The following is a 55,803-nucleotide window of genomic DNA, read 5'->3' as shown; positions in this document are numbered from 1 at the left end:
GTCGCGCCGTGCCCGCATCACACCAGAGCAGGCAGGCCTTGAACTGTATGGCGGCCGGCGCCGGGTGCCGGGATTGCGGCGGGAGGAAGTGGCCCGCCTGGCCGGAGTAAGCGTGGACTACTACACCCGCCTCGAACGTGGAAACCTGACCGGTTGCTCGGACAGTGTCCTGGATGCCATTGCGCGTGCACTGGAGCTCGACCGCGCCGAGCACGACCACCTCTACGACCTCGCACGCGCGGCCCACACATCAGGCCGGAAGCGTGCGGCGGCTCCCGTTCCGTCCGGGGTGCGCCCGGAATTGCAGTACCTCCTGGACACCATCACCGGAGCGCCCGCCTTTATCGGAAACAACAGGATGGACATCGTCGCCGCCAACGCCCTGGGCTACGCCTTGTACTCGGACATGTACCGCGGTGCGGCGCGTCCGGCGAACCATTCAAGGTTCATCTTCCTCGACCCGCGGTCGCACGACTTTTACACCGACTGGGACCGGGCAGCCAACGTCAACGTCGCCATCCTGCGCCGGGAAGCAGGCCGTAGCCCGCACGACAAGGGCATCGCCGAACTGGTGGGCGAACTCTCCATGCGCAGTGATCAATTCCGCACCCGCTGGGCAGCCCACAACGTCCGCCGCCATTACGCCGGAACAAAGTTCTTCCAGCACCCCGTGGTGGGACTCCTCGAACTCAACTATCAGGTCCTGGGGCTGGAAGAGGACCCCGGGCACACCCTGACGGTTTATCCCGCCACGCCCGGCAGCCCCTCCGACGAGGCTCTCAAGCTCCTCGCCTCCTGGGCCGCCACCGAGAACATCGTCGACTCCGCGCAGGCCCACGCCCGCAGCTAGCCTGCTTGGATAGCGCCTAATGAGGAGCGCCTGTCAGCCGTCCGCCGTGAGTGTCCACCCTGTCCGGTTCAGGCGGTAGCGCCATGAGGCCAGCCCCTTGCCATGGGTGTCCTGGTCCGCTGTGAAGTAGCGGTCCTGGGCGAAGCCGAGGCCTTCGAGGAGGCGCCGCGACGCCGTGTTGGGTTCGTAGACGCCTGCATAGATGGTGTGGGTGCCGCGTTCGGTGAAGAGCCAGCGGACCAGTGCACCGGCGGCTTCGCTGCCGTACCCCTTGCCGTGGTGGTCCGGGTGGAGCATGTACCCGAGGCTCGCAGAGCGGGACGGGATGCTGCCAGGCAACGGCGGTTCGGCCGTGTTCCAGGTGCGCCCGTCACCGATCACAGCACCCGTCGAGCGGAGCACCACGGCCCAGCCGAAGTGGAACCACTCGGCCGTTGAGCGTTCGGCGCGGGTCAGAAGATCGGCGAGGAGCCGGTCGGTTTGTCCCGCAGTCAGGGGCTGGTGCGACAGGTAGCGGACGGCATCGGGATGACTCCGGAAGCGTCTTAGGGCGTCGGCATCGGAGTTCGCCAGGAGACGCAGTTCCAGCCGTTCCGTGACGATGGAGGGGAAGAGTTCCATGGAAGCCAACTGGGCCCGGGTCAGCTCAACGCGTTGCGGCGGCCCTCGAAGGCGCGCCCCAGAGTGACCTCATCCGCGTATTCCAGGTCGCCGCCCACCGGCAGGCCCGAGGCAAGCCGCGTGACGGTGATGCCGATGGATTTCAGCATCCTGGCAAGGTATGTGGCCGTGGCCTCACCCTCAAGATTGGGGTCCGTGGCAATGATGATTTCCTGGATGGCGCCGTCGTTGAGCCGGGTGAGGAGTTCCCTGATCCGCAACTGCTCCGGCCCGACGCCGGCGATGGGATTAATGGCACCCCCCAGAACGTGGTATCGGCCCCGGAACGAGCGGGTGCGCTCGACGGCCAGCACGTCCTTGGACTCCTCCACGACACAGATGACAGAAGGATCCCGCCGCGGGTCGCGGCAGATGTTGCACATTTCCTGCTCGGTGACGTTGCCGCACACGGTGCAGAATTTCACCCGTTCCTTGACAGTAGTGATGGCATCCACCAGCCGCTTCATGTCCTGCGGGTCCGCCTCGAGGATGTGGAATGCCAGCCGCTGGGCGGATTTGGGCCCGACGCCGGGAAGGCGGCCAAGTTCGTCGATCAGCTCTTGAACTGCACCTTCGTACACAATGTCCTCGTTCGTTTCATTTGTTCTTGTGAATCGTCAATTGCTGCGAGCGCCGGCGCGGTCTTCCCATTCCCTGCCGCGCACCACCGCGCCGTGCCGTGCCACAGCACTGCGCCGGCCTTGCTGGATGCGCTCGCAGATCCCGCGGCGGCTAGAACCGGGGCGCCAGCGGGCTGCCGTCCAGCGACCGCTCTTCGACCAGCTTCCCGCCCAGAATACGCTCGACGGCGGCGCGTCCAAACACGCCCGATTCCTCAATCGTTTCGTCATCCGCGCTCGGAATGTCCTGGACGTAGCTCTTGCAGACCTCGGCCTGTCGTGCAGGTGCTTTGGCCCGGCCTGCTTCGGCCTCGGGGCTGTTGGACAGCCGCTGGTACAGGCTTTGCTTCACGGGAGCGCCGGGCGTGCCCGCCTGTGCCGGGGCGGGCTGCGCCGGCGTCTGGGACAAGTAGGACGCCGGTGCAGGCGCCGACGCGATGCTTCGAACATCAGGGCTGGCCATGGCCGGGGACGGGTCAGTAGCAGTGGCGGGACCGTACTGCCCGGACGGTGCCCACCCTGCAGCCGAGGAACCGCCGCCGGATAGCGCCCCCACGGGTTGACGGATCTCGACGGGACGCGGCGCTTCGCCGGCCCGGATGGATTGGGCGTCTACGGGAACGTCTGCAGGCCGGGGGAGCTGGGCAGCGGCCGGCTCGTAGCGGGGCGTCGGAGGCTCCGAAACACCAGGCAGGCCTGCGCGGTCCGGCTCGTCGACGGACCTGCCAACGTTGGATTCCGCGCCAACGGTCCAGATACCCGGCGCCTCCTCCTGGGCGCGGGACCACGGATCGTCGCTGGACGCCGGGCCTGCCGCTTGGGAAGAGTCGGCGGGAGCAAGGCCGGAAGAGCCTTGGGTCGGCTGGCTGGGACGTGACTGCAGCGGCGCCGAGGGCATCCAGTCCATAGGCGGCTCTTCGTCCATCGGGGGAGCGTCTTCGTCCAGGGGCGGGCCCCAGTCGTCGTCCGGGTAACCGTAGGACCCGGAGGAATCTTCCTGCGGCGGCGCTGCCGGAACAGCGGGCGCAGCCGGAACAGCGGGCGCGGCCGGATCGGTGGACGCTGCCGGAACACCGGGCGCAGCCGGATCAGCTGGGCCGGCCGGACCGGCGGGCCCTGCCGGAAGAACGGGCTCCGCCCGGACGGAGGGGTTGGCAGTGCCTGCGGCAGGCACGGGCGTTGAATCCGCGGCCGGCGGGCCGGCGGGGCTGTCGGCTGGCCGTGCCACTGCGGGCTCGGCGGCCGGTTCGGCGACCGGTTCGGCGGAGGCAGGGGCAAGACCCCAAGCAACGTCGGCGGACCTCGCCGGAGATTCCCGGCTAGCGGGCGCTTTTGGGTTTGGTTCAGAGCTCGCTGGGCTGTTGGCGCCGCCGGACACTGCGTTGATCTGGCAGTCGATTCCCACCGTCTTGTGGATCGCCTGCCGAAGGTTTTCGGAGTGGTCGGCCCGGCCAAAGGCGCCGGCGAGTCCGGATGTGGTGAAGGCCAGTGTGAGCAGCTGGCCGTCGAACTGCTTCACCTGGGCGTTGGGTTCCACGAGGGCCCAGGTGCTGCGCTTGATCTTGGTCAGCGTCTGCAGGATGTCGGGCCAGGCGCGGCGAAGGACCTCGACGTCGCCGCCGACGCCGGCTGCAGGGAGCTGGGTGTCAGCCACCGACGCGCGAGCTTCGGGCGTCGGAGTAGCGGCTGGTGCCGGTGCCGGCACCTGCTGAGCGGCTGGTGCCTGTTGGGCGGCTGGTGCCTGGTCAGCGGGGCGGACAGGTGTCTGGCTTGGCAGGCCCCGAGGCGCCGCGGGAGGCTCGTCAACAGGCCAGTCCGTGGTGGAGACCCTCGGTGGAGTGAGTGATTGACGGCTGGGTGCGTCCATGCGTCCTGCGGGTTCGGCCTCCGCGGCAGGCGCGGGGGGAGCAGCCGCGGCAGGAGGCGCGGCGCGGGTCGGCTCGGGCGGAGCCATCGGAGCCGAGGCGGCCACCAGAGCGGGCGCAGCCACCGGAGCCGGCGAAGCAGCTGCTGGTGCGGAAGGTGCCGCCGCAGCGGCGGCGGGAGTTCCGACGTCGTTACCGCCATAGTTCAGGCGGCGCTCCACACGGTCGATCCGGGCTGCGATACCCCGCTCGGTCTGCTCGGAGCTGGGCAGGAGGATGCGGGCGCACAGCAGCTCGAGGTGAAGCCGCGGTGACGTCGCGCCGGTCATTTCGGTCAGGGCGGTGTTGGTGACGTCTGCCGCCCGGGACAACTCGGCCGCGCCGAGATTGTGGGCCTGGCTCTGCAGGCGGGCGATCTGGTCGGCCGGCATTCCGCGCAGGATTGACTGTGCGCTCTCCGGCATTGCCTGAACGATGATGAGGTCGCGGAAGCGTTCCAGGAGGTCCTCTACGAAACGGCGCGGATCATGTCCCGTCTGGATGACACGGTCTACAGCCCGGAATACGGTGGCAGCGTCTGAGGCGGCTACCGCTTCCACAACGTCGTCCAGCAAGGAGGCATGGGTGTAGCCCAGCAGTGCAACCGCGAGCTCGTAGTCCAGCCCGTTGGGCCCTGCGCCTGCCATCAGCTGGTCAAGCACCGAGAGTGAATCCCTCACGGAGCCGGCTCCGGCGCGGATCACCAGCGACAGCACTCCGGGGGCCACCGGAACATTTTCCTGGTTGCAGAGCAGCTCAAGATAAGCCATGAGGGGCTCCGGCGGTACCAACCGGAACGGATAGTGGTGAGTCCGCGAGCGGATGGTGCCGATCACCTTGTCCGGCTCCGTGGTGGCGAAGATGAACTTGATGTGTTCCGGCGGCTCTTCCACGATCTTGAGCAGGGCGTTGAAGCCTGCGGAAGTGACCATGTGCGCTTCATCGATGATGAAGATCTTGTAGCGGTCCCGGACGGGAGCATACGTGGCGCGTTCGCGCAGGTCACGGGCGTCGTCGACGCCACCGTGGCTTGCGGCGTCAATTTCAATCACATCAAGGGAGCCGGGGCCGCCGCGGGCCAGCTCAATACAGCTGGGGCACTTGCCGCAGGGTGTGTCCGTAGGGCCCTCGGCGCAGTTCAGGCAGCGCGCCAGGATGCGGGCCGAAGTGGTCTTTCCACAGCCGCGCGGCCCGGAAAACAGGTAGGCGTGGTTGACGCGGTTCTTCCGCAGTGCCGTCATCAACGGCTCCGTGACGTGTTCCTGCCCGATAACGTCAGCAAAGGAGTCTGGACGGTATCTGCGATACAGGGCGGTAGTAACACTCACAGAGAAAACCCTACCAATCCGGGCCGACAGTTTGCCGCCCTGTGGGGGAATAGTAAAGACCCCCCATGCACCCGCCAGAGCCCGTCTACCCTTGCTACCTTCCGGTCCTGGGGGAGTTCAACAGGATGACGCCACATGAGGGGCCGTCAGATACTTTACCTGAAGATTGGTCGTGCCCCGAATCGGCGTCGGGCCGGCGCCTCCGGCCGCTTAGAAGCTAACTTCCCCGGCCGCCCCGAGCAGCTGGCGGGCGGTGTCCATTGACTGCCCAGCTCATCAGCGCGGGTTCCTCGTACGGGTGGGCTGAACGCAGGGCGGAAACCACTGCATCGAGCAGATCTGCCTCCACGACGCATTCGATCCTTATTTCCGGCACCTGTTGGCCCCGGCCTGCCGTGCCGATGAAGGGACGGGACCCGGCGAGGGGTGTGAACCGGCCGGTACCCGGGGTGGTGAATGCGCAGTGCGAATAGTTGCCGATCCGTCCGGCGCCGGCATCGCCCAACGCAGTAAGGACAGCCTCCGCGTGATCGGCGGCGACGTAGGTCACCAGTGCGTGGAGCTGCATCATGCGCCCATCTTCTCAACACCTGCCGGAGCGGATAACAGCACAAGAAGGTAACGGTCGGCCGATAATCAAGTAGGAACCCTTGCTTATCCTCGGCACAAAGCGGACGATGGATATGTACACCGATTGGGGCAATCTCAGGTTGAACTCAAGGTTGTGAGCTGCAGGGCCTGGCGTAAGGGCCGGACCCGGCAGCTCAACGGTGTTCCGGAGGAGTGGGCGCATTGGGGGCGTCCATTTTGACGTTAAGGACACCTTTGGGCAGTTTCCCGGCCTGCCTGACAGCGGACCTGGCAGCGGAATAAGCCGGGGTCCGGGGGCTCGAAATGGGTCCGCATGAGGCGCCGCTTTTCGTGCCCGCGTAACGCGCGAAATGGCCCAATTGGGTGATGCCGAAATCTTCAGGTATTCTAGTATCTGCTTTTGATTCAGAAGCAATTGGAGAATTCGCCTAGCGGCCTATGGCGCACGCCTGGAACGCGTGTTGGGTTAACGCCCTCGGGGGTTCAAATCCCCCATTCTCCGCGTCTTGGCCCCGGTCCTCGGACCGGGGCCTTTTGCGTTCCGGAGCGGTTTTTGAGGCAATAACGGGGCGGCGGTTTGTCCTGCGCTGCAATCCCCAGGCGCCGCAGGCGCCTCCGTGCGGCCTGTTCGCTCGGGCCCACCCTGCCACCCGGTCTCACGCCGCCCAGGACAACATCGACGACGGCGAGGGTCGCCCGCGTGCCGGTCCTCACCGGAAGGGGCAGGGGCCCCAGCCGTGGCGTCCGGAGTCCCAGCATGTTCCTGTACTTCGGTTCCAGGCTGGAAACGGCTGCAGCAAACAGCATTTTGTAGCCGAGACGCAGCGAAGGATGCAGCGGCGGGTCGCGGAGGAAGGCCACAATCTCGGTGACCCTTTCATCGCAGCGGAGGTCGCCGTCGTCGTACCACTTGTCCAGCTGTTGCCGCATCTGCGCCTCACTGAGCGGCGGTGAGTCAACTCCCATCAACCTTCCCGCCTGCGCCCATTCGCGGACATAGGCATCTGGACCGCCCGGGATGGGGCGCCCCCAGATCTTGTGCGCGGAAAGGAACGCATCGGTGAAGGCGATGTGCACCCAGCGGAGGAGTTCGGGGTCGTTGGCCGCGTAGCTCCTGGCGACGCCGTGGGCGTCCACGTACTCACCCCGTACTGATTCATGCAGCCGTAGTACCCGGGCTGACGCTTCACGCGCCGCGGCCGTGGAGCCATAGGTGATAGTGAAGATCCAGCGGATGGTTCCCGCCAGCCGTCCCAGCGGATCCTCGCGGAATCGCGAGTGGTCATAGACGCCGGCAAGGGCTCCCGGGTGCACGGTCTGCATCAGTAGCGCCCGGATTCCCGCCACGATGGTGGTCATCGATCCATGGACCGCCCAGACGGCGGATCCGGGAAGGTGGTATCCGGCGTCGTTGCCCTCTTCCAGCCGCGGTACCCAGGGCGGCACTGCGCGCCTTGTTCCGGTGAAGGTCTGCCTGAGCTCGGCCTGCCAATCCCTGAGGATATTGCGCATGGGTCCATTGTTGCGCACCGTCCGCGCCTGTGAGTCAGCTGAGAATTCCGGCCGGGAACGGCGGAACCACGGGGATTACGGGGATGGGAACAGGGGTGGGGGTTCACAGGGGCAGCGGGGCTGTGGTCCCATAGGAGACGTAAGTCCGTCGAGATTGGGGTCTGGCGGGCCTATCGCAGGAGTCAGTACGTGGGAAATCACTGGGGATATGGACACCAAGAACATCCCGGCCGGCCTTGTCTGGTTGCTGCCCGGATACTTGGCGTCTGCGCCGTTTCAACGCTTGGCGTGATCGCGTTTGGCCTCGAGGGGCCCGCATCACCACCGACGGCTGTGGTTGCTCCGGCCGCGGTTGCCCCGGCCTTCCAACAGCCTGCCCTGGGCGGCCCGGGCATTGCCCCCTTTTGGCCCAGCGCCTTTATGAAGCCGCTGGGCATGGCGCCTGAGGGCATAGCAGCGAACCCCAATGCGCTGCTCTCCTTCAGCCGCAGTGACGTCCGGACAACGTCCAAGAGCGGGAAGCACGAACTGAACGTTGCCTCCCATGAATTGAGGCGGCCCCCCGCCGGCTCGCTGATGGCGCCCCTGGAATTCCTGACCGAAACGTCCGGCTTCGGGCTCCGGGTCAGCCCCCTGACCGGCACGGCAGGGGAATTTCACTGGGGCCAGGACTTCGCGGCATCGTGCGGCACGCGGGTCTACGCGGCCGACGCCGGCGTGGTCAGGGCCGTTGGCTGGCACCCCTGGGGCGGCGGCAACCGTGTGGAGATCGACCATGGCAACGGGCTGATCACCACGTACAACCACCTCGAGGGGATAGCAGTCAAGAAGGGCGAGTCCGTCCAGGTGGGTGAGGTCATTGCGAAGGTGGGCACCACCGGGTCTTCCACGGGATGCCACCTGCATTTCGAAACGATCCTCAACGGCGCCCACGTGAACCCGCATGACTGGAAGTTCCTGCCGACCAAGCAGGTTGATGAGTTGGGGAACATCGAGATGGTCAGTTACGTCCCCGGCGGCAATGCCCCGGCGGGCGATCCCACCTGGGCTATTCCGGTGTCCGCAGACAACTCGCATAGTGTGTCGGGCGGAGACACGGAAGGCCCCGTAACCGGGACGCCCTCCGCGACCGGCACGCCGTCGTCGTCCGTCCCCCCGACTCCGACGGTTACTGCAACTCCGACGACCCCGGGAGGCAGGCCGTCGCCGACTGGCACCGCCCCAGGCGGCACGCCTTCGCCGACGCCGAGCGAAACCCCGTCGCCGACCGCCCCGACGCCGAGCGAATCCCCGTCGCCGACCGCCCCGACGCCGTCGGAGACGGCAACGCCGAGCGAAACCCCGACAGCGAGCGAAACCCCCACGCCGAGCGAAACCCCGACGCCGAGCGAAACCCCGACACCAACCGAAACCCCCACGCCGTCGGCAACTGCCAGCGCCGTACCTCCGGCGGAACCAACAGAGGAGCCCACCACGGATCCTGCCCCCGAACCTACATTTACGGCTACGGCCGAACCGACCGGGACGCCGGAGCCCACGGAAGTTCCCGAACCGACCGGGACGCCGGAGCCCGCTCCGACGGAGAGCGCCGAGCCCACTCCCTGACACCGACGCCCTGGAACGCGGTGCCGGCTACCAAATCCACACGGGCACCAACCCATACGTTTGGCCGTTGTGAACGAATAGCAGCCATGACCAATTTCTTAGGGAAGCCCTCCGTGAATTCACTCCACTCCATTCCGCTGACCCTCAACGACGGCACGGAAACCGATTTTGGCCGCTTCAAAGGAAGCGTGGTGATGGTGGTCAACGTGGCCTCCCAGTGCGGCTTCACGCCGCAGTACGCCGGCCTCGAATTGCTCTACGGCAAGTTCCGGGACCAGGGATTCGAGATCCTGGGCGTCCCCTGCAACCAGTTCGCCGGGCAGGAACCGGGCAGCGACGAAGAAATCGCCGAATTCTGCGAGCGCAACTTCGGGGTGTCATTCGCGCTGACTGCAAAGGCCGACGTTCGCGGCAAGAACCAGCATCCGCTCTACGCCGAGCTCACCGGCTTCAGGAACGGACTGCTCCCCGGCCTCGTGAAGTGGAACTTTGAAAAGTTCCTGGTAAACCGCGACGGCGTCGTGGTTGCCCGCTTTGCCCCGACGGTGGAGCCGGAGTCACCCGAGGTCATCGCAGCCGTCGAAGACGCCCTCGTTTAAGTCCGCTTCCGGGCGGCGCAGCGCCAGCGGTCATAGGGCCTAACGGCCCCTACCCGCAAGCATGCTTGCAGTCCTAGACTGGCGGCATCCTCCCATCAACCCCGGCACCGCCACCGGCCCGAAGGCCGCAGCACGGCGGGCCGGTGCGGCCGGTCATGCCTGCCGGGGAGGGTGGATCAAAACTTCGTGAATCATGCCGGACACATTGTTCGTGCTTGTGGAAACAGGAGGAAAGAGATGACAGGGAACAAAGCCGTTGCCTACAAGGGGCCGGGCAAAGTCGAACTGATCGACATTGACTACCCGACTTTCGAACTCAAGGACGGGCCGGGCGTCAACCCCGCCAATGTGGGCCGCACAGTGCGTCACGGCGTAATCCTCAAAACCGTCGCCACCAACATCTGCGGCTCCGACCAGCACATGGTTCGTGGCCGAACCACGGCTCCGCCTGACCTCGTGCTGGGTCACGAGATCACCGGCGAGGTGGTGGAAGTGGGACCGGACGTCGAATTCATCAAGGTGGGGGACGTCTGCTCCGTTCCGTTCAACATCGCATGCGGCCGCTGCCGGAACTGCAAGGAACGCAAGACCGGCATCTGTCTGAACGTGAATCCCGACCGGCCGGGAAGCGCCTACGGCTACGTGGATATGGGCGGCTGGGTGGGCGGCCAGGCCAACTACGTCCTGGTGCCCTACGCGGATTGGAACCTGCTGAAGTTCCCGGACAAGGACCAGGCCATGGAGAAGATCCTCGATCTGGCCATGCTTTCGGACATCTTCCCCACGGGCTTCCACGGCGCGGTCACCTCCGGGGTTGGAGTAGGCTCCACCGTCTACATTGCGGGTGCGGGACCTGTTGGACTGGCTGCGGCAACCAGCGCCCACCTGCTTGGTGCCGCGGCAGTGATCGTTGGCGACTTGAACGAGCAGCGGCTCGCACAGGCCCGCAGCTTCGGCTGCGAGACTGTCGACCTCACCAAGGGCGGTCCGGCCGAGCAGATCGAGCAGATCCTAGGTGTCCCGGAAGTGGACTGCGGTGTTGACGCCGTCGGTTTTGAGGCCCGCGGTCACGGTGCCGGAGCGCAGGAGGCTCCGGCCACGGTGCTCAACTCGCTGATGGAAATTACGGCGGCCGGCGGTGCTTTGGGCGTTCCGGGCCTCTACGTCACCGGCGACCCGGGCGGTGTGGATGAGGCGGCCAAGAAGGGTTCACTCTCGATCAGCCTGGGAACGGGCTGGGCCAAGTCGCTGAGCTTCACCACCGGGCAGTGTCCTGTGATGAAGTACAACCGCCAGCTGATGATGGCGATCCTGCACGACAAGGTCCACATTGCGAAGAACGTCAACGCCAAGGCGATCAGCCTGGAAGACGCGCCCACGGGCTACGCCGAATTCGATGCAGGTGCAGCAACAAAGTACGTCCTTAACCCGAACGGCTACCTGAGCTAGCAGCAGAAGCACGCTGGAGCCCTGCCCGCCGTAACACGTCCCTCGGGAACGCCGGGCAGGGCCTCCGCTGCAAGGTCATTTCACGCAGGATTTTTCAACTTGGCCGCAAAAGTTTGTACAAAGTTGGCCTAATGTCTGGTTGGATAGAACGTACTGAGAGGGACACCGGAGGCGCCGCTTCCGACCAACCACGAAGGCAGTAATGGAGCACATCGAGGCCGAACACCCCCGGCCACGTCATTTTCTACTCCACCTGAGCGACCCCCACCTGTTGGGAGGTCCGGATCATCTCTATGGCGCAGTCGACAGCGAAGCCCGCCTCAGGCAATTGTTTGAGGAAGTTAAGGCCTCAGGTGCGCGTCCGGAAGCTGTGATATTCACCGGCGACCTGGCTGACAAAGGCGAACCGCAGGCCTATAAAAAGCTGCGGGCCATCGTGGAGCCCGCTTGCAAGGCTATGAACGCGCAGGTCATCTGGGCCATAGGAAACCACGACGACCGTGAGAACTTCCGCACCGGCCTGCTGGACCAGTCCGGCGACGCTTCCCCGGTTGACCACAGCTACTTCATCAACGGGCTTCGGGTGATCACCCTGGACACCTCCGTACCGGGATATCACCATGGCGAACTCAGCGAAGCCCAGCTGAAGTGGCTTGCTGCGGAGCTGGAGACGCCCGCGCCGGACGGTACCATCCTGGCGCTGCACCACCCGCCGGTGCCGTCCGTGCTGGACCTGGCGGTGCTGGTGGAGCTGCGCGGACAGGCGGCGCTGGCCGCCGTCGTACGTAATTCGGACGTACGCACCATCCTGGCCGGTCACCTGCATTACTCCACCACCGCCAGCTTTGCCGGTATCCCCGTGTCGGTGGCCTCGGCCACTTGTTACACCCAGGACCTGAATGTCCCAGTGGGCGGTACCCGGCCCCGCGACGGCGGCCAGGCGTTCAACCTTGTCCACGTGTATGAGCACACCATCGTGCACTCCGTGGTTCCCCTCGGCAGCGCCCCGCAGGTGGGCGAGTCCGTCACCGCAGCGGAAACCCAGCGGCGGCTGGCTGCCGCCGGCATCCGCATCCCGCGGCAGGCGAAAACACAAGGACATCCCCCCACCGAAAGCATCCCCATGATCAGAGTGGGCAGCGGAGGCTGACGCAGCGGAGGCTGAGGCGCCCTACTTCTCCCAGGGCGCCTTGATGGGGTAGTACTTCTCCAGGAAGTCGGTGACCAGCCGAGCGCGTTCGTCGGCTTCAACTTCCGGGAAGCTGCCGTCGTTCAGGCAGAAGAAGTCCATGTTGCGCTTGGACAGGAGCTTGGGCAGGTAATTGAGGCCTGCCCGGACGGTGGTGTCCACGTACTTCACCTTCGCGGCCGTCTGGGTCACCGCACGCCCGGTCAGCAGGGCGTAATAGTGGTAGAAGGAGTTCGTCACGGAGATGTTGTCCGCAGCCCGGAAGCGGCTGGCTGCGGTCTTGGCGAATTCCTGCGGGAACTCCTGCTCCATGGTGGCGGCAACGCTGCGCCGCAGGGGAGCCGCCGTGTGCTCGAGGTGACGGGTGGTGATCCGGCCGAACCGGTTCCACAACAGCTTCCGGTTCACCCTCGCCGCGTTCTCGAACCCGCTGCGTTCCGCATCGTTATCGCCCAGCCCGATGCGGGTTTCCGCCTCAATGAACTTGGTGATGCCGCCCGGGGTAAAGAACATGTCAGGTCCCACGGCACGGCCGAAGAACATGTCGTCGTTGGAGTACAGGAAGTGCTCCGAGAGCCCCTCGATGTGGTGCAGCTGGCACTCCACGGCCTGCGAATTGTGCGTGGGGAGCACTGACGGGTCCGCGAAGAACTCCTCGCTGCGGACAATGGTCACAGCCGGGTGGTCGGCCAGCCACTCGGGCGCCGGGGAGTCCGTGGCGATGAAGATGCGCCGCACCCAGGGGGCGAACATGTACACGGAGCGCAGGGCGTACTTCAGCTCGTTGATCTGGCGGAAGCGGGCTTCGTGGTCATCGCCTTCGCCTACTACGACGCCGGCCATCTGCGCGCGCCGCGCGGCGACGTACTCCGGGGAGCTGCCGTCGACCCACGAAAACACCATGTCGATGTCGAAGCTGATGTCGCTGGCGTGGTCGGCGAACATGTTCTCGATGGTGGGCCAGGTGTGGCCGTAGCGCTCCACGGTGCCGCGCACGGCGTCGGTGCTGAGCATGGTCCGGCGGGTGAGGGAGTTCTCGATCGGCAGGATCAGCTGGTTGCCTTCGAAGCTCCACAGCTCGATCTGCACACCGGCCGACGAACCGAATTCGAAACCGCCGTCGGGCTCCACCCGTGGACGGTACAGCCGGAAAATCCGGGCTTGGCTGCTGGGGGAGAGCTCACCGTCGGCAACCAGGACGGAGGACTTCTTCTTGGCGTCCACGGTCATGGAGTAGACGGGCTCATTCCGGCACGCCTCCACCAGTGCGGCCTTGAGCTTTTTCCGGTCCTTCCAGTCCAGCGCAATGACGGGCCGGTGGTTATTGCCGCGCACCAGCAGGTAGTCCAGGCCGGCGTTCGCCAGGACGTTGCGGATGAAAAGCAGGTCCTCCACCATGGCCTGGTACGGCGTCCGGGTGTCATTGATCAGCGCATAACGCCCCCGGTGGCGGACTACGTCCGGGCGGTGTTTTAGTCGCGCGACAGCTGCCGGCGACGTTACCTCGGCGTGGCTCCTGCCCTCGTCGGAGGCCTGACCGCCGTAGTAGATCTCATCCTGAACCAGTGCGTCTGTAATGGTGATTCTCCGAGCTGTTGTTTGGAGGGGTCCTACGTGCATGATATCCCGGGTAAAAAAGCTGGACTAATCCGGACTTAGCCGGCCAGGGCCTCACGCCAGCTGCGCAGGAACGCCCCGCCTGCGTCGTCGTGGATCACGTCTTCAGCGAACCCCAGATCGGCGGCCGTCAGCACCGTGTACGGCTTGGCGGGAACCCCGTCGGCTGGGCGGACGTCCACGTGTTTCACTTCGTGGTCGTTGTGGTGCAGCCAGTCGGCCATGGCGTAGTCGGTGCGTGAATCACCCACCGTCCGCCAGGCCTGCGGGGTGATGCCCCGGGCCGCGAGCAGCTCCACCGCACGGCTGGCACCCAGATCCTTGCCGAGGCGCACGGATTCAATGTCCGTGGAGATGATCGTGGGATCCACGCGGTAGTCGATCTGGTCATCCGAATCGGGGGCGTGGTGGTCCAGCCGGACCACACCCAGGCCGTGGCGGGCCATCAGTTCCATGGCGTCGGCATCAAACAGCGTCTGTTCGTCGAGGTAGTCCCGGCTCGGCACGTCGATGTGCTGTTCCACCGACACCATGGCCCGCTTGGTTTCGTCGTAGAACATGTGGGTCGCGTAGTCCTCGGAGACCAGCCGGCGGACGTCATCGCCGTAGGCCCGGGGGACGGCGAGGCTGTGGTCCACGTGCACGGGGCCGGGACCGGCAGCCGTGTAACTGAACCAGACGGCACCCTTTTCACAGATGGCGTGGATCATTGTTCCGGCGGGCATGCCGGCCGCGATCATCGGTTCCATCACCTGTTCCCGGATGAAGGCATCCGATCGGCCCGTGTTGAAAATGACGGGAATCCCGGCGGTGGCCAGCGCCACCATGTCCGCAATGATGTCCGGCTTGACGTTGCGGGTGACAGGACTCGCCACCGGGCCATCGACGTCGAGTAGGAGGGCAAGGGGAGGGGCCGACGGCGCTGCGGCAGCGGGGTTCTCGGGTGCAGTCATGGCTCCATTCTCTCAGTCCGGGCAGGCCCGGCGCAGAATGTTGCCTGCGCGGAGCCGGTGGTGAATGAATGGTCACTGTTTGGCTACAACCTTGGCAGGGACGGGGGTCGTTCGTTCCCATGCAAGGGCAACTTCCATAGGCTGGCATGGTGATATTCAAAGCTGTGGGCGAGGGTCGCCCTTACCCCGACCATGGTTACAACACGCCCAAGGAGTGGGCCGCGCTTCCGCCGCGCCCGGTCCGGCTGGACGAGCTGGTGACTACCAAGCGCACCCTCGATCTTGAGGCGCTCCTCGCCGAGGACTCCACGTTCTTCGGCGATCTTTTTCCCCACGTTGTGCAATACCGGGGGACCCTGTACCTCGAGGACGGCCTGCATCGTGCCGTCCGGACCGCGCTGCACCAGCGAACAGCCATCCACGCCCGCGTGCTGGTGATAGATGGCTAAGAAACCAGATGACTCCGACATCCTGCACGGACACCGCGTAGTTACCGGACCCGAACTAAGGAACACGTTCGTTGAGCGTGACGACGCCGCGGACGACCCGGACCGCCGTCGCCGGCGGATCCTGCACGGCGTGGTGCTGGTTCTGCTGGTGGGGCTGATCGTCACCGCGATCGTGGTTGCGCTGGCAATCATGAACGGCCAGATCAAGATCCCGACGGCGGAGCGGAGCCACCGCGCTGCGGCGTCTGCGTGCCCGGCGTCCACATTTGATTACACGCCCAATGACAAAGTCAGCCTGAGGGTCTTCAATGCCACCAACAGGCCGGGGCTTGCCCGTACCGTGGCTGACCAGTTCCTCGCCAGGAAATTTGCCGTGACGGAAGTGGGCAATACGCAGTCCGGCTACCGGGGCGTGGCTACCGTGATCTCCGGGGCAGCGGGCCAGGCAGCCGCCTTCACTGTCCAGCGCAACCTTCCCAAATCGGACTACTTCCAGGACGGACGTTCAGACGGCAGCGTTGACGTCCTTCTGACGAATGAATTCAAGGAACTCACGGCGCCGGAGCTGGTGGACCAGACGCCCGGGAAGCTCAGCTGCCCGCGCGACAGCCGCCGGATCGTGGACAGCTCCAAGTGGCCGGTGATGCCCAAGTCGGGTTGAGCTCGCGGGGCAGGGCCCTTGCGGGGCAGGTGGCCCGACTAGGGCTGGCCCAGCGTGACGGGCCGGCCGCCGTCGTCGAACCGTGCCCCGGCACCCAACTGGATGAACCGGACGGTGCGGAGCACCGCTTCGGGAGTGCCGTCGCCGCGGGCGGCGCTGGAGGACAGCGTGCCGTGGATGAGCTGGGCCAGCTGCCCGATGTCCGCAGGCGGGAGGTAGCCCTGCGCCATGGCGTCGCGAAGGATGTCCTGCAGGAGGACGCTTAGTTCGCCCACGTGGTCCGCGAGCTTGGAGAACGAGGCCGGGGAGAGTACGGCAGCCATGGCCGGTCCCGGCGGGAGGTGGCGGCGGCTCAGGTCCTCCACCTGGGTGCGGACGTACAGTGCCAGGCGTTCCACCGGGTTCTCCAGGGACTGCAAGGACTCACGGAGCCCGCCGAGGAAGCGCTCCGTTTCGTCCAGGGCGTAGGCGATCAGCAGCTCTTCGATGTCCGCATAGTAGTTGTAGACGGCGGTGCGTCCGATGCCGGCGTGGCGCGCGACGTCCGTCATGGTGAGCCCGGGCAGGCCGTGGGTGAAGAGGAGCTCGCCGAAGCCGGTCAGGATGCGGCGTTGGGTCTCGGCTCGTTGGGCAGCATTCGTGGCGGCCGAAATCCTAGGCATACAGACACTTTACAGTGATCTGTCAGCAAACCTATTTCGAGTTTTTGTCCAGATAACGGGAGCTCGAGGACGTTTTCGCCCCGTTATCTGGACAAAAACTCCCACCGGCGGTTGAGCTGAGTCATACGGCGCAGCCGTCGGGGCCGCACGCTTCGGCGCCGCCTTCGGTGCCGGGGGCCGGGGCGCCGGCCATCACCAGGGGCTGCTTCTCCTGCCACGCCTGGTTGAGTGCCTGGGTAAACATCGCCGACGGCTGGGCTCCGGAGAGTCCGTACTTGCGGTCGATCACGAAGAACGGCACGCCGCTGATCCCCAAGGCCCGGCCCTCCTCGAAGTCGAACCGCACGTCATCGGCGTACTTGTCGGTGGTGAACAGCTCGTCCAGCTCGCCGGCGTCGATCCCCAGATCCTGTCCCAGGGCCGTGAGGTACTCCCGGCTGCCGATGTCCTTGCCGTGCTCAAAGTGGTCGCTGAGCAGGCGCTCCTTGGCAGCGTCCTGCTTGCCGTGGGCTGCGGCCAGGTGGATCAGCCGGTGGGCCGTGAAACTGTTGGCAACCACGACGGCGTCGAACCGGTAGTTGAGGCCTTCACCCTTCGCCTGTTCGGCCACATGTTCAAACATCTGCGAGACCTGCGCCGGCGCCATGCCCTTGCGGGTGCTGAGGTACTCAAGCTCGGTGCCGTCGTAGTGCTCGGGCAGGGTAGGGTCGAGCTGGTAGCTGCGCCACTGCACCTCCACGGAAGCACGGTGCGGGAATTCAGCCAGGGCAGCTTCGAAACGGCGCTTGCCGATGTAGCACCAGGGGCACGCGACGTCGGACCAGATCTCAATCTTCATGCTGGCAACAACCCCGCGCCCGCAGCATGCATTCCCGGCAGGGATGTCAGGTTGCTCACTCAGGGGCCGGGCGCGCGGGCGGGGCTTGCCGCGGCCGGGCCTTAAGTGTCCGTTCGCGCTTCGGCGCCGGTCAGCTCCCGTTCCATCACGAAGTCGTGTTCGACCGTGCTTCCGAGCGTGAAGGACTTGGTGCCGACCGTCCGGAAGCCCGACTTCTCATAGAAGCGGATGGCCTTCGCGTTCTGGCTGTTGACGCCCAGCCAGATTCCCGCCGCGCCCGTGCTGGCTGCCTGGGCCAGTGAATCGCGCATGAGCCGGGAGGCAGCACCTTTTCCATGGTGGCCGGGGTGTACGTAGCACTTGCTCAGTTCCGTGGAGGGAAGGGCCGAGAGGACGGCGGCGACGTCGGGGTCGGCCGCCGGTGCGGCAATCAGCATGGTGTATCCGTTCAGCCGCCCGCCGTCGTCGAGCACCAAAATGGTGATACGCGGGTGGGTGAGGTACTCAGCGAAGTTTGCTTCGCTCAGCGTCCGCGCGAGATGGGCCTTGATGTCCTCCGGCGAGGAGCCCGGAGGACAGGCCAGCGGGAAGGTGACAACGGCGAGCTCGGCCAGCTTCCCGGCGTCGTCGGCGGTTGCGGTGCGGATCGTCTCGGTCACGTGCACACCATACTCCTAGCCTGCGGCGGCCTTGAGGTACTTCCTGATGGCCTCGACCACCAGTCTATGGTCGTCGTCGGAGGAAAGCCCGGATACCGTGACGACTGCGACGACGCCCGAGTTCCGTACCCGGACGGGGAAGGAGCCGCCGGCCAGCGTGTAGTCCTCCGGAGCCAGCCATCCGCCCTGCATCGGGTCGAAGTCCTTGGTAGTGAACTCTTCGCTTAGGAGGGCAGTGCTGTGTTCAAAGCGCAGCGTAGTTGCCGATTTGCGGCGGATCCATTCCTCCTGGTCTGCGGTTGCTCCGGGCAGGACGCAGCGGAAGAGAACCAGGTTGTGCCGACGGATATCAATGGCCACCCCATGGCCCTCGGCAATGGCATGGTTGGCGATGAGCGAGCCGAGGCGCCAGGCGTCGTGGTGGTCAAACTGGGGGAAGACCAGCTCTTGCTCGTGCTCCCGCAGTTCGGCGATGCGGGGCGGGACGGATTCAGGCACGGGTGCTCCGCTCCGAGGTGGCGGCGTCCGCTTCGTAGCTGAGGCCGATCTGGTGGCGCACCTCGTCCATCGCGGCCATGATGGCTACGCTCTCGCCCGGCGGAAGAATGGTGCCCGCGGTGAGGGCCTCGCTGACCAGCCGTTCCAGTTCCGCCGCCTGGTATTGCATCCCCCTGCTCTTAACGGGCTGGTCAAACCTCTCCAGGACGTTTCCGTGGGTGTCGAACACCGTGAAGGGCGTCGGGTTGTACCAAGTGGACTCGATGTCGATCCACCCCTCTGTCCCGATGACCACAGCGCGGTTTGGCCCGGCCGCATCCAGTTCACAGTCCAGGACGGCCTGCTGATCGTCTGCGTACCCGAAGATCGCCGCCGTCTGGCGGTCCACTCCCGTTGCTGTCATGGAGGCGCTGGCCCGGATGGTTTCCGGAGTGCCCAAGACGTCAAAGGCGAACGAGACTGGATAGACGCCGAGGTCCAGCAACGCACCGCCCCCCAAAGCAGGATCGTTCAGCCGGTGGGCGGGGTCCTTGGGGAGGTTCTGGTTGTGACTGGCGATGACCTTGCGGACCTGGCCGATGGTGCCCGCCTGGATGACCTCGCGCAGCCGGGCCATATGCGGCAGGAAACGGCTCCACATGGCCTCCAGCACCACAAGTCCCTTGGACTCGGCCAGGTCAACAATCTCCTGCGCTTCGCGGGCGTTGATGGTGAACGCCTTCTCCACCAGAACGTGCTTTCCGGCATTGAGGGCGAGGAGTGCGTTCGCATGATGGAAAGGGTGCGGTGTGGCGACGTAGACGACGTCGACGTCCGGATCGGCGACCAGTGCTTCGTAGTTGTCGTGGGCGGTGGAGACGCTGTATTTGTCACCGAACGCCTTGCTGGATTCGAGGGTGCGGGAGCCGACGGCCTGGACGGTGAATCCGTTCTCGATCAGGTCCTGTGCCTGCAGGCCCGCAATGAATCCCGTGCCGAGGATTCCCCAGCGGAGTTGTCCGTCTGAGATGCCGCTGTTGTGGTTGGTCACGCGTTTAGTCCTTAATCCCGTGGGCTGCTGATCAGTTGGTGTAGGGGTACGCCACGAAAGCGAACCGGGCGGAATCGGGGGACCAGCTGTTGACGTTGAGCGTTCCTTGGCCGCCGAAGAGTGGCCACGTGTGGAGGGGCGTGGTCCAGTCACCGGTGGAGACAACGACGACGTCGACCGGCAGGTTCTCGGGGTGGCCGACGGTTCCGGCGGGGAAGCGGATGTAGCTCGCGAAGCGCCCGTCGGGGGAGAGGTGGGGGAACCAGTCGACGGTTCCGCTCGCGACGAGCCGCTCGAATTCGCTTCCGTCGTCCCGCACGCGGGCAAGCTGGGCATGTCCCGGCGATGTCGTCAAGGACTCCGTGTTGAGGTAGATCCATTTTCCATCGGGCGAGTATTCGGGCCCGTCGCAGTGGCCGCTGCCCACGTCGATCGTTGCTGTCGGGCCGCCTTCTGACGGGACAGTCATGAGCCGGCCCGGCCGGGTGAAGTCGCCGGCCTCGATGCCCACGTATGCCAGCTCCTTGCCATCGGGACTGACGCCGTGAAGGAAGTGGAACGTTCCGTCGTCGTCGGTGATGCGTGTGGCCTGGCCGCCATTCAGTCCTGCACGGTAGATGTGGCCGTCGTTGGCCGACAGGAAGATGCCTGTGCCGTCGGGCGCGAGGACATGGTCATTGTTGAGGTCCGGGACTCCGGTGAGCGGCACCTCGGCCAATGACGGCACCTCGGCCAACGAGGCGGCGGGGAGGCCAAGCTGCCACAACTTTCCCGCGCCGTTGAGGACAAGCGCTTTGCCGTCGAGGGTCCAGTTGGGAGCCTCCAGGAGCAGGTCCTCGGTAGCGAAAACGAGTTCTTGTTCGCCGGTGACAGAGGCGATCCACACTTCGCAGCGCTGGCCTTGCCCGAGTTCCCGGGGCCTGATGGTTGTTTCCGGGGTGGTGTCCGGCATGAGTTGGCTTCCTTCTGTTGGCTTAAGGCCGGTTGTTGGTGGCAGGCGCGGTTTGCGGGAGTTCCTTGATCCGGATGTTGCGCCAGCGGCACTGTGCGCCTTTGCCCCACCGGGCTTCCCCGAACATGGCGTCGTTGTCGTGCACTTCGAGGGCGATGTGTCCGCGCTCGCCGAGCACTCCGAGGACTGCCTCGGGATCGTAGTTGGGAGACTGCAAAGTGGCCGCGTGGACCTCGGCGACCTTCAGTCCGTTGACCCAGGAGGTGATGACCGGCAAGGCCCCCACGCAGCGGACCCGCAGCTCGTTCCAGTCGTCCCAACGCCACACTTTAAGGAAAATCCTCGACGTCGGCGGCGTAGCTGAGGCGGGCACGCTTCTCTTCCGTGACAGGTTCCACGGACGTGGAGGAGTCATCGGCAATCAGCCCCACCGGCCGGCCGTCGGCGCCGAGTTCGACATCGACGGCGAAGGGCACGGCCGAGAAGCTGGCCAGCCCGTTGCCGAAGAAGCCGCCGATGCCGCCGGACGGTCGGTGGTCCACGAGTACCTGGAATCCTTCCCAGCTGTCCGGCCTGCGTCGAAGCATGACGCCGGTGTCCGGAGGCCAATCGGGGCGCATCTCCAGGACGAGTTCAAAGTCGCCATAGGACTGGTCGCTGACGAGGTGGCCGCCGTACCCGCTGCCGGGGGAGTCCTGTTCACCGACCGGGACGCCGTCTTCCACGACCAGCGCGCCGGGTGTTTCTCCGGTTCCACCGGGCGGGCCAGGCCCAGGCTGTCGAAGTGCTCCAGTACTGACGGCCCGCCCGGATAGACTTTGCCGTAGATCCTGGGCGCGGCATGCCAGCCGGCCAGGCTGGCGCCGTCGAACAGCGGAACGAAGCCGTTCCCGTCGTCATTGCTGTTGAGTGGAGCGCGCATCTGCGGGGTTCCTTTGTTTACTGTCCTCCGAGTTTTTGTCCAGACAACGTCGGCAAAAGGCACTTTTGCTCGCGTTATCTGGACAAAAACTCCTTGGGTTCCCCTCGATGGGGTGGGGCTGAGTCGTGAGTCGTGAGTCGTGGGCCGTGGGCCGTGGGCCGTGGGGGGCGGGGGGCCGTGGCGGTGGGGCGTTTCGCCGGGGTGGGGTCAGTCCTTGCTGCTGAAGGCGGCGTCGAAGCTGGTCTGCGAGGCCGGGAAGTCGAATTTCTTCAGGGCTGCGAGGGCTTCGGGGGCGCCGTGGAGGCGGTCCATGCCGGCATCCTCCCACTCGACGGAAATCGGCCCGGTGTAGCCGATCGCGGTCAGCGCGCGGAAGGATGATTCCCAGGGCACGTCGCCGCGCCCGGCGGAGACGAAGTCCCAGCCCCGGCGGGGATCGCCCCAGGCCAGGTGCGAGCCCATGACCGTGTTCCGGCCGGTGAACCGGAGCTTGGTGTCCTTGCAGTCCACGTGGTAGATCCGGTCCTTGAAGTCCCAGATGAACGAGACCGGGTCGATGCCCTGCCACATGAAGTGCGAGGGGTCCCAGTTCAGCCCGAACGCCGGACGGTGACCGATTGCCTCGAGGGTGCGGACGGTGGTCCAGTAGTCGTAGGCGATTTCGGACGGGTGGACTTCGTGGGCAAAGCGGACACCGCATTCGTCGAAGACATCCAGGATGGGGTTCCAGCGGTCGGCGAAGTCCTGGTAGCCGGCCTCGATGACCTTCTCCGGGACGGGCGGGAACATCGCGACGTACTGCCAGATGGAGGAGCCGGTGAACCCGACGACGGTGTCCACGCCGAGGGCTTTGGCGAGCCGGGCCGTGTGCTTCATTTCCTCTGCGGCGCGCTGCCGGACGCCTTCGGGGTCGCCGTCGCCCCAGACCTTGGCCCCGACGATCGCTTCGTGGCGGAAGTCGATCGGGTCATCGCAGACGGCCTGGCCCTTGAGGTGGTTGGAGATGGCCCAGACCTTCAGGTTGTACTTCTCCAGGACGGCGAGTTTGGACTCGACGTAGCCGGGTTCGTCCCAGCGCCAGGCGTCCAGGTGATCCCCGGAGACGGCGATTTCGAGGCCGTCGTAGCCCCAGCCGGAAGCAAGGCGCGCGACTTCCTCGAACGGGAGGTCGGCCCACTGGCCAGTGAACAGGGTGTACGGGCGGGGCATGTCAGGCTCCTTCGGTGATGGGGGCTGTGGTGAGCTGGATGATGGAGGACTTGGCATTCGCGGATTCTTCGACGGCGGCCAGGACCCGCTGTACGGCGAGTCCCTCCTCGAACGACGGCGACGGCGCGGTGCCGCCGCCGATCGCCAGCAGGAAGTCCCGGATTTCGTGCGTGAACGTGTGTTCCCAGCCGATCACGTGGCCCTGCGGCCACCAGGCGTCCATGTACGGGTGCTCGGGCTCGTTGACCAAAATGCGCCGGAAGCCCTGTTCCCGGACGGGGACGGTTGCGTCCAGGAAACCGAGTTCGCTGAGGTTTTCAAGGTCGAACAGCAGGGAACCCTTGTCCCCGTAGATCTCCAGCCGGAGGGAGTTTTTCCGTCCGGTGGCCATGCGTGAAACCTCCACGGAGGCGATAGTTCCGGAGTCCAGTGTCAGCGTGGCCCAGGCGGCGTCGTCGACCGTTACATCTTCCGGGCCGTCCGCCCCGGGGCGGCTGGTCACGAAGGTGTGCAGCCGGCCGGAGACTTCGGTGACCGTTCCGCCGAGGAGGAACAGGACCTGGTCGATCGCGTGCGAGGCGATGTCGCCGAGCGCGCCGGACCCGGCCGTCTCCTTGTTCAGCCGCCACGTCATGGGTGATTCCGGGTCGGTGAGCCAGTCCTGCAGGTAGGCGGCGCGGACATGCCGGACCGTTCCGAGCCTTCCCTCCGCGATCAGTTCCTTCGCGAGGGCCAGGGCCGGGACACGCCGGTAGTTGAAGCCGATCATGGACTGCACGCCGCGTTCGCGTGCCGTTGCGGCGGCTTCGGTCATGGCTTCGGCCTCGGCCAGAGTGTTTGCCAGTGGCTTCTCGACCAGGACGTGTTTGCCTGCCTCGAGCGCGGCGATGGCGATCTCGGCGTGCATCCAGCCCGGGGCGCAGATATCCACGATATGGATGTCGTCCCGCTCCAGAACGGAGCGCCAGTCGGTCGCGGACTCGGCCCAGCCGTACTTTTCGGCAGCGGCCGCGACCTGCCCGGCGTCCCTGCCCACGAGCACCTTCTGCTCGAAGGCCGGGACATCGAAGTAGGACGCGACGTTCCGCCAGGCGTTCGAATGGGCCTTGCCCATGAACGCGTAGCCGATCATCGCCACGCCCAGTGTCCCGGGTACCGATGGCGTCTCCGGGGTGGTGCCGTCCGTGCTTTCGGGGGAGTTCATTTCGTGATTCCTAGAGGGTGGAAGCGGTGGGGTCCCAGTCCTCGGGGAGGGCTGGGGATGCGGTGGCGGAGCTTTCGACGTTGACGAAGGTGCCGGATTCCACGGATTCGGAGATCGAGACCATGGTGTCCAACACGTGGTAGGCGAGGTTGCCCGTGGCGCGGTGCGGAACGCCGGCCCGGAGGGAGCGGGCCATGTCCAGCACGCCCATGCCGCGGCCGTTGGACGGTCCGGTGGCCGGAACCACCGTCCAGTCTTCGTCCCCTGCCCGCCACAGCCTGACGTCGCCGTCGAAGTAGTTGGGGTCCGGGAGGGAAATGGTTGCCTCCGTGCCGGTGATCTCCACGAAACCCATCCGCTGCCGCGGCGACTCGAACGAGAAGACGCTGTGCGAGGACTGTCCGTCTTCGAACTGTGCCATGGCGCTGACGTGGGTGGGGACCTCGACGGTGAACTCTTCGCCGAGCTTGGGGCCGGATCCGATGACACGGACCTCCTTGGCCTTGGAACCGATGGCCGCGACTTTCCGGACGGAGCCGAAGGTCTGGACCAGCGCAGTGAGGTAGTAGGGTCCCATGTCGAACAGGGGTCCGGCACCGTGCTGGAAGAGGAATGCCGGGTTCGGGTGCCAGGACTCCGGGCCGGGGGTCTGGAACGTGGTCATGGCAGTCAGCGGCGTGCCAATGTCGCCCCGCTCGATCAGCCGCCGGGCGGTCTGCAGGCCGGCGCCGAGGAACGTGTCCGGAGCGCATCCGAGCCGGATCCCGGCCGCGTCGGCCGTCTTCAGAAGGCCCAACCCGGATTCGCGGTCCAGCGAGAACGGCTTTTCCGTCCAGACGTGCTTGCCGGCGTTGACGGCTGCCGTAGCCACTTCCACGTGCGCGGCCGGGATGGTGAGGTTGACGACGATTTCGACGTCGGGATGGTTCAGCGCCTTGTCCACTCCGCCCCACTCCGGGATGCCGTATTCCTTGGCCCGGGCGGCGGCCGCGTCCTCGAACAGGTCCGCGATGACATGGACCTTCAGGTCCGGGAAGACCGTGAGGTTGTCCAAGTACTGTTTGCTGATGTTGCCTGCGCCGATGACGGCTACGCCCACCGGGCCACGGCGGGAAGACTGCGCTGCTGCAGGGATGCTCACGCGTTTGCTCCTTCGGCTGCGTTGTTTTTGAGGAAAGTCAGGCTCTCTGCGATGCCTTCGAAGATGTCGCCAGAGTAGTCGTCGAATTCCACCACGCCGACTTCCAGGGACTTCGCAGCGGCAATGACGTCCAGGACCGGGACCTTGCCCTGCCCGGCGGGCTGCTGCGCCTTGGTGTCCGTGTTGAGCGGGCCGTCCTTGATGTGGATGAGCTTCACCCGGTCTCCGAGTTTTGTCAGGATGTCCACGGGGTCCTGGCCGCCGACGGCAACCCAGTAGGTGTCCACTTCGAGGACCAGTTCGGGGTCCAGGAGGTCGGCGAAGTACTCCAGTGCCGTGCGGCCTTCAATGGTGGACTCCAGTTCCCAGGCGTGGTTGTGGTAGCCGACGCGGATGCCGTACTCGGCACCCTTCTTGGCTGCTTCGTTCAGCTTGGCGGCAGTGTCCTGGATGGTCTTGGCGTCCTGCCAGTGCTCGGCCGGCAGGTAGGGATCGATCACGGTGGTGATGCCCAGTTCCTTGGCGGCAGCGAAGATTTCGTCCTGGTCCTGGCTGAGGAGGGGAGCATGGCCGGAAGGTGCGGTGAGGCCGTTCTCCTTCAGCGCGGCGCCGAGTTCCTTGGCCGTGGCCACGAAGTTGTAGGGCTCAACCTGGGTGAAGCCGATCTCCGCTACCTTCCCGATGGTGCCGGGCAGGTCCTCCTGGATGGCATTGCGCAGGGTGTAGAGCTGGAGTGAGTAAGACATTTCGTTCCTTTGCGGGAGTATTTGGTTCGAAAATTTGGTTGAAGGGCCGGTTAGCGGCCCGCGAGGGATCCGCCGATGCCGCCGACGCTGAAGTATTTGTTCAGGGTGGCGAACACGATGATGGGCGGGAGCATCATCACGACGGCGAGGGCCATGACACCGGACCAGTCGGTGTTGTTCTGTTGGAAGAAGGACTGGACGCCCATGGGCAGGGTGAAGATCTCATTCGAGCGCAGGAACACGATCGCTACGAGGTAGTCGTTCCAGGCCAGCAGGAAGGCGAAGATCGCGGTGGACAGGATGCCGGGCAGGGAGTTACGCAGGACCACCTTGGTGAAGGACCCGAAGACGGAGCAGCCGTCGATCCAGGAGGCTTCCTCGAGGCTGACCGGTATCGAGTCGAAGTAGGCGGCCATCATCCACGTGGCCACCGTCATGGTGGAGCCGACGTAGATGATGGTCAGGCCGAGGAGGTTGTCCACGAGTCCCATGGCGGCGAACAGGATGAACAGCGGGACGACGGAGGTGATGATGGGCAGGGACTGCATAACGAACAGCAGCAGGGAGTAGCCCGATACTGCCTTGCTGCGTCCGCGGGAGAGGACGTAGCCGGCCGGTGCTGCAACAGCCACGGAGACGGCCACGGTGCTCAACGTGGTGATGAGGCTGTTCTGCAGCCAGGTGCCGGCCAGCGTCTTGGAGAAGACGTTGGTGATGTTCTCGAAGGTCAGCCCGGTGGCGGTGCTGTTGGGCGCCGGGGTGAGGGCCAGGACGACGGTGACGAGGATGGGCACCAGGACGATCGCGGTGATGGCGAGGATGGCCGTGAAGCGCCACCATTTACCGCGGTGCCCTGCTTCGGAGAGGACGCGGCGGGGTTTCCCGGTTTCGGCGACTCCGAGGGTTGGGCCGGATTCGGGGTGGGCGTGGAGTACTGCGCTCATTATTCGACGCTCGACTTTCGGATCTGGCGGTACAGGAGAACAGACACGACCACGAGGGTGAGGGTCATGAGGAAGGCGATGGCGACGCCGGGGCCGGTGGCGAAGTCCTGGAAGACCGTTCGGTATGCCAGGACCACCAGGGAAGTGGTCGCGTCGACCGGGCCGCCGCCGGTGAGCAGATAAATGGTGGGGAAGTCGTTGACGCAGAAGATCGTCATGAGGATCCAGGAGATGTACGTGGACCGGGCGATCAGCGGCAGGGTGATCTGGGAGAACTGCTGGAAGCGGGTGGCGCCGTCCATGCTGGCGGCTTCGTAGACGGTGGTGTCCACGGAGGCCAGCGCCGCCGAAATCATCATCATCATGAACGGGAAGCTGACCCAGACCTTGAACACCATCACAGTGACCGCGGCGAGGGAGGGGTCGGCCAGGAACAGCGGGGTGCCCAGGCCAAGGTTGCGGAACAAGGACGGGATGAGGCTGTCCGGGGTGGCCACGAGCCAGTTCCACGCGGTGGAGGAAACCACGATCGGCACCACCCACGGCAGGAGCAGCAGGACCTTGAAGGTGCCGCCGGCGGGAATTTTGGTGCGCAGCAGCAGGGCCAGTCCGAGTCCGACGAGCCAGGACCCGAAGACGCCGACGATGGTGAACCACAGGGTGAACTGCGCGGCCTTCCAGAACGCAGGCGAGGACAGGACTGCGGCGAAGTTCTCCGCGCCGACGAAGTTGCCGGTTTGGATCAGGTTGCCGTCGTGGGTGGCCTGGATGCCTGCTTGAAAGAGCGGGTAACCGTGGATCAGTACCAGCAGGACGACCGAGGGGAGCAGGAGCCAGAAGAACGTCCTGCTCGCCTGCGCCGAGAGCTTGCTCTTACGGTTGGGGTTGTTGTTGCTGGGGCCGGCCCCGGGCCCGCCGGGAGCAAGGCCCCGGCGGGCCCGTGCCAGGCCGGACTGTGCGGTAGTGGACGACATGACGGGTCGCCTACTTCTTGATGGTGGACTTGAGCCCGGACTCGAAGGCCTGGAGGGCGGACTTGGCGTCGGTCTTCCCCGTGAGGATGGTCTGGGTGAACTGGTTCAGGGCCTGGCCGCCGTCGAGGACAGCGAGGTCGGCACTTAGCGTGGTGCCCTGTGAAGCAAAAGTCTTGCCGATCGGCTGGTATTCCTTCACGATCTTGACGTTATTGGGGTCGCTGGTGAATTCGGGAAGTTCCGTGATGGACTTGAACACCGGAAGCGCGTTCATCAGCTTCTGCTTCCACAGTTCCTTCAGCTGGCCCAGGTAGTAGACCAGGAACGCTTCGGAGGCCTCCTGCGAGGGAGTGTTCGTGTACATCATGATGTTGTTCGGGAAAATCAGGGCGGCCTTGTCGCCGTGGGGTCCGGCCATCGGGCTGGCCACCACGATGTCGCCGGAAGTGTCGCCCACCCGCTCGGGAACGCCCAGGGTCAACATGCCGAAGGCCGCCTTGCCGTCCTTCCACTGTGCGTTGAGGTTGTCAGTGGTGTAGCTGACGGCTGCGGGGTCGACAACACCGTTGGAGACCAGTTCCAGCATGAACTCAATGGCCTCGACGTTGCGGTCATTCATCACGTCCAGCTCGCCGTCTTTAGTGAAGACGCCTCCGCCGTTGTTGATCATCATCATGATCATGAGGTGGTTGCCGATGTTGTTGCCGGCTCCGGCGCCCGTGGCGAAGCCGACTGCGCCGATGTCCTTTAGCTTTTTGCCGGCTTCGAGGAGGGAAGGCCAGTCGGTGGGAACGTCGACGCCGGCCTTCTCAAACAGGGACTTGCGGTACCAGAGGGGCCGGATATCAAGCTGCCACGGCACCGCCACATAACCCTTGTCCGTCTTGAACGGCTCCAGCACTCCCGGCAGGAAATCATCGAACTGCCCGTTTTCCTTGAGCTGGTCAATCACTTTGTCCGCGTAGGCGATCTGCCCCTGCTCCTCAAACTGGAATGCCTGGAAACCGCCACCCGTGGATACCGCCGGCCCGGTCTTGGACGCAACAGCCGAAGAGAACGTCTGGTAGAAGTTGTTCCACTGGATGAGCTGGTACGTGGCCTTGCTGTTGTTGGCTCCGGAGAAACCTTCCGCAATTTTCTTGGCGGCGTCGTTGTAGGCGGGGGTGGCCCACGGCATGTCCCAGAACTTGACCGTTCCACCCGCTCCGCCTCCGCCGCCTCCCTGTGAAGCGGAGCCGCCGCCGCAGGCGGCCAGGAGGGGAACGGAGGCCGCGGCGGCAGCGAATCCCAGGAACCCCCGCCGGGAGAAGGCGGAGGAAGCGATGGAAGGTTTGGTAGGCACGATGGTTTCCTTTCAGGGCCCGGAGTGACTGAATGCCCGGGCCCTTCTCGACAATGAGTGGATAGTGACTTGAGGAACGGGAACTGCTGGTGGATCAGTGGGGCTGTTAGCTGGTGAGTTGGTTAAGGAGCGACGTGACGGCGGCAAACCGTACCAGGTCGTTGGCGGGTTTCCCCGAGGTGACAGTCGCGTGGGCCCGGGCCCAGCTGGTCCGGTGCGATGACTCGTAAAGGGTGGGAAGCGTCGTCGCACCTTCCGCCGTCACCACGCGGACTTCGGCCGGCCACGCGGCTGCCGGGTCCGGAAGCACGACGTCGGCCCGGCCGGTGGAGGTGAGGACTGTGACGCTGGCCGTTGCGGGCAGCGCCGACGTGAGGATGCCCTGCAGGGCGACGGGGGTTCCGCCGGCAAGGACGCCGGCCACGGTGTAGCCGTTCCCGTTGCGCTGGACCACCCGCAGGTTCCGCAATTCCATTCCGCACCCGACCAGGACGGCGAGCTGTTCGGTCAGCAGGTGCGCGGGGTCCGTTCCGGGAGCGGCCACGGCGACCGAGTCAAGCATGACGGCGTCCTCGAGGGCACCGGCGATAACCCGGCGAACGTTATCGCTGGATTCGGCCAAGGCCGCGTTGCCTGCCCACTGCTGGTCAAGCACCACCGCTGCGCCGGCGGAATCGGCGACGCCGATGAGTTCAGCGGTGTCCTCTGCCACCGGGGCGGCGACCACAACGCCGCTGGCTCCGCTGCGGATTGCATCGGCCGCCCGGCCGGCCCAGCCTGCATGGCCGGCGACGGCGACGACGTCGGGTACCTCTGCCGACGGACCTGCGGCCGGACCGAAGGAAAGAGGAAGGGAAGCGACGACGGCGGACACGGCACCGGCTGCTTCAGCCTTTGGATCCGCGTACACGGACAACTGCGTGGTCATGCGTTGATCTCCTCGTCTGCGGGTGTCCCGGCGGTCCGGCCTGTATCGACGCGGCGGGCGGCGGCTTCGGCGATTGACAGCGCGAACTCAAGGTCGTGGATCAGCGTTTCGGCGGAAGGCGCCTGTCCTGTGCCGCTGGCCAGTTCAGCGAGTTTGCGCCACTCGCCCTCGTAACCGTTGTGGCCGAAGGGACCGAGGACGGTGGTCCGGCCGGCCCTACGGATGCGGGCAGTTGCCGAGCCGGCGTGGACGTAGGACGGCGTGAAGTCGATTTTCAGGGCGGCGTCGTCACCGATTGCCTCAAAAACCCAGGACGGTTCCCACGTCGCGTTCATGGCGGCACGCAGTTCGATGGAGACGTTTCCGGCCCGGAGTGAGATGACGTAGCCAAAGGGCCTGACGATTTCCGCGTGGAGAACTTCCACCGCCTCAAAATCAGGGGTGAAGCGGCGGACCAGCGGGAGGTCGTGGATGGCCAGGCCCATCACTCCGCCCGTGAGCATGGCCTTGATGACGTCCGGGTCGGTCGAGTCCCGGCCCGGCACCGGCACGCGGCCCACGATCTCGGTGGCAAAGTCCTCGAAACGGGGGTTGGGCGGAAGCACGATTGATGACCGGATGGTGTGGACGTGCTCAGGCAGGTCCTCCCAGGCTTCCTCGGCTGCGAGCCAGCCCGGGTCGAACGTGTGCATGGCGCCAACGATGATCGGAACGCCGGTCTCGGCGGAAACAGCGGAAATGCGGGCTGCTTCTTCACCGTTCATGGCGAAGGGCTTTTCGCAGAGCACCGCTTTCTTGCCGGCACGGCAGCTGGCGATCACCTGTGCTGCGTGGAACTGGTGCGGGCTGCAGATGGCCACGATGTCCACTGCCGGGTCCGCGAGCAGCTCGTCCATGCTGGTGCTGAAGTTCGCTCCCACCCTTCCGGCTACGGTTTCAGCCACAGCGGGGTCGACGTCCATGATGTGGCGGACTTCGAGGAGGTCACCAAGCCGGGCGAGGGAAGGCAGGTGGATCGCCTGGGTGGCGGGCCCCGCGCCCAGAATTCCGACGCCGAGGAGGGCCGGTGATGCCTGTGCCTGGTTCGACAAGTTGCTTACCTCTTTGTAATCGCTGGACTGTGGTATCCGCAGCTGGCTTCGGGTGACACCGCTCACAGATCAACCTAGAACTACTTTTGTCGATCGTCAAGCAAAAGTTGAAGAGGTTCTGGCGATCTTTCGGCCGCGTGACATGCATAAGAGCTTCGTGTTATCACTGACTCATGAGTCCAACGTCTGGAAAAGAGACCCGTACCGACCCCGGTGCCGAGACCTCCGATGGCGCCGGGAACCTGTCACGGGCCGGCGATCTCTTCCAGCTGCTGCGCGACGGCAAGGCCCGCACCCGGGCCGAACTGGCCCTCACCACCGGCCTGGCGCGTTCGACGGTGGCGGCGCGCATCGACGCCCTGATCTCTTCGGGCCTGGTGGGGCCTGCGGGAGAGGCGAGTTCCAGCGGCGGCAGGCCGCCGTCGCGCTTTGCCTTCAACCCGGCCGCCCGCTCCGTCCTGGCAGTCGACGTCGGTGCGACGCATGTCATCGTTGCGGTCACGGACCTGGGCGGCAATGTGCTGTCCGAGCGGCGCCTTGTCCAGGATGTCGCTGACGGCCCGGAAGCTGTGCTGGGCCGCGTGGTCGAGGAAGGCAAAGCGCTCCTCGGTGAGGCCGGCCGGACTGTCGCGGACCTCGCCGGCATAGGCATCGGGCTCCCGGGACCGGTGGAGCATGCCACGGGCATGCCGGTAAAGCCGCCCATCATGCCCGGGTGGGACGGGTTCGACGTCGTCCGCTACGTCCAGCGGTCGCTGCCGGTCCCCGTCCTGGTGGATAACGACGTCAACATCATGGCCCTCGGCGAACGCACGGCCTACTGGCCGGAACACGACAACTTCCTGTTCATCAAGGTGGCCACCGGCATCGGTGCGGGCATCATCAGCAGCGGCGAACTGCAGCGGGGCGCCAACGGAACAGCAGGAGACCTCGGCCATGTACGCGTGCCCCGCGGCGAGGAAGTCCTCTGCCGCTGCGGCAACTACGGATGCCTCGAGGCCCTGGCGTCAGGGCCCGCCGTCGCGCGCGAACTGGCCCGGCAGGGACTGGCAGCGGAGAAGGGCAGCGATGTCCTGCGGCTCGTCGGGGAGGGTAATCTCCAAGCAATCCAGGCGCTTCGGCAGGCCGGCCGGGACGTGGGGGACGTGCTGGCCACCGTGGTCAACCTGCTGAACCCGTCCGTCATCGTGATCGGCGGCAGCCTCGGCCAGGCAGGTGAGCACCTGATGGCCGGCGTGCGGGAAGTGGTGTACCGGCGGTCCCTGCCGCTGGCTACGTCGCATTTGCGGATCGCCCTGTCGATGGCCGGCGACCGCGCCGCGATCCTGGGTGCCAGCCAGATGGTCACGCAGCACGTGCTGTCCCCGGCCGTGATAGAAGCCACCCTGCAGGCAACCGGATAACACCCGTCATGCGAGTCGCTGGCATGATAGCAATGGACTGATGCAACCGATTTCCAGCTCCCGCACCAAGCCGCAGCCCGCCTCATGACGGCGAATATCCTCGCCAAGGTTCCGCGCGCCTGGATCCTGCTGGTGAGCATCGGACTCATCGCCCTGAACATGCGCGGCCCGTTCGTGGCTGTTGCCCCCGTCGTGGGCCCGATGCAGCAGGACCTCGGCTTCTCGCCGGTGGAACTGGGGCTGCTGACCGGCATTCCGGTGCTGTGCTTTTCGCTGGCCGCGCCGCTTGCCTCGTTTGCCGGCCGGAAGTTCGGAGCGGAATTCGCCATCATGCTCACGCTGCTGGGCGTGCTGGCCGGCGTTATCGTCCGCTCGGCCGGAAACGGTTCTCTGGTGCTGTTCGGAACCGCGATCATCGGCCTGGCCATCACCATCGGCAACATCGCCGTGCCGCTGATCATCCGCCGCGACTTTTCGCCGCGGCGGCAGGGGACGGCCATGGGCATCTACACTGCTGCCCTGAACATCGGGTCCACCCTCACCTCGGTGGTCACGGCGCCGCTGGCCGAGCTTGCCGGGTGGCGGCTCGCCCTGGGTGCCAGCGGGCTCTTCGCCGTCGCCGCCGCTGTCTTCTGGGTGATGGCAGCGGGCCGTTGCGCGTTCGTCCCAGCAGCCGTCGAAGCGTCCGATCGTCGTCCAGCCGGGGGCCGGCCGGCGTCACGCTGGATCACGGCCGGGCTGACGGCAGGCTTTGCGGGGCAAGCTTTCTCCTATTACGGCGTCACTGCCTGGCTGCCGACCTTCCTGATCGACGAACTGGGCATGGCGCCCTCCGCCGCCGGCGCCGGGTCCTCGCTCTTCCAGATCCTCGCCATCGTGGGCGGCCTCGGTGTACCCATGGTGGCTCGATTCGCCAGTACGACGGCGGTGGCGGTCACCTTGGGCACGATGTGGCTGACCGTTCCCCTGGGCCTGTTGCTTGCCCCGCAGCTGTGGTGGCTCTGGTCCTCCATAGGCGGTGCGGCGCAGGGCGGCGGCATCACGCTCATCTTCATTGCCATCATTAAGATTGCCCGTGACCAGGCGTCCGCCGGCCGGATGTCCGCGATCGTCCAGGGCGTCGGCTATTCGGTTGGTGCGGCTGCCCCGACGCTCCTGGGCTACGTCCACGGACTGTCCGGGTCCTGGACCAACCCGATGCTGCTGATCCTTGGTTCCGTGGCGGCATTCTTCCTGGGCACAACGCTCTCGGTGCGCAAGGTGCCAAAACCCGCTGACCCGCCCGCCGCCGTCGTACGTCACCTTTCCTGCTAACCACAAAGCGCGAACGGACACTTAAGTCCCAACGCACAGCGCGAACGGACACTTGGGGCCCTTGGAAAAGGGGCCTCAAGTGTCCGTTCGTGCTTAGTGGTGGTTCCGTTGCCGGGCCGCCCCCCGGATTTCGGGGTGCCTGTTGCGGAGGGCGTGGCAGCCCGGCGAACGGAAATTCAGCGGAGTCCTACGCGGCGACGAGCTCCGCGTCCTCGACCGGTTCCTCCGAACCGTCCCGGGCTTCGTGCAGGAAGCGGGCGTAGGCCGGGAGGGTCAGGAACGTGGGGAACTTGTCGGCCAGGGTGACTTCCTCGAAGATGTCGCGGGCGTCGGCGAAGCGGTCGCCTTCGAACCGTTCCAGCCGCAGGAACTCCTCATCCAGGAGCTCCTCTACCCACTCTCGGGTGATGATCTCGCCGTGGTCGGTGATCGCGTGGGAGTAGATCCACTGCCACAGCTGCGAGCGGGAGATCTCGGCGGTGGCGGCGTCCTCCATCAGGTTGTGGATGGCCACTGCACCGTTGCCGCGGAGCCAGGATTCGATGTAGCGGATGCCTACTTCGATGTTGTTCCTGATGCCCTGTTCGGTGATGGTGCCGGTGGTGGCGGCGATGTCCAGCAGGGCGCGGTCGTCCGGGATGACGTCTTCACGGAGGCGGTCCAGCTGGTTCGGACGCCCGCCCAGGACCCCGTCGAACACCTCGCGGCAGACCGGAACCAGGTCCGGGTGGGCCACCCACGAACCGTCGAAGCCGTCATTGGCTTCCCGGGTCTTGTCCGCACGGACCTTTTCGAAGGCGATGGCGTTGGCTTCCTGGTCCTTGCGGTTAGGCACGGCGGCGGCCATGCCGCCGATAGCCATGGCGCCGCGCTTGTGGCAGGCACGCACCAGCTGCTCGGTGTAGGCGCGCATGAACGGGGCCGTCATGGTCACCTGTCCGCGGTCCGGGAGGACGAAGCGGGGTCCGCGGGTGCGGAAGTTCTTGATCATGGAGAAGATGTAGTCCCACCGGCCGGCGTTCAGGCCTGAGGCGTGGTCGCGCAGTTCGTAGAGGATTTCTTCCATCTCGAAGGAGGCGGTGATGGTCTCGATCAGCACGGTGGCGCGGATGGTGCCCTGCGGGATGCCGAGGAGGTCCTGGGCGAGGATGAAGATGTCGTTCCACAGGCGTGCTTCGAGGTGGTTCTCGATCTTGGGCAGGTAGAAGTAGGGGCCCTTGCCCTGTGCCAGCAGGCGGCGGGCGTTGTGGAAGAAGTACAGGCCGAAGTCCACGATGCCGCCGGCGATCGGTTCGCCGTCGATCAGCATGTGCTTCTCCGGCAGGTGCCAGCCGCGGGGACGGACCACGATCGTTGGCAGCTCGCCAGCGGGGCGGAGCGTGTACTCCTTGCCCTCCGGGGAGGTGAAATCGATCCGCCGTTCCAGCGCGTCGGTGAGGTTCAGCTGGCCTTGGATGACGTTGCGCCACGACGGTGTGGAGGAGTCTTCCATGTCCGCGAGCCAGACCTTGGCGCCGGAGTTCAGGGCGTTGATGGTCATCTTCTTGTCCACCGGTCCGGTGATTTCAACGCGGCGGTCCTCGAGGCCGGGGGCCGGGGGAGCGACGCGCCAGTTCGGATCGTTCCGGACGGACTCGGTCTCGCTCAGGAAGCGCGGGTCCTGCCCCTTGGCGATCTGGGCCCGGCGTGCCCGGCGGCCCTGCAGCAGCTCCTGCCGCCGTTCGGCCGTGGCCCGGTGCAGCTTGGCAACAAAGGCCAAAGCATCCGGAGTCAGAACCTCACCCTGCCGGCAAATGGGCTGCGCAGTCAGAGTGATCCCGTTGATCGTGAAGTTGTCGGTGAAGCTGTTCATTTCAATACTCCTCAAAGCAAGAAGGAAGTTCGACGGCGGTGCGTGGCGTACGTACATAGGCGGTGAACTGGACATCCGGCAGCCTGCGTAAAGGGGCCCTGTGGCCGGCTTCGTCCTCGCCCAGCGAGGTAAGAAGCCGGCCATGGGGGAAAGCACGCCGAGGATCGTCCGGTTTACCGACGCACCCAAGCGTCGCCGTCGTAAGTGGGCCCACGGCCGCCGGGTTCCCTCGCGAGCTTGCGAGTGGAGGGGGCGGCTGGGGATTAGTGGAACTGGCCCTCTTCGGTGGATCCCACGAGAGCGAGGGTGGATGCGTTCGGGTTGAGCGCAGTGGCGATGTCGTCGAAGTAGCCGGTGCCGACTTCGCGCTGGTGCTTGGTCGCGGTGTAGCCGCGGGATTCGGAGGCGAATTCCTTTTCCTGCAGCTCGACGTAGGCGCTCATGCCTTCACGGGCGTAGCCGTGGGCGAGGTCGAACATCGAGTAGTTCAGGGCGTGGAAGCCGGCCAGGGTGATGAACTGGAACGTGAAGCCCATGGCGCCGAGCTCACGCTGGAACTTCGCGATGGTGGCGTCGTCCAGGTGCTTGCGCCAGTTGAACGAGGGCGAGCAGTTGTAGGAGAGCATCTGGTCCGGGAACTCGGCCTTGACGGCCTCGGCGAACTTGCGGGCCAGTTCCAGGTCCGGGGTGCCGGTTTCCATCCAGATGAGGTCGGAGTACGGGGCGTAGGCCTTGGCGCGGGCGATGCAGGGTTCGATGCCGTTGCGGACCTTGTAGAAGCCTTCCGGGGTGCGGACCGGCTGGCCGCCTTCGCGGAGGATGAATTCCTGGTCGCGTTCGTCGACGTCGGAGGTGATCAGGGTGGCTGCCTCGGCGTCGGTGCGGGCGATAATGACGGACGGGGTGCCGGCGACGTCGGCTGCCAGGCGGGCGGCGTTCAGGGTGCGGACGTGCTGCTGGGTGGGGATGAGTACCTTGCCGCCGAGGTGGCCGCACTTCTTTTCCGAGGCGAGCTGGTCCTCCCAGTGAACGCCTGAGGCGCCGGCCTGGATCATGGACTTCATCAGCTCGTAGGCGTTGAGCGGGCCGCCGAAGCCGGCTTCGGCGTCGGCCACGATCGGTACCATCCAGTCCTCAACGGTCTGGAGGCCTTCGGAGAACTCGATCTGGTCCGCGCGAAGGAGGGCGTTGTTGATGCGGCGGACCACGGTGGGCACCGAGTTGGCCGGGTAGAGGGACTGGTCCGGGTAGGTGTGGCCGGAGTTGTTGGCGTCGGCTGCGACCTGCCAGCCCGAGAGGTAGATGGCGCGGAGACCTGCCTTGACCTGCTGCACTGCCTGGTTGCCGGTGAGCGCGCCGAGGGCGTTGGTGTACTTGCCGGTCTTGTGCTCCTCGGTGAGCTGCTTCCACAGCTTCTCGGAGCCGCGGCGGGCCAGCGTGTGCTCTTCGGAGACGCGGCCCCGGAGGCGGACGACGTCGGCGGCCTTGTAATCCCGGGTCACACCTTCCCAGCGCGGGTTGGCAGACCACTCAAGCTCCAGGGCGGCGGCCTGCTCTTCGGGCGTCTGCTGGGTGGGCTCAAATGCTGCAGTCATCTTTGTCTCCTTGTTTGCACCCGGGCCATTCCGGGTGATGTTTTCCGGGCCGACCTTCGCTGCGCCTTTGCAGCTCCGGCCGGCTTTCCGGTGGTGTTTCTTCCGTGACACTTACTTTTCTGCACTTTCCAACACCTTTCTAGGGGAAAAGTCTGGAAAGAAATGCAGTTCTTCACGTATTCTTCATAAATGTCGCCTTCAAGCTGGAACAGGGAAGTTTCGCAATCGTCGTCGCCGCAGCCGACGGCGGAACTGGACGTTATCTCGCTCGGTCGCCGCGTGCGCCACCTGCGCAAACAGGCGGGACTGACGCTGGATGACCTGAGTGCCGCCGTCGGCACCGCGCCGAGCCAGTTAAGCCTGATTGAGAACGGCAAGCGGGAACCCAAACTCGGCCTGCTACAGCACCTGGCAACGGCGCTCAACGTCACCATCGACCAGTTGCTCGGAGCCGAACCGCCCAGCCGCCGGGCGGGCCTGGAAATCGAGCTCGAACGCTACCAGCGGGGCCCCCTTTACGAGTCGCTGAACCTGCCCAAAATCCGCGTCAGTTCGCGTTTGCCGCTGGATGTCCTGGAGGCGCAGGTGGGGCTGCTGCACGAGCTCGAACGCAAGATGAATGAACAGGTGGCCACACCGGAAGAAGCCCGCCGCGCGAACGGTGAACTGCGCGCCATGATGCGGGAACGCGGGAACTATTTTCCGGAGTATGAGGCCGAGGCGCAGAAGGTTCTCAAAGAGGTGGGCTACACGACCGGACCGCTGAGCCAGCACGTCATCGCGGACATCGCCGCGCACCTCGGGTTCACCCTTCACCATGTGGGTGATCTGCCGCATTCCACGCGTTCGGTGACCGATTTGAAGAACCGCAGAATTTATCTCACCCAGAGCCAGCGGCAGGACCACGACCCCCGCTCCGTGCTGCTGCAGGCCCTCGGCCACTACGTGCTGGGCCATGAAACACCCCGGAACTACGGCGATTTCCTCGCCCAGCGGGTTGCCACGAACTATTTCGCGGCGGCGCTCCTCCTGCCGGAGCAGGCCACTGTGGAATTTCTGCAAAAAGCGAAGGCCGCGAAGGAAATCGCTGTCGAGGACATTCGTGACGCCTTCGCCGTTTCCTATGAAACTGCGGCCCACCGGTTCACGAACCTGGCCACCAAACACCTGGGCATCACCACGCATTTCCAGAAGACCCACCAAAGCGGAATCATCTACAAGGCCTACGAGAACGACGGCGTTAGCTTCCCGCAGGACCACACCGGCGCCATCGAGGGGCAGCCATCCTGCAAGGCCTGGACCTCGCGGGCGGTGTTCGACGTCCCGGACAAGTTCAGCGCCTACAGCCAATACACGGACACGCCGTCGGGCACGTACTGGTGCACGGCACGGACGGAACGGTCGGCAAGCGGGGAGTTTTCGCTGAGCATCGGCGTGCCGTACCAGCACGTGAAGTGGTTCCGTGGCCGGGAGACGACGGCGCGGGCCACGTCCAATTGCCCGGATCCCGCCTGCTGCAAGCGGCCGCCGGCGTCGCTGACGTCCGAGTGGGCAGGCAACGCCTGGCCGTCCGCGCGTGCACACTCCCACCTGCTCGCGGCCATGCCCCCGGGAGCCTTCCCGGGCGTGGACGAGACCGAGGTGTACAGCTTCCTGCAAGCACACTCGGACAGCTGAGGCAACGCTCTCTCACTTTCGGCGGGTTTTCCCGCGACGCTCTCTCACTTCCAGCGGGTTTTCCCGGGACACTCACGCACTCTTGCCTGAGACTTGACGACTGCTTCCGGCTCGCGTGCGCAGCCACCCTAGGAAAATTTTTCGTTGAGGATCCCGTGATAGAGGACATCGTGCAAAACCTGGTGGCTTCCGTCGGTGCCGGACCAGCGGCCCGTATGTCTCAGAAAATGCATGTATTCATACAGGGAGGCACAGAAAAAGGATGCAAATTCGGCATCACTCTCTTTAAGCAACTCCACATGTTCAGCGATGAGTCCGGGGTCCATTGCGGTCACTGTGGCGCCGCCAGAGATGTCGGAGTAAATCGGGAAGAACGCGATCAGGTGCCCCAGGACGGGAACGAGGTCTGGCAACATCCCGTGTTCCCGGTGCCAAGTCACGAATGCGATGAGGGAACCCACTTCCTGGTCGCCTTGGTGCAAACCAACGAAAGCTGGTCTGGGGGCTGGTTCTCCCGCAGGGTGGCCCCTGCGGGAGTTCCGTCTTGCCTGCCGGCGGCGGCGGGTTTTGTTGGCCAAAATCGATCCTTACTGTGGTTGTGGCAAAAGGCTGAATGCCTTTCCGGAAACGCTATGAGTGGGGAACGCTTGGCTTCAACGGCGACCATCCGTATGTGGAAAAACGGTCCGCACCGGCCCACCTCCGGTTCCCGGCGGCCGTCGTCGACGGGAACCTGGAACCCACCCAAGGCACGCGGACTATATTGGCCCTATCAGCCCATCAACCTGTCAGCCCATCAACCTGATCGCGGGAGTGTGCACACATGGCCAAGGAACTCGCCACCCAGCTCATCGAACAACTCCAGGCTGCCGGAGTGCAGCGCATCTACGGGATCGTGGGCGACAGCCTCAACCCGATCGTCGATGCTGTCCGCAAGACGGGCGGCTCCCAACAGGGCGGCATCGACTGGATCCACGTCCGGCATGAGGAAGCTGCTGCCTTCGCGGCTGCGGCGGAAGCCCAGCTCACGGGAAAGCTTGCCGTCTGCGCGGGGTCCTGCGGCCCCGGCAACCTCCACCTGATCAACGGGCTCTACGACGCCAACCGCTCCGGCGCTCCCGTGCTGGCCATTGCATCGCACATTCCGAGCAAGCAGATCGGCAGCGGATTCTTCCAGGAAACGCATCCGGACCGGATCTTCAACGAATGCTCGGTGTACTCCGAGCTGATAAGTACAGCGGAACAGTCGCCACGCGTGGTGCACAGCGCGATCCAGCACGCCGTCGCACTCGGAGGAGTCGCCGTCGTCACGCTTCCCGGCGATATCGCCGGGGTGGAGGCCACCGGCGAAACGCCGTTGCCCGCAACATTCCGGCGCGCCACCCTGACACCCGACCCGGCGAGCGTCAGGGAGTTCGCTGACGCCATCAACGCGGCCAACAAGGTTGCGATCTTCGCAGGAGCAGGAACGCAGGGTGCCCACGACGAAGTCATCGCCCTCGCAGAACTGATCGGCGCCCCGATCGGCCACACGCTGCGCGGCAAGGACTTCATGCAGTACGACAACCAGTACGACATCGGCATGACCGGGTTGCTTGGATACGGCGCTGCGGCCGAGGGGATCGAGGACGCCGACCTGCTCATCCTGCTCGGGACCGACTTTCCCTACGACCAGTTCCTTCCGGACACCCGCACCGCCCAAGTGGACAGTGCTGCCCACAAGCTGGGCCGGCGGACCGACGTCGACATTGCCGTCCATGGCGACGTGCTGCCCACCCTCAAGGCCCTGATGCCGTTGCTGGCTCCGAAGAAGAGCCGGCGCTTCCTCAACCAGATGCTGAAGAAGCACGACAAGCTCATGAACAAGGCCGTCGGAGCCTACACCCGCAAGGTCGAAAAGAAGCAGCCGATCCACCCGGAGTATGCGGCCTCCCTGTTGGATCAGGTGGCGGCCGAGGACGCCATCTTCACCGCGGACACCGGCATGTGCAACGTTTGGACCGCCCGCTACATCAACCCACTGGGCACCCGCAGGCTCATCGGCTCCTTCCTGCACGGCTCCATGGCCAACGCCCTGCCCCACGCCATCGGCGCGCAGTTGGCGTACCCCGGACGCCAGGTCATTTCGGTCTCCGGCGATGGAGGGCTGTCCATGCTGCTCGGGGAGCTCGTCACGGTGGCCGCGCACCGGCTGCCGGTCAGGGTGGTGGTCTTCAACAACTCCACCCTGGGCATGGTCAAACTCGAAATGCTCGTGGACGGCCTGCCTGATTTCGGCGTTGACGTGCCTGACGCCGACTACGCAGCCGTGGCCCGTGCCCTCGGCTTCCACGCCGTCCGCGTCACCGATCCCGCCCTGGTTGAAGAGGCCTACCGCCAAGCTTTCGCGCATCCCGGCCCGTCACTGGTGGAACTCATCACGGATCCGAAGGCACTCTCGCTTCCGCCGAAAATCAAGGGTGCGCAGGTCCTTGGGTTCGCCACGGCCATGTCGAAGGTGGTTTTGAACCGCGGCGCCGGCGAGGCCGTTAGCATGGCGCGGAGCAACCTGCGCAACATCCCGCGGAGCTAGGTTCCCCAGCTGACCGGGTCCCCGCCAGGAAGATGCGCCGACCGTAAGGTTCCCAGCCCGCCGTCGTCCGCTTTCCGACGGCGTTACCGCTGCTGCCGCCCGGACGCGAGCAGCGCCGCCGTCTTTTCGATGAGCTCGTAGGGGATCGGTTTGGCCAGGGGGAATTTCAGCGTCCCCTTGGCTGCCCGGTACGGCGCTATCCCAGCCGCGAAGTCCTCGTCACCGGCGGGCACGGGATATACGGAAATGTGATGTGCCCACGCTGCGAAATAGACGACGTACCTGCCGTCCACAGTGATTGTCGGGATGCCATAGCTGATCATTTCGCCGGAACCCGGCACCGCGGTGTGGCACCTGCGCCGGATCTCCTGGAGGATCCCCTGCACCTCGGCGGGGAACGAGGCAATGTACTCTTCAACGTCGCTGAAATGCTGTGCCATCGAGCGCACCTCCGACTTCCGGGATGCCTCGAGGATACGCCCGTGCAGCTGAGAGAGCGTTGCCGAAAACGTTGCAGAAAGTGGGAGAGCGTCGGAAGGGTGAGACCAAAACGTCGGCAAACCGTGACTTTACCGGCGTCGTTCTGCGGAGCGCCGTCTGCTTGACTAAAGACGGCGGGCATCCCGTCAAGTGCCGGTAGGCAAAACCAAGGGGGAAACATGAAGGCATTCCACGTGGCCAGAATTGCGACGGCGGGCGCGCTCGTGGCGCTTACCGCATGTTCGGCGCCGTCTCCGGAGCTCCTGAAGGCCGACGGCGTGGAACGGGTCTCGGTGGACAGGGGCGTTTATGCCGCTGAGCTGCGGTCCTTCCGGGCTTCCGCGTTCGTCCTCGGCCAGGCCCTCCTGGCCGACGGCGGCGACGGTTCCAAGGGAAACGTGGTGTCGTCGCCAGGCAGCCTGCTGATTGCCTTGGCGATGCTTCGTACCGGCACGTCGGGGGAGTCGGCAGCAGAGCTGGACAACATCCTGAAACTTCCCGTGCAGAACCGTGATGAAGCGATGAACGCGGTGCTCGCCTCGCTTGAGAAGTTCGACGGCGATCCCGGCAGCGTGGACGAGGACAACCCGCCGCGGACACCTGTGATGCACGCCGCCAATGGGCTGTTCGTGGACAAGGATGTCCTCGCCGGTCAGTCCTTCCTCGACACACTGGCCCGGCACTACGGGACCGGCGTGTATCCCGTCGACTTCAGCGATGAGGGTGCCGCCAAGCCCGCCATCGACGCATGGGTCAACAAGAACACAGGCGGCAGGATCAAGGAAGCACCCGCCAAGTACGATCCCAGGAACACCTTCAGCCTGCTCAATTCCCTGTACTTCGCGTCGGCCTGGAAGGCGCCGTTCGACCCCAACGACACCTCTGACCTGCCCTTCACGACATACTCCGGGGAGGTAGTTGACGCCCCTGCGATGCACAACGAGCTGAAGATGACCTACGCGGAAGGAAACGGCTGGCGCGGCGTGGACCTGCCTTACGGGGAGGGATTCGTCATGCGCCTCGTCCTGCCCGAGGTCACGGATTCTTCGGCCATATTCGCTGCGCCACAGCTGGCGGAAATCGCGGACGCCTTCGACTCGGCGGCGCCCGCACCCGTGCAGATCCAGCTGCCGCGCTGGGATCACAAATCCAGTTTTGACCTGCGCAAGGTCTTCGGATCGCTGGGACTGCAGAAAATGCTCACCACCACTGAGGACTTCAACAACATCCAGCCCAAGATGGCAATCACCCAGGCTGCTCAGGCTGCCAACATCACGGTCGCGGAAAAGGGCACTGTTGCGGCCGCTGTCACCCAGATCAACGGAGAGGCCACCAGTGCCCCGCCGCAGCCCGAGCGGACCATCGAATTCGACCGGCCGTTCCACTACCAGATCGTGCACGGGGAAACCGGCCTGCCGCTGTTCATGGGCATCGTGGCCGACCCCCGTTCCTAACCGCATGATGCGTGGCCGCGGTTAGCCGTGCAGGTCGCGGTAAGCCGCGGCCGCCGCCGGATGCAGCGGCACACCCACCGTGTTGATCAGCGTTTCGGGGCTCAGGAACTGCACCCCCAGGCTGGACCTCGGGATGAGTTCCCGGGCCTGGCCCACCAGCAGTTCGACGGTCCGCTTCACGATGCGGTGATCCAGGTCCTCGCGGCACAGGAGCAGGTTGGCCACACCCACCGTCCAGCTGCCGGGAATGCCTTCGTAGCTGTTCTCAGGGATCAGCACCCGGTCGTAGAAGCCGCCGTATCGCGCCCGGGTTACCCGGACTTGTGCGGACAGGTCGATCAGAGCTAGCCCGACCTCCTTGTTGACCGCCGTGATGGCGGCCGTGGGCACCCCGCCGGACCAGAAGAGGGCATCCACGGACCCGGCTCTGAGGGCTGCGAGTCCGTCGTTGAGGCCGAAGTTCACTTCCCTGAGCGGATTGTTCGAGGCCGTGTTTCCGGCGCCATTGACAGTGGCGGACAGGCCGGAGGCAGTGATGATGCGGTGCGCCGTCAGGGACGTGCCCGAGCCGACTTCTCCAATGGCGGCGGTCTTCCCGGCAAGGTCGGCGAAGGTGCGGATGCCGCTGTCCTTCCGCACCAGGCAGTGGACGTAGTTCTCGTAGACCTTGCCGAGGGCGACAATCCCGCCCGCTCCCGACGGCGGTGCTGTCGCTGGCGATGCCGGGGCCGCCGCCTGCTGCGCGGCAGCATCAGCCAGCGAGACGGCGAACGTGGCGTCGCCGGCGAGGAGCCGCTGGATGTTCTCTAGGCTGCCGCCCGTCACCTGGGGAACGGCAGTTCCCACCACCTCGTGGCGCTCGAGGGACTCCGCCAGCAGGGTGGAAAACTCGAGGTAAAAGCCACCGGGCTCGCCTCCGGCCACCGTTACCGTTCGGCCGCGATCATCCGGCGTGCATGCGTTGACCGCGGGAAGCAGAAGGCCGGACAGCCCCATGGCCAGCCCCGCCCGGACGGCAGCCCGGCGGGACGGAAGATGGGCAAAGCTCCCGGTTTCAGTCATGGGTAGACTCCCGCCCTGGACGCGGAGCCGGTCCGGGCCCTGGTTCCGGCCCCGCGCCAGTTGAGGATGCCGGGTCCGGAAAGTCGAGGCGGGCGACGAGTCCGTGCGGCGACCGCTCCGCCAGCACAAGCCGGGCACCGTTCGCCTCCGCGAGCCTGTCCACGATGGTCATGCCCAGCCCGTTGCCCGGGATCTCCTTGTGCTGGGGGGAGCGCCAGAACCTGCCGGTGGAAGCGGCGCGTTCGTCGGCGGAAAGTCCGGGCCCGTCGTCGGACACCTCGATCCGCAGGCGTCCTGCCTGCGGACGGACCGCCACCGAGATCCGGGCGCCCGGAACGTACTTGATGGCGTTGGCTAGAAGCTCGCCCACCATATGCGCCAGCTCGTCCGGATTGCATGCCAGCTGAAGCGGAAACCCGGGGTGTTCCTCCAGCACCAAGGTTGCCCCGGCGCTCCGGGCTGCGGGAGCCGCCCGTTCCACTTCCTCCTGCAGCACGGGAAACGGATCGATCAGGCCGGGGTTTCGCCGGGAATCCGGGCGCAGGGCGCTGCGGGCCGAGCCCTCAAACGCCTTGTGCTCCGCAGCCGCCAGCTTCAGCACCCCGTCAAGGAGCTCTTCGACGCGTTCAAGCTCTGCCACCACCCCGGCGGCGGCAGCCAACTGCAGGTCCGTCTGCAGTTCGAGGTGCAGCAGGTCGATCCTCAGCCTGAGGGCGCCCACCGGGTTGCGCAGCTGGTGGGAAGTATCGGCAATCAGCTGCCGCTGCGAGTCGATGCTTTCGGTGACGGTCTGCGCCATTGCGCTGAAGGACCTGGTCAGCTCCCTCAATTCGGGCGGGCCGTCCGCGGGCAGCTGGCTGCTCCTGCCGGTTGCTTCCAATTCGGTCACGGCAGCGTTCAGGCGATGGACGGGGCGCAGCACCCAGCCAGTCAACCGCGCGGCGGCCAGGAGGAGGAGGGCTTCCGTCACCGCCGCAGCCAGTCCGACGACGAGCCAGCGCTCCCGCAGTTTCTGCCGGGCCGCGTCCAGATTGACCTCAAGGACAGCTTCGCCGAGCACCTGGCTGGCTGTGCCGAAGGACCTGGACATCACCTCAGAGCCGCTGCCCAGCGGTTGAAGCGTGGGAAGGACCGTGTCGCTCACATTCAGGCTGGCCCGCGAAACCGCATCCCGGACCTCGGCCCCGTCCTCGCTCAGGCCGCCCGAACGCAGCGTGCCGTGCTGCAGGCGGATCAGGATCCCTTCGCCGTACAGCCGGGAGTAGCCCTCCATCTCGCGCTGCAGCTGGGTGGAGTCACCGTCAAGTGCCGCGTCGTAGGCCACCTGGGCGAACCTGTTGAGGGCGGCGTTGCGGTTGATCTGCACTTCCTGGGTGAGCTCACGGCTGGCGGAGGCCAGAATGGCGCCGGAAGCAGCCAGCACCACCACGACCGAAAGCAGGGCCAGGATGCCCAGGACGCGGAGCCTCACGCAGGGTTCCCCTCTACCCGGTAGCCGACGCCTCGGACGTTGATGATGAAGCCCGGAAGCTGGAGCTTTGCCCGCAACCCCGTGAGATGGACGTCGAGCGACCTCGAGGAGGCAAGGAAGGCATCACCCCAGAGGGCATCCAGAATCTGTTCCCGCGTGACCACCGAACCCGCATTCCGGACCAGCAGGGCGAGAAGCTGGAACTCGGTCGGCGTCAGGGGCAGCACCCTGGAACCGACAGCAGCGACGCGGCGGTCCAGGTCGACGTCGAGGTCCCCGAGCACGATGCTGTGGTGCTGCACGCCGCCTGAGCGGCCTGTCCGCCGGGTGACGGCTTCGATCCGGGCCAGCAGTTCCACCAGCTTCACCGGCTTGACCAGGTAATCATCCGCTCCGGAGCGCAGGCCAAGGACCACGCTGCGCTCATCGTCCCGCGCCGTGAGGATCAGAATCGGGCAGGAGGTCACCTGGCGGAGCTTCCGCAGCACGTCCAGGCCATCGAGATCCGGGAGCCCCAGGTCCAGCAGGATCACTTCGAACCGCCTGTGCACCAGGAGGGCGTCTGCCCCGCGGGCAACCCTGGTGGCCTTGTGCCCGGCGGAAACCACCGCCGCGACAAGGGCGGACGCCATGGCGTCGTCGTCCTCGACGATGAGCACTTCCATGGCAGGTTCCTTTGTGGTTGTCCTTCTGGTCCTTTGTTCGCAGCCCGTTTTGGAGCCTACCCCCTGGAAGGGATTTTAGCGTTCCAGCCGGTTGCTCTCCCGGCATGGCGGCTTCCTCCGCCCTGCGTTGAAGGCGGTGGGCCCTGAAGAACGGAAACCTAAGGAAGTGTTAGGAAATGCCGTTCGGCTTAGCTTGTGCCGTGGATCACCAATAGTTTGGATGGAGTCCTTTGCTTCAGGGGCCCGTCGACGCCGACGGGGAACCGCAGGTTCAGACGGCACGGACATCAAGCAAACACCCAACGGTTGCCGACGGCGGCGCCCGATTCAGGAAGGTTCATTGATGAGCATCCAACTCACCGAAAGGGCGCAGACGAGGAAGGCCGTAGGCAACATCCTCAAGGGCTCGGCCGGCAATCTCGTGGAGTGGTACGACGTCTACATCTACACGGCGTTCCTGGCCTACTTCCAGCCCCACTTCTTCAACTCCAAAGACCCGCTGCAGGGCGCGCTGGAAGGCATGGCGGTCTTCGCCGTCACGTTCCTGATGCGCCCCATCGGCAGCTGGTTCTTCGGCCGCTATGCCGACCAGAAGGGCCGGAAAGCAGCACTGACCCTGAGCGTGACCATGATGTCCGCAGGGTCGTTCTTCATTGCCATCCTGCCGACCAAGGACGTGATCGGGGTGTGGGCGCTGGTCCTGCTGGTCCTCGCCCGCCTGGTCCAGGGCTTCTCCGTGGGCGGTGAATACGGCACCAGCGCCACCTACATGTCGGAGGCGGCGACGGCGAAGCGCCGCGGATTCTTCTCCAGCTTCCAGTACGTCACTCTGATCGGCGGCCAGATGCTGGCGCTCGCGGTCCTCGTCGTTCTGCAGAACACCATGGGCAAGGAAGCACTCTCCGAATGGGGATGGCGCGTCCCGTTCGCCATCGGCGGTGTGGCTGCCCTCGTGGTCTTCTGGCTCCGCCGCTCCATGGAGGAAACGGTCTCCGCCACCCAGTTGGAAGCTGCGGTTGGGCCTGCTGCAGGCGACGCGCAGCCCGGCACCATGAAGCTGCTGCTGACCAAGCACTGGAAGGCACTGCTGATCTGCATCGGCGTGACACTTGGCGGCACCGTGGCGTTCTACACGTACACCAACTTCATCCTGAACTTCATGAACAACACCAGCGGCATCCCCAAGGAAACGACGTCGGTGATCAACTTCTGGGCGCTGTTCATCTTCATGCTGCTGCAGCCCGTTTACGGCATCATCTCGGACAAGATCGGCCGCAAGCCGCTGCTGCTCTGGTTCGGCATCACCGGAGTGCTGTTCACTTGGCCGCTGATGTCCGCCCTGGCCGGCACCAAGGATCCCATGATCGCGTTCCTGCTGATGATGGGCGGGCTCCTCATCGTCGGCGGCTACACCTCGATCAATGCCCTGGTGAAGGCCGAGCTGTTCCCGGCCTCGATCCGCGCCCTCGGCGTCGGCCTGGGCTACGCGCTGGCCAACTCGATGTTCGGCGGCACCGTCCCGCTGATCGGCGCCGCGCTGCAGAAGGCAGGCCAGGTGGAGATCCTCTTCACCTACGTCACGGTGGCCATCGGCATCTCGCTGCTGGTCTACATCTTCGCACTGAAGAACAAGGAGTCCACCCACCTGGACCGCGAGCAGGGCCACGCCTGGCAAGCTGCCGAATCTGGCAACACCGGCCGCGACGGCCGCAGGGACGAAGACAAGGACCAGGACCTCCTCAACGTGTAGCGTCCCCGCCTTCTGTCGAAACGTCAGGACGGACGACGGCGGGTGGCCGGCTACCGGACTTCGGGTCCGGGCGCCGGCGGCCCGCCGTCGTCGTACTTGTGGCAAGCTTCCAGACCGCGAGCCGGCATGGCGCCCGGGACCACCCGTTGCGGGCGGCTCAGTCCTGCCGCGCCGCGATGCCGCGGAGCGCTTCGCCCAGGTCGGGATGCTGGAAGCTGAAGCCGGCGTCAAGCAGCTTCTGCGGCTGAATCCAGCGGCTCTTGAGGACCAGCTCGGTCTCGGTACGAATCAGCACTGCGCCGAGCTCCAGCAGCCAGGCGGGGGTGGGAAGGCCGAACGGAACGCCATGGGCCCGTCGGACCAGCCGCATCAGCTCCCGGTTGTCCACCGGGTTGGGCGAGGCCACGTTCACCGGCCCCGTGATGTCCGTCCGCTGGTGCAGAAACAAGGCAGCGCGGTAGAGGTCCTCCACGTGGACCCAGCTGAATTTTTGCCTGCCGCTGCCCATGTGCCCGCCCAGGCCAAGCCTGGACAGGGTGGTGAAGGGCCGCATCACACCGCCGCCGGGACCGAGGACGATCGAGATCCGCAGCGGGATTTTCCGGGTCACCGGCGTTTCGGCTCCGGCCAGGGCGGACTCCCAGGCCCGGGCGACGTCAACCGAGAATCCTTCGCCGAACTCGCCGTGGTTCTCCGCCTGAGGGACGTCTTCCGCATGGCGGTAGATAGTGGCGGTGCTTGCATTCAGCCACGTCGCCGGGGGAGTGGAGCACCGGGCGACCGCGCGGCCAAGTTCCACCGTCGTGGATACGCGGGAATCCAGAATCTGCGCCTTGGTCCGCTGGTTGTACCGGCAGTTCACGGAACGTCCGGCGAGGTTCACCAGGAGTTCGGCGCCGTCGACGGCGCGGGTGAGTCCGTCGTCGTCGCCCCACCGTGCTGTGTCCGCGCCACCGCGGCCGATGGTGCGGACCAGCCAGCCTTCCTGCTCAAAGCGCGTCCGGAAGTACCGGCCGATAAAGCCGGTGGCCCCGGCGAGCACCATGGTTTTTCTGTCGTTCATCTCTTCCCCCAATGGTTGTTCGTGACGTAGCCCGGCTAGTCGCGGACGCTGCGGCTCAGGCTGAGGACGTCGTCGAGGACCTTGCTGACCCCGGGGATCCTGGCGAGCGAAAGCCCCCGCGCAATCAGGGGCGCCGCCCCATCGACGAGTTTCCGCGTGCGGTGGCGGTCCTCCGACGTGTCGTAGACCCAAAAGAGCGCCACTCCCATGTAGCCGAGCCACAGCAGTTCCGGCAGGTCGCCGCGGAGCTTCTTCGGAACCGCGGGGCTGGCACCGTCCACGATGTTCCGGAAGATGGCGAGCGACGACTGGCGGGCGGCGGTCGATTCGCCGGAGAACGGGTTGACGGGCGATGTCGGCCGGATAGCTGTGGCGATGAATTCGGCACCGAAGCGGTGGTAGGGCTCCATGACGTCCAGCCCGGCGTGCAGGGCCGCCCTGAGCCTGCCGCTCAGGTCCTTGATGCCGGCGACGGCTTCCGCCGCCTTGGCTGCGTGCTCCGCCTGAACGTGGACATACAGCTCCTGAACCAGCTCGTCCTTGGACGCGAAGTAGTAGTACGCGTTGCCCACGGACACGCCGGCCTCGCTGGCAATGGCCCGCATGGTGGTCTTTTCAAAGCCGACGTCACGGAACATGCGCAGGGCCACGTCGGCCAGGAGTTGCCGGGTCTGCTTGCTTTTGCCTGCCATGGGTAAACCCCTATTCCACTTTTGAACGTGTTCAAGAATCGTTGCACGAAAACTGAACGTGTTCAAATATTCCGGCGGATTGACGAGGGAGGTTGGAATGCTGCCGTGGTGCGAGAATGGAACACGGTTCCGGCGGCACCATGTCGCGGGAACACCTCCCAGTGCTAATACAGCCGGCTTCCGCGAACTCCACTGGAGTTTCCGGGCGGCCGAGCGAACCACTCTGAATGGACACCCATGACTTCCGCCAAGACTTTCCCCGCCCCGGCGGCGCCGAAATTCGCCTCAATTGGTTCCCCATACTTCGGCATCATGCTGGCCTTCATGGCGGTGGTGCTGATCCTGTCCAACATCGGGGCTTCGAAGGGTGTAGCGATCGGTCCGGTCATCACCGATGGCGGCTTCTTCCTCTTCCCGCTTGCCTACATCCTGGGCGACGTCATCAGCGAGGTCTACGGATTCAGGGTGGCACGCAAGGCCATCATCACCACGTTCGCCCTCTCCGTCTTCGCGTCGCTGTGCTACTGGGTGATCATCGCGCTGCCGGGCTTCGATGACGAGTTCGGCACCGCCAAACAGGCCGCCCTCGAAGGTGCGCTGGGGCCTGTTCCGCAGATTGTGCTGGCCTCGCTGCTGGCGTTCCTGGCCGGACAGACGATCAACTCCTGGATCCTGGTGAAGATGAAGGCCCGCACCGGTGAAAAGTCACTCTGGGCGCGGATCATGGGATCCTCCGTGGCCGGTGAGTTCGTGGACACGCTGATTTTCTGCAGCATCGCGGCATCGGTCATCGGCATCACGGACTTCGGCATGTTCGTGAACTACGTTCTGGTGGGCTTCCTCTACAAGACCCTGGTGGAGTTCCTCTTCGTGCCCGTGACGGCACTTGCCATCGGCTGGATCAAGAAGCGCGAACCGAGCTACGGGACCGCGTAGGCTGCAGAGGCGCCCGCTCCGTCCCGCCGCCACCCGCGTAACGCCGAAATCGCCGGAGACCTGGGAGTTCGCCGGAACCTTCCGGCGACTTGGCATGCTTCCAGCGAATTCGGGCCTACCGGGGCGCGTACGCATTGCGTGACCGCCCGGCCAAAGCACGGAGCACACGGTTCTTGAAATCGGCCTCATTGAAGAGGTCCTTCCACTCGACCCGGACGAAGCGCCATCCGTCCTCAGTCAAGGCCTTTTCGCGGCGGCGTTCCTCAAAGAGCACTTCGTCAGTAGGTTTGTAGTCGAAATATTTGACCCTGCCGTCGAATTCCAAGGCCACCTTTTCCTCTTTCCAAGCGAAGTCGAGACGATGGCTCCCGATCCGGCTCGTGACTTCAACCTGCAGCTCAGGCGGTCTAATCTTCAGACGGAGGATCAGCTCCCGGGTAAGGGTTTCGCCGGGGGATTCCGAGCGGACGTCGGTCGTTTCGAGTACGCGGCGGAATGTCCGGACACCACGATGCCCGTCCAACGAATCTGCCATCATCTGCAGGCGCGACCGGTCGGCGCCCATGCGAAGAGCATGGTCCATAACGACCAGTGCTTGCCGGTAGCTCAGCATCATGGTGCAGTCCGCGACGGTCCGCTCCAGGGAAGTCGTTCGAAGCCGGCCCGCCACAGTAACGTCGTGGTCGGAGAAGGGACGCGTATGGCACCGCACATCCTTGCCGTGGCGCTCACTCGACGGGCGGACCGGTTGCAGGATATGGATCAGGTCGTCCACGTTCCAGAGATAGAGGCGGTGCAGCCGCGCTGCGGAAGTGTGGCTGTAGACGAAGGCGCCGGTCGACGTCGTGCGTGTTCCGTGTGCATGCGCATAAATCAGCTGTCGGCTCCGGACGCTACGGGACTGGGCGTTCCAGACACTGGCGCGGAGATAGCAGCCGTAGCGCAGCCGGACCAGGGACCCTGAATCCAGCAGGGACCTGATGGACCGCGAGCCATAGCCAAGTTCGAGGAGCTGGTCAGTGCGCCAGAGGTTTCCCGTTGGCGGTAGCGCAGGAGTGTTGTGATGCGGCATGGCACCAGCTTCGTGTGTCGCCCGCACGCAGGCGAGGCACCGCCGTCGTTATGTGGAAAACGCGACGTCGCCGGAAACGTGCGAGAACGCCGTAGCCTTCCGGCGACTTGGCACGTTTCCGGCGATTTCGCGGGCCTGAGGACCGAAGCCGCCCCTAAGACGCCGAGTAGTAGCGGCCCAGCGCCTCGGCCTTGAAGTCGAAGAAGTTGCCGGCCTCGATGGCGAGCCGGGCGTCGTCCACCATCTTCACCACAAAGCGCTCGTTGTGGATGGAGATCAGCGTGGCGGAGACCATCTCCTTGGCCTTGAAAAGGTGGTGGATGTAGGCCCGGGAGTAGTTCAGGCAGGCGTAGCAGTCGCAGCCTTCCTGCAGCGGCCCGAAGTCGCGCTTGTACTTGGCGCCGGAGAGGTTGAAGCGTCCGTCCGGCGTGTAGAAGGCCGAATTGCGGGCCACCCGTGTGGGGGAGACGCAGTCGAAGGTGTCCGCGCCGTTCTCGATCGCCGTGAAGATGTCATCCGGTTCGGAGATGCCCAGCAGGTGCCGCGGCTTGTTCTCCGGAAGTTCCTCATTGCACCAGCGCACGATGGTGCCCAAATTTTCCTTCTCCAGCGCCCCGCCGATGCCGAAGCCGTCGAAGTTCATGGCGCCGAGGTCCCCGCAGGCCTTGCGGCGCAGGTCCTCGTACTGGGCGCCCTGGATGACACCGAAAAGCGCCTGGTAGGGCTTGCCCACCCGCTGGGAGGTCAGCCGGAAGTGTTCAATGATGCAGCGTTCGGCCCAGCGGCGGGTGCGTTCCAGGGACTCTTCCTGGTAGCCCCGCGAGTTTTGGAGCGTGGTCAGCTCGTCGAAGGCGAACATGATGTCCGCGCCGATCTGGTGCTGGACGTTCATGGAAATCTCGGGGCTGAAGCGGTGCCGGTCGCCGTTGAGGTGGCTTTTGAACCACACGCCGTCTTCGTCCACGTGGGCCAGGCGTTCCTTGCCGGGAGCCACCGCGTCATCCGGACCGGACGAATCCACCGATTTCATGTCGATGACCTTTTTGAAGCCCGAGCCAAGGCTCATGACCTGGAACCCGCCAGAGTCCGTGAACGTGGGCCCGGACCAGTTCATGAAGGCGCCCAGCCCGCCGGCTTCATCCAGGATGTCCGCCCCCGGCTGGAGGTAGAGATGGTACGCGTTGGCCAGGACCGCCTGGGCGCCGAGCTCCGCGATGGACTCCGGCAGCACCGATTTCACCGTGGCTTTGGTACCGACGGCGATGAAGGCCGGCGTCTTGATCTCACCGTGCGGGGTGCTGATGGTGCCGGTGCGGCCTAGGAACTCACCGCCGTTGGCTGTCACCTGCTCCGGCGTCGGCGAGCAGGTCTCACTGAGCCGCTTGCCCACCGTGAAGGAAAATCCGGACTGCAGGGCCGCGGCACCCGGATCGACAGGCGGGTGTGGAGAATCAGTATTGGCAGGCACGGTTCAAGTGTGCCAGCTTAGGTCCGGGAAGCTTAGCCGGCGGTCAGTGCACGGGGTCCGAGGTGGGATATTTCTCAGCACGCCAGCTGTCCCAGCTGTTGCGGATTTCCTCCAGCCGGTGGGCCCCTAAATCGTAGGTGGACACGATGATCATGGACCCGCCGTCGGGCCTGACTTCGGCAATCGGCGGCTGGTCCGCCATGACCAGCAGGCCGTCTCCGTGTTCGGCGTAGCTGTGAACCGTGAGCCCCACCTGGTGGTTGGTCCGGTACCAGACCCTGCCGGAGATCTTCTCCCCGGTCGCGAGGGTCAGCGAGTACTCCTCGCCGGGGGCCGGGATGTCCCGCAGTCCCAGTTTGTCGATCGCGGAGCCGTCGCTGCCCGGAACCGAAAAGAAGGCGGTGCGGCGTTTGCCGTGCGGGTGCCGCTCCAGCGCGAAGCGGAGCTGCTGGAGGAACGTCAGCCAGCTTTGGGTGATGTCCTCGTCCCAGGCGGCCCACTCGGAATTGTGGTCCAGCGCGGCCCGCGTCACGCTGACCTCGGTGCCGGTGGACACGGGTTTGAGATTGAATTCGTCGCCGCCGTCTACAGTCAGGCTCGTGTGGTCCGGGCCTTCAACCACTGTGTCCTTGAAATAGATTTCGTTGATTTCTGCGGCCAGGTCATCTGCTTCCCAGCCGTGCCACTGGGCCACCTTGGCCGGTTCACGCAGCATTGTCCAAACCTGCTGCGCATCGGAATTAATCACAACGCTCAGATTGTTCGTCATGGGGTGAATCTACAACTCCCGGCGCCGCCGGGGTAGGGCCAAAGGGGCCGGGCGCCCCGGCCTTAGCTTGAAGGGCGCCCCGCTTAGGCCCCACAGTCCCGCTTAGGCCCGTACCGACTCCAGTTCGTTGCCGATCCGGCGCTCCAGCTCCTTCAGCCCGATGGTTTCCGAACCGCCGTGCGCCCGCAGGAACATCAGGGCTTCAAGCCGCAGCAGACGCCATTCGCGTTCCGCGTCCGGGTTGGAGTTGTCGATGGCCCGGAAGATTTCCTTGTCGTACAGGTTGGGTTCGTTCAGGGAACGCTGGCGGACCCTGGCGTTGATGCGGGCCTTGAACGGGTCCGTTTCCATCGCATCGGGGGCGCGGAGGAGTTTTTCGTACACCTCGGCCCGGGCGTCCTGGCCGGTCTGGCGGCAGATGTAGCTGGACAGTGCCAGGGCGGCCTCCACGGAGGTCCAGCGGCCCGGGTTGCCGTCAAAAGGCAGGACGTTGAGCAGATCCGCGACGGCCAGTGCACCGTCGGCATCTTTGAGCATGACGAAGAGTTCGTTGGCCAGGTCACTCAGGTCCTTCAGGCAGCTGCCGGATTTGGTATTGATGCCCTTGGCCAGCCGGTCGCTCAGCAGCATCACGCCTACCGCGTCCGGGTGGGCCGCCGCGGCGGCCTCCACCACCCACTCCGGCGTCCCCGCGGGCTCGGGAATCAGCGCCAGTTCCTCTTCGCTGGGGCCGGCAGCTGCTGCTGAATCCTTTCCTGCGGTAGCGGGCGTGGTGGCCGGGCGGGGAGGTACGACGACGGCGGGAGCCGCCGCGGCGGAACCCTCCCCGGCAGGACCCTCCCCGGCAGGACCCTCCCCTGCGCCGGCGGGCCCGACAGCAGCGGGCCCGAGGAGCTGAAGCGGAGTGGCGGCGTCGGACTCTTCGGAGGTGGTCTCCGCTGGGGAGCGGGCCTCACCTGAGTCCGCCGCGGAGGTGCCCACAGCGGGGCCCGCCGCACGGACCACGGACCCCGCGGCAATCCGCAGGATTCCCCCGCCGGTAAGGGTTGCGAGGACAACGGCGGGGGTACCGAAATCGTCGTTTTCCACCAGGACGCTCTGGATTTCCGCGGACCGTTCGCCGTCGGGCAGGAGCAGGAGGTGGCCGGTCTGCAGAGAGCCAGCCTGGAGCTCGCTGTAGTGCTGGGCGGCTGGGGGGTGGGTCATCGGGAGTCCTTAAGTTCTCTTGCGGTCCGCCCTACAGTCTACAAAGGACCCTGCCTGAAGTCGGGGACGCCGGGATTCCTTCGAGCGTCCCGCGGGGCAATGCGGCGCTTAGGAGCCTGCTGAATTAGTGGGTTTCGTGGTCTCTGGGCAGTCGGTCTTTTCTTGCGGCAGCGTG

The 55,803-nt window shown here is 65.4% G+C and carries 51 protein-coding genes, 1 tRNA gene and 1 other RNA gene (1 of these 53 only partly in view); 15 read left to right on the top strand and 38 right to left on the bottom strand.

Annotated features, from left to right (window positions below):
* Positions 1-850, top strand: the 3' portion of a protein-coding gene (locus J7I92_RS20585) for a helix-turn-helix transcriptional regulator (protein WP_214843516.1). The gene continues 35 nt to the left of window position 1, outside the view; the window shows 850 of its 885 coding nt (coding positions 36-885); its start codon lies off the left edge, out of view; its stop codon occupies positions 848-850.
* Positions 851-883: 33 nt separating this feature from the next.
* Here J7I92_RS20585 and J7I92_RS20580 read toward each other — a convergent pair whose 3' ends face one another.
* From J7I92_RS20580 to J7I92_RS20560, 5 genes are all read right to left on the bottom strand, one after another.
* Positions 884-1,471 carry a GNAT family N-acetyltransferase gene (locus J7I92_RS20580; protein WP_214843514.1) on the bottom strand — a complete coding sequence of 196 codons (588 nt, stop codon included), beginning with the start codon at positions 1,469-1,471 and terminating at the stop codon, positions 884-886.
* Positions 1,472-1,491: 20 nt separating this feature from the next.
* Complete coding sequence (recR, locus tag J7I92_RS20575) at positions 1,492-2,091, bottom strand: recombination mediator RecR (RefSeq protein ID WP_214843513.1); 600 nt, start codon at positions 2,089-2,091, stop codon at positions 1,492-1,494.
* A gap of 151 nt (positions 2,092-2,242) precedes the next feature.
* Positions 2,243-5,362 (bottom strand): DNA polymerase III subunit gamma and tau, encoded by a 3,120-nt coding sequence (locus J7I92_RS20570; protein ID WP_214843511.1) that lies wholly within the window; start codon positions 5,360-5,362, stop codon positions 2,243-2,245.
* 51 nt (positions 5,363-5,413) lie between these two features.
* An RNA gene (gene ffs / locus J7I92_RS20565) (signal recognition particle sRNA small type) lies at positions 5,414-5,510 on the bottom strand.
* A 69-nt stretch (positions 5,511-5,579) separates the two neighbouring features.
* On the bottom strand, positions 5,580-5,933 hold the full coding sequence (locus tag J7I92_RS20560; RefSeq protein WP_214843509.1) for a hypothetical protein: 354 nt from the start codon (positions 5,931-5,933) through the stop codon (positions 5,580-5,582).
* A gap of 437 nt (positions 5,934-6,370) precedes the next feature.
* On the opposite strand from J7I92_RS20560, the gene J7I92_RS20555 reads away from it, so the two are divergent.
* A tRNA-Ser gene (locus tag J7I92_RS20555) sits at positions 6,371-6,455 on the top strand.
* Here the strand turns inward: J7I92_RS20555 and J7I92_RS20550 are convergent.
* Positions 6,437-7,465, bottom strand: coding sequence for an oxygenase MpaB family protein (locus tag J7I92_RS20550; RefSeq protein ID WP_214843507.1), 1,029 nt, complete (start codon positions 7,463-7,465; stop codon positions 6,437-6,439). The two genes, J7I92_RS20555 and J7I92_RS20550, sit on opposite strands and share 19 nt — an antisense overlap.
* Positions 7,466-7,753: 288 nt before the next feature.
* Here J7I92_RS20550 and J7I92_RS20545 point away from each other — a divergent pair, with 288 nt between their 5' ends.
* The 4 genes from J7I92_RS20545 to J7I92_RS20530 all read left to right on the top strand — a co-directional run bounded on the left by J7I92_RS20545 (position 7,754) and on the right by J7I92_RS20530 (position 12,268).
* Positions 7,754-9,070 (top strand): peptidoglycan DD-metalloendopeptidase family protein, encoded by a 1,317-nt coding sequence (locus tag J7I92_RS20545; RefSeq protein WP_311380451.1) that lies wholly within the window; start codon positions 7,754-7,756, stop codon positions 9,068-9,070.
* Between the two features lie 113 nt (positions 9,071-9,183).
* The gene (locus tag J7I92_RS20540) at positions 9,184-9,669 is read left to right on the top strand and encodes a glutathione peroxidase (RefSeq protein WP_311380450.1); all 486 of its coding nucleotides are present in this window, start codon (positions 9,184-9,186) and stop codon (positions 9,667-9,669) included.
* Positions 9,670-9,906: 237 nt separating this feature from the next.
* On the top strand, positions 9,907-11,118 hold the full coding sequence (gene fdhA, locus J7I92_RS20535; RefSeq protein ID WP_214843505.1) for a formaldehyde dehydrogenase, glutathione-independent: 1,212 nt from the start codon (positions 9,907-9,909) through the stop codon (positions 11,116-11,118).
* Between the two features lie 202 nt (positions 11,119-11,320).
* A complete protein-coding gene (locus J7I92_RS20530) occupies positions 11,321-12,268 on the top strand; it encodes a phosphodiesterase (RefSeq protein ID WP_214843504.1) in 948 nt (315 codons plus the stop codon).
* A gap of 21 nt (positions 12,269-12,289) precedes the next feature.
* On the opposite strand, the gene J7I92_RS20525 is transcribed toward J7I92_RS20530, so the two are convergent.
* Both J7I92_RS20525 and J7I92_RS20520 read right to left on the bottom strand, forming a co-directional pair.
* A complete protein-coding gene (locus J7I92_RS20525; RefSeq protein WP_214843503.1) occupies positions 12,290-13,927 on the bottom strand; it encodes a stealth family protein in 1,638 nt (545 codons plus the stop codon).
* Positions 13,928-13,962: 35 nt separating this feature from the next.
* The gene (locus J7I92_RS20520) at positions 13,963-14,877 is read right to left on the bottom strand and encodes a hypothetical protein (RefSeq protein ID WP_214843502.1); all 915 of its coding nucleotides are present in this window, start codon (positions 14,875-14,877) and stop codon (positions 13,963-13,965) included.
* Between the two features lie 149 nt (positions 14,878-15,026).
* On the opposite strand from J7I92_RS20520, the gene J7I92_RS20515 reads away from it, so the two are divergent.
* Together J7I92_RS20515 and J7I92_RS20510 are read left to right on the top strand one after the other, a co-directional pair.
* Positions 15,027-15,326: a type II toxin-antitoxin system VapB family antitoxin gene (locus J7I92_RS20515; RefSeq protein WP_028272925.1), complete on the top strand. Its 300-nt coding sequence runs from the start codon at positions 15,027-15,029 to the stop codon at positions 15,324-15,326.
* Complete coding sequence (locus J7I92_RS20510) at positions 15,319-15,987, top strand: LytR C-terminal domain-containing protein (protein ID WP_214843501.1); 669 nt, start codon at positions 15,319-15,321, stop codon at positions 15,985-15,987. The genes J7I92_RS20515 and J7I92_RS20510 overlap by 8 nt, the downstream gene beginning before the upstream one ends.
* 38 nt (positions 15,988-16,025) lie before the next feature.
* Here J7I92_RS20510 and J7I92_RS20505 read toward each other — a convergent pair whose 3' ends face one another.
* The 17 genes from J7I92_RS20505 to J7I92_RS20425 form a co-directional block, all read right to left on the bottom strand.
* Positions 16,026-16,649 carry a TetR/AcrR family transcriptional regulator gene (locus J7I92_RS20505; protein WP_214843500.1) on the bottom strand — a complete coding sequence of 208 codons (624 nt, stop codon included), beginning with the start codon at positions 16,647-16,649 and terminating at the stop codon, positions 16,026-16,028.
* A gap of 121 nt (positions 16,650-16,770) precedes the next feature.
* On the bottom strand, positions 16,771-17,487 hold the full coding sequence (locus J7I92_RS20500) for a DsbA family oxidoreductase (protein ID WP_214843499.1): 717 nt from the start codon (positions 17,485-17,487) through the stop codon (positions 16,771-16,773).
* Positions 17,488-17,588: 101 nt separating this feature from the next.
* Positions 17,589-18,146, bottom strand: a complete 558-nt coding sequence (locus tag J7I92_RS20495; protein ID WP_214843497.1) for a GNAT family N-acetyltransferase — start codon at positions 18,144-18,146, stop codon at positions 17,589-17,591.
* A 15-nt stretch (positions 18,147-18,161) separates the two neighbouring features.
* Entirely contained in the window at positions 18,162-18,644 is a 483-nt protein-coding gene (locus tag J7I92_RS20490) for a heme-degrading domain-containing protein (protein ID WP_214843495.1), read from the bottom strand.
* Positions 18,637-19,674 carry a Gfo/Idh/MocA family protein gene (locus tag J7I92_RS20485; protein WP_214843493.1) on the bottom strand — a complete coding sequence of 346 codons (1,038 nt, stop codon included), beginning with the start codon at positions 19,672-19,674 and terminating at the stop codon, positions 18,637-18,639. Before J7I92_RS20485 ends, J7I92_RS20490 begins: the two co-directional genes overlap by 8 nt.
* Positions 19,675-19,705: 31 nt before the next feature.
* On the bottom strand, positions 19,706-20,626 hold the full coding sequence (locus J7I92_RS20480; RefSeq protein ID WP_214843491.1) for a biopolymer transporter Tol: 921 nt from the start codon (positions 20,624-20,626) through the stop codon (positions 19,706-19,708).
* Positions 20,627-20,648: 22 nt separating this feature from the next.
* Positions 20,649-20,954 (bottom strand): family 16 glycoside hydrolase, encoded by a 306-nt coding sequence (locus J7I92_RS20475; protein WP_214843489.1) that lies wholly within the window; start codon positions 20,952-20,954, stop codon positions 20,649-20,651.
* 1 nt (position 20,955) lies between these two features.
* On the bottom strand, positions 20,956-21,351 hold the full coding sequence (locus J7I92_RS20470) for a family 16 glycoside hydrolase (RefSeq protein ID WP_214843487.1): 396 nt from the start codon (positions 21,349-21,351) through the stop codon (positions 20,956-20,958).
* A 404-nt stretch (positions 21,352-21,755) separates the two neighbouring features.
* A complete protein-coding gene (locus tag J7I92_RS20465; RefSeq protein WP_214843485.1) occupies positions 21,756-22,757 on the bottom strand; it encodes a sugar phosphate isomerase/epimerase in 1,002 nt (333 codons plus the stop codon).
* Position 22,758: 1 nt separating this feature from the next.
* Positions 22,759-23,961, bottom strand: a complete 1,203-nt coding sequence (locus J7I92_RS20460; RefSeq protein WP_214843483.1) for a Gfo/Idh/MocA family protein — start codon at positions 23,959-23,961, stop codon at positions 22,759-22,761.
* Positions 23,962-23,971: 10 nt separating this feature from the next.
* Positions 23,972-25,102, bottom strand: a complete 1,131-nt coding sequence (locus J7I92_RS20455; protein ID WP_214843481.1) for a Gfo/Idh/MocA family protein — start codon at positions 25,100-25,102, stop codon at positions 23,972-23,974.
* Entirely contained in the window at positions 25,099-25,848 is a 750-nt protein-coding gene (locus J7I92_RS20450; RefSeq protein WP_214843479.1) for a sugar phosphate isomerase/epimerase, read from the bottom strand. The genes J7I92_RS20455 and J7I92_RS20450 overlap by 4 nt, the downstream gene beginning before the upstream one ends.
* Positions 25,849-25,898: 50 nt before the next feature.
* Positions 25,899-26,792 carry a carbohydrate ABC transporter permease gene (locus J7I92_RS20445; RefSeq protein WP_214843477.1) on the bottom strand — a complete coding sequence of 298 codons (894 nt, stop codon included), beginning with the start codon at positions 26,790-26,792 and terminating at the stop codon, positions 25,899-25,901.
* Entirely contained in the window at positions 26,792-27,766 is a 975-nt protein-coding gene (locus J7I92_RS20440; protein WP_214843475.1) for a carbohydrate ABC transporter permease, read from the bottom strand. The genes J7I92_RS20445 and J7I92_RS20440 overlap by 1 nt, the downstream gene beginning before the upstream one ends.
* A 10-nt stretch (positions 27,767-27,776) precedes the next feature.
* Positions 27,777-29,108 carry an extracellular solute-binding protein gene (locus J7I92_RS20435; RefSeq protein WP_214843474.1) on the bottom strand — a complete coding sequence of 444 codons (1,332 nt, stop codon included), beginning with the start codon at positions 29,106-29,108 and terminating at the stop codon, positions 27,777-27,779.
* A 106-nt stretch (positions 29,109-29,214) separates the two neighbouring features.
* The gene (locus J7I92_RS20430; RefSeq protein WP_214843473.1) at positions 29,215-30,036 is read right to left on the bottom strand and encodes a hypothetical protein; all 822 of its coding nucleotides are present in this window, start codon (positions 30,034-30,036) and stop codon (positions 29,215-29,217) included.
* Positions 30,033-31,127 (bottom strand): Gfo/Idh/MocA family protein, encoded by a 1,095-nt coding sequence (locus J7I92_RS20425; protein WP_214843472.1) that lies wholly within the window; start codon positions 31,125-31,127, stop codon positions 30,033-30,035. The genes J7I92_RS20430 and J7I92_RS20425 overlap by 4 nt, the downstream gene beginning before the upstream one ends.
* A gap of 173 nt (positions 31,128-31,300) precedes the next feature.
* Here J7I92_RS20425 and J7I92_RS20420 point away from each other — a divergent pair, with 173 nt between their 5' ends.
* Entirely contained in the window at positions 31,301-32,530 is a 1,230-nt protein-coding gene (locus tag J7I92_RS20420) for an ROK family transcriptional regulator (RefSeq protein WP_214843471.1), read from the top strand.
* A gap of 84 nt (positions 32,531-32,614) precedes the next feature.
* The gene (locus tag J7I92_RS20415) at positions 32,615-33,844 is read left to right on the top strand and encodes a CynX/NimT family MFS transporter (protein WP_214843470.1); all 1,230 of its coding nucleotides are present in this window, start codon (positions 32,615-32,617) and stop codon (positions 33,842-33,844) included.
* Positions 33,845-34,031: 187 nt separating this feature from the next.
* Here the strand turns inward: J7I92_RS20415 and aceB are convergent, their stop codons facing one another.
* Together aceB and aceA are read right to left on the bottom strand one after the other, a co-directional pair.
* Positions 34,032-35,696, bottom strand: coding sequence for a malate synthase A (gene aceB / locus J7I92_RS20410; RefSeq protein WP_214843469.1), 1,665 nt, complete (start codon positions 35,694-35,696; stop codon positions 34,032-34,034).
* Positions 35,697-35,959: 263 nt separating this feature from the next.
* A complete protein-coding gene (aceA, locus tag J7I92_RS20405; protein ID WP_214843468.1) occupies positions 35,960-37,291 on the bottom strand; it encodes an isocitrate lyase in 1,332 nt (443 codons plus the stop codon).
* 189 nt (positions 37,292-37,480) lie between these two features.
* Here aceA and J7I92_RS20400 point away from each other — a divergent pair, with 189 nt between their 5' ends.
* The gene (locus tag J7I92_RS20400) at positions 37,481-38,968 is read left to right on the top strand and encodes an XRE family transcriptional regulator (RefSeq protein ID WP_214843467.1); all 1,488 of its coding nucleotides are present in this window, start codon (positions 37,481-37,483) and stop codon (positions 38,966-38,968) included.
* 128 nt (positions 38,969-39,096) lie between these two features.
* Here the strand turns inward: J7I92_RS20400 and J7I92_RS20395 are convergent, their stop codons facing one another.
* Positions 39,097-39,429 (bottom strand): hypothetical protein, encoded by a 333-nt coding sequence (locus J7I92_RS20395; protein WP_214843466.1) that lies wholly within the window; start codon positions 39,427-39,429, stop codon positions 39,097-39,099.
* Between the two features lie 362 nt (positions 39,430-39,791).
* Here J7I92_RS20395 and J7I92_RS20390 point away from each other — a divergent pair, with 362 nt between their 5' ends.
* Positions 39,792-41,540 carry a pyruvate dehydrogenase gene (locus J7I92_RS20390; RefSeq protein WP_214843465.1) on the top strand — a complete coding sequence of 583 codons (1,749 nt, stop codon included), beginning with the start codon at positions 39,792-39,794 and terminating at the stop codon, positions 41,538-41,540.
* Positions 41,541-41,623: 83 nt separating this feature from the next.
* On the opposite strand, the gene J7I92_RS20385 is transcribed toward J7I92_RS20390, so the two are convergent.
* The gene (locus J7I92_RS20385; protein ID WP_214843464.1) at positions 41,624-41,980 is read right to left on the bottom strand and encodes an iron chaperone; all 357 of its coding nucleotides are present in this window, start codon (positions 41,978-41,980) and stop codon (positions 41,624-41,626) included.
* Between the two features lie 219 nt (positions 41,981-42,199).
* Between J7I92_RS20385 and J7I92_RS20380 the strand changes: the two genes are divergently transcribed.
* Positions 42,200-43,474: a serpin family protein gene (locus tag J7I92_RS20380; RefSeq protein WP_214843463.1), complete on the top strand. Its 1,275-nt coding sequence runs from the start codon at positions 42,200-42,202 to the stop codon at positions 43,472-43,474.
* Positions 43,475-43,495: 21 nt separating this feature from the next.
* Here J7I92_RS20380 and J7I92_RS20375 read toward each other — a convergent pair whose 3' ends face one another.
* From J7I92_RS20375 to J7I92_RS20365, 3 genes are read right to left on the bottom strand one after another with little or no spacing between them, the layout of a single operon-like run.
* Entirely contained in the window at positions 43,496-44,536 is a 1,041-nt protein-coding gene (locus tag J7I92_RS20375; protein ID WP_214843462.1) for a TAXI family TRAP transporter solute-binding subunit, read from the bottom strand.
* Positions 44,529-46,007 (bottom strand): HAMP domain-containing sensor histidine kinase, encoded by a 1,479-nt coding sequence (locus J7I92_RS20370; RefSeq protein WP_214843461.1) that lies wholly within the window; start codon positions 46,005-46,007, stop codon positions 44,529-44,531. The genes J7I92_RS20375 and J7I92_RS20370 overlap by 8 nt, the downstream gene beginning before the upstream one ends.
* Entirely contained in the window at positions 46,004-46,672 is a 669-nt protein-coding gene (locus tag J7I92_RS20365) for a response regulator transcription factor (RefSeq protein ID WP_214843459.1), read from the bottom strand. Before J7I92_RS20365 ends, J7I92_RS20370 begins: the two co-directional genes overlap by 4 nt.
* Before the next feature lie 343 nt (positions 46,673-47,015).
* Here J7I92_RS20365 and J7I92_RS20360 point away from each other — a divergent pair, with 343 nt between their 5' ends.
* A complete protein-coding gene (locus J7I92_RS20360) occupies positions 47,016-48,422 on the top strand; it encodes an MFS transporter (RefSeq protein WP_214843457.1) in 1,407 nt (468 codons plus the stop codon).
* A 157-nt stretch (positions 48,423-48,579) separates the two neighbouring features.
* Here the strand turns inward: J7I92_RS20360 and J7I92_RS20355 are convergent, their stop codons facing one another.
* Positions 48,580-49,485, bottom strand: a complete 906-nt coding sequence (locus J7I92_RS20355) for a TIGR01777 family oxidoreductase (RefSeq protein ID WP_214843456.1) — start codon at positions 49,483-49,485, stop codon at positions 48,580-48,582.
* A 35-nt stretch (positions 49,486-49,520) separates the two neighbouring features.
* Positions 49,521-50,177, bottom strand: a complete 657-nt coding sequence (locus tag J7I92_RS20350; RefSeq protein WP_214843455.1) for a TetR/AcrR family transcriptional regulator — start codon at positions 50,175-50,177, stop codon at positions 49,521-49,523.
* Between the two features lie 237 nt (positions 50,178-50,414).
* Between J7I92_RS20350 and J7I92_RS20345 the strand changes: the two genes are divergently transcribed.
* Positions 50,415-51,113 carry a queuosine precursor transporter gene (locus J7I92_RS20345; protein WP_214843454.1) on the top strand — a complete coding sequence of 233 codons (699 nt, stop codon included), beginning with the start codon at positions 50,415-50,417 and terminating at the stop codon, positions 51,111-51,113.
* Positions 51,114-51,228: 115 nt separating this feature from the next.
* On the opposite strand, the gene J7I92_RS20340 is transcribed toward J7I92_RS20345, so the two are convergent.
* The 4 genes from J7I92_RS20340 to J7I92_RS20325 all read right to left on the bottom strand — a co-directional run bounded on the left by J7I92_RS20340 (position 51,229) and on the right by J7I92_RS20325 (position 55,628).
* Entirely contained in the window at positions 51,229-52,185 is a 957-nt protein-coding gene (locus J7I92_RS20340; RefSeq protein WP_214843453.1) for a type IV toxin-antitoxin system AbiEi family antitoxin domain-containing protein, read from the bottom strand.
* Positions 52,186-52,339: 154 nt separating this feature from the next.
* Positions 52,340-53,653, bottom strand: a complete 1,314-nt coding sequence (tgt, locus tag J7I92_RS20335; protein WP_214843452.1) for a tRNA guanosine(34) transglycosylase Tgt — start codon at positions 53,651-53,653, stop codon at positions 52,340-52,342.
* Positions 53,654-53,696: 43 nt separating this feature from the next.
* Positions 53,697-54,422, bottom strand: a complete 726-nt coding sequence (locus tag J7I92_RS20330; protein WP_214843451.1) for an SRPBCC domain-containing protein — start codon at positions 54,420-54,422, stop codon at positions 53,697-53,699.
* A 102-nt stretch (positions 54,423-54,524) separates the two neighbouring features.
* Positions 54,525-55,628 (bottom strand): DUF6707 family protein, encoded by a 1,104-nt coding sequence (locus J7I92_RS20325; protein ID WP_214843450.1) that lies wholly within the window; start codon positions 55,626-55,628, stop codon positions 54,525-54,527.
* Positions 55,629-55,803: the final 175 nt, after the last annotated feature.

Source organism: Arthrobacter sp. ISL-72 (assembly GCF_018613755.1).
Classification (GTDB): Bacteria; Actinomycetota; Actinomycetes; order Actinomycetales; family Micrococcaceae; genus Arthrobacter.
The sequence above is the reverse complement of the archived record's forward strand: the minus strand, read 5'-3'. Positions and strand labels throughout refer to the sequence as shown.

What these genes read in the sequence shown, in the direction of transcription:
- J7I92_RS20430 (WP_214843473.1), bottom strand. Translation starts at nt 30,036, where the DNA reads ATGACCACGCAGTTGTCCGTGTACGCGGATCCAAAGGCTGAAGCAGCC.
- J7I92_RS20450 (WP_214843479.1), bottom strand. Translation starts at nt 25,848, where the DNA reads ATGTCTTACTCACTCCAGCTCTACACCCTGCGCAATGCCATCCAGGAG.
- J7I92_RS20505 (WP_214843500.1), bottom strand. Translation starts at nt 16,649, where the DNA reads ATGCCTAGGATTTCGGCCGCCACGAATGCTGCCCAACGAGCCGAGACC.
- J7I92_RS20345 (WP_214843454.1), top strand. Translation starts at nt 50,415, where the DNA reads ATGACTTCCGCCAAGACTTTCCCCGCCCCGGCGGCGCCGAAATTCGCC.
- J7I92_RS20560 (WP_214843509.1), bottom strand. Translation starts at nt 5,933, where the DNA reads ATGATGCAGCTCCACGCACTGGTGACCTACGTCGCCGCCGATCACGCG.
- aceB (WP_214843469.1), bottom strand. Translation starts at nt 35,696, where the DNA reads ATGAACAGCTTCACCGACAACTTCACGATCAACGGGATCACTCTGACT.
- J7I92_RS20520 (WP_214843502.1), bottom strand. Translation starts at nt 14,877, where the DNA reads ATGACTGCACCCGAGAACCCCGCTGCCGCAGCGCCGTCGGCCCCTCCC.
- J7I92_RS20385 (WP_214843464.1), bottom strand. Translation starts at nt 41,980, where the DNA reads ATGGCACAGCATTTCAGCGACGTTGAAGAGTACATTGCCTCGTTCCCC.
- J7I92_RS20530 (WP_214843504.1), top strand. Translation starts at nt 11,321, where the DNA reads ATGGAGCACATCGAGGCCGAACACCCCCGGCCACGTCATTTTCTACTC.
- J7I92_RS20330 (WP_214843451.1), bottom strand. Translation starts at nt 54,422, where the DNA reads ATGACGAACAATCTGAGCGTTGTGATTAATTCCGATGCGCAGCAGGTT.
- J7I92_RS20525 (WP_214843503.1), bottom strand. Translation starts at nt 13,927, where the DNA reads ATGCACGTAGGACCCCTCCAAACAACAGCTCGGAGAATCACCATTACA.
- J7I92_RS20390 (WP_214843465.1), top strand. Translation starts at nt 39,792, where the DNA reads ATGGCCAAGGAACTCGCCACCCAGCTCATCGAACAACTCCAGGCTGCC.
- J7I92_RS20550 (WP_214843507.1), bottom strand. Translation starts at nt 7,465, where the DNA reads ATGCGCAATATCCTCAGGGATTGGCAGGCCGAGCTCAGGCAGACCTTC.
- aceA (WP_214843468.1), bottom strand. Translation starts at nt 37,291, where the DNA reads ATGACTGCAGCATTTGAGCCCACCCAGCAGACGCCCGAAGAGCAGGCC.
- fdhA (WP_214843505.1), top strand. Translation starts at nt 9,907, where the DNA reads ATGACAGGGAACAAAGCCGTTGCCTACAAGGGGCCGGGCAAAGTCGAA.
- J7I92_RS20365 (WP_214843459.1), bottom strand. Translation starts at nt 46,672, where the DNA reads ATGGAAGTGCTCATCGTCGAGGACGACGACGCCATGGCGTCCGCCCTT.
- J7I92_RS20580 (WP_214843514.1), bottom strand. Translation starts at nt 1,471, where the DNA reads ATGGAACTCTTCCCCTCCATCGTCACGGAACGGCTGGAACTGCGTCTC.
- J7I92_RS20480 (WP_214843491.1), bottom strand. Translation starts at nt 20,626, where the DNA reads ATGCCGGACACCACCCCGGAAACAACCATCAGGCCCCGGGAACTCGGG.
- J7I92_RS20445 (WP_214843477.1), bottom strand. Translation starts at nt 26,792, where the DNA reads ATGAGCGCAGTACTCCACGCCCACCCCGAATCCGGCCCAACCCTCGGA.
- J7I92_RS20375 (WP_214843462.1), bottom strand. Translation starts at nt 44,536, where the DNA reads ATGACTGAAACCGGGAGCTTTGCCCATCTTCCGTCCCGCCGGGCTGCC.
- J7I92_RS20350 (WP_214843455.1), bottom strand. Translation starts at nt 50,177, where the DNA reads ATGGCAGGCAAAAGCAAGCAGACCCGGCAACTCCTGGCCGACGTGGCC.
- J7I92_RS20380 (WP_214843463.1), top strand. Translation starts at nt 42,200, where the DNA reads ATGAAGGCATTCCACGTGGCCAGAATTGCGACGGCGGGCGCGCTCGTG.
- J7I92_RS20465 (WP_214843485.1), bottom strand. Translation starts at nt 22,757, where the DNA reads ATGCCCCGCCCGTACACCCTGTTCACTGGCCAGTGGGCCGACCTCCCG.
- J7I92_RS20340 (WP_214843453.1), bottom strand. Translation starts at nt 52,185, where the DNA reads ATGCCGCATCACAACACTCCTGCGCTACCGCCAACGGGAAACCTCTGG.
- J7I92_RS20510 (WP_214843501.1), top strand. Translation starts at nt 15,319, where the DNA reads ATGGCTAAGAAACCAGATGACTCCGACATCCTGCACGGACACCGCGTA.
- J7I92_RS20325 (WP_214843450.1), bottom strand. Translation starts at nt 55,628, where the DNA reads ATGACCCACCCCCCAGCCGCCCAGCACTACAGCGAGCTCCAGGCTGGC.
- J7I92_RS20420 (WP_214843471.1), top strand. Translation starts at nt 31,301, where the DNA reads ATGAGTCCAACGTCTGGAAAAGAGACCCGTACCGACCCCGGTGCCGAG.
- J7I92_RS20355 (WP_214843456.1), bottom strand. Translation starts at nt 49,485, where the DNA reads ATGAACGACAGAAAAACCATGGTGCTCGCCGGGGCCACCGGCTTTATC.
- J7I92_RS20360 (WP_214843457.1), top strand. Translation starts at nt 47,016, where the DNA reads ATGAGCATCCAACTCACCGAAAGGGCGCAGACGAGGAAGGCCGTAGGC.
- J7I92_RS20415 (WP_214843470.1), top strand. Translation starts at nt 32,615, where the DNA reads ATGACGGCGAATATCCTCGCCAAGGTTCCGCGCGCCTGGATCCTGCTG.
- J7I92_RS20500 (WP_214843499.1), bottom strand. Translation starts at nt 17,487, where the DNA reads ATGAAGATTGAGATCTGGTCCGACGTCGCGTGCCCCTGGTGCTACATC.
- J7I92_RS20400 (WP_214843467.1), top strand. Translation starts at nt 37,481, where the DNA reads ATGTCGCCTTCAAGCTGGAACAGGGAAGTTTCGCAATCGTCGTCGCCG.
- J7I92_RS20440 (WP_214843475.1), bottom strand. Translation starts at nt 27,766, where the DNA reads ATGTCGTCCACTACCGCACAGTCCGGCCTGGCACGGGCCCGCCGGGGC.
- J7I92_RS20460 (WP_214843483.1), bottom strand. Translation starts at nt 23,961, where the DNA reads ATGAACTCCCCCGAAAGCACGGACGGCACCACCCCGGAGACGCCATCG.